This is a genomic window from Archangium lipolyticum, from assembly GCF_024623785.1.
Lineage (GTDB): Bacteria > Myxococcota > Myxococcia > Myxococcales > Myxococcaceae > Archangium > Archangium lipolyticum.
In genome coordinates, this window is the sequence record NZ_JANKBZ010000010.1 from 285,386 (window position 1) to 341,824 (window position 56,439).

Annotated in this window: 48 protein-coding genes and 2 pseudogenes; 29 read left to right on the plus strand and 21 right to left on the minus strand. The window is 69.0% G+C overall.

The genetic code is table 11. The annotated features are described in order from the left end of the window. Positions 1-84: 84 nt before the first annotated feature. Positions 85-402 (minus strand): hypothetical protein, encoded by a 318-nt coding sequence (locus NR810_RS23105; protein WP_257455440.1) that lies wholly within the window; start codon positions 400-402, stop codon positions 85-87. A 110-nt stretch (positions 403-512) separates the two neighbouring features. Continuing rightward, a complete protein-coding gene (locus tag NR810_RS23110; protein ID WP_257455441.1) occupies positions 513-1,478 on the minus strand; it encodes a hypothetical protein in 966 nt (321 codons plus the stop codon). Positions 1,479-1,645: 167 nt separating this feature from the next. On the opposite strand from NR810_RS23110, the gene NR810_RS23115 reads away from it, so the two are divergent. Beyond that, positions 1,646-2,605, plus strand: a complete 960-nt coding sequence (locus NR810_RS23115) for an HNH endonuclease (RefSeq protein ID WP_257455521.1) — start codon at positions 1,646-1,648, stop codon at positions 2,603-2,605. A gap of 5 nt (positions 2,606-2,610) precedes the next feature. Here the strand turns inward: NR810_RS23115 and NR810_RS23120 are convergent, their stop codons facing one another. From NR810_RS23120 to NR810_RS23140, 5 genes are read right to left on the minus strand one after another with little or no spacing between them, the layout of a single operon-like run. Continuing rightward, positions 2,611-4,260: a sensor histidine kinase gene (locus NR810_RS23120; RefSeq protein ID WP_257455443.1), complete on the minus strand. Its 1,650-nt coding sequence runs from the start codon at positions 4,258-4,260 to the stop codon at positions 2,611-2,613. After that, positions 4,257-5,633, minus strand: a complete 1,377-nt coding sequence (locus NR810_RS23125) for a periplasmic substrate-binding domain-containing protein (RefSeq protein WP_257455444.1) — start codon at positions 5,631-5,633, stop codon at positions 4,257-4,259. The genes NR810_RS23120 and NR810_RS23125 overlap by 4 nt, the downstream gene beginning before the upstream one ends. Next, complete coding sequence (locus NR810_RS23130) at positions 5,630-7,003, minus strand: FG-GAP repeat domain-containing protein (protein WP_257455446.1); 1,374 nt, start codon at positions 7,001-7,003, stop codon at positions 5,630-5,632. The genes NR810_RS23125 and NR810_RS23130 overlap by 4 nt, the downstream gene beginning before the upstream one ends. Further along, on the minus strand, positions 7,000-9,588 hold the full coding sequence (locus NR810_RS23135) for a penicillin-binding protein 1A (RefSeq protein WP_257455447.1): 2,589 nt from the start codon (positions 9,586-9,588) through the stop codon (positions 7,000-7,002). Before NR810_RS23135 ends, NR810_RS23130 begins: the two co-directional genes overlap by 4 nt. 49 nt (positions 9,589-9,637) lie before the next feature. Beyond that, complete coding sequence (locus NR810_RS23140) at positions 9,638-10,627, minus strand: tetratricopeptide repeat protein (protein ID WP_257455448.1); 990 nt, start codon at positions 10,625-10,627, stop codon at positions 9,638-9,640. A 262-nt stretch (positions 10,628-10,889) separates the two neighbouring features. On the opposite strand from NR810_RS23140, the gene xth reads away from it, so the two are divergent. From xth to NR810_RS23165, 5 genes are all read left to right on the plus strand, one after another. Beyond that, positions 10,890-11,660 carry an exodeoxyribonuclease III gene (gene xth / locus NR810_RS23145; RefSeq protein WP_257455450.1) on the plus strand — a complete coding sequence of 257 codons (771 nt, stop codon included), beginning with the start codon at positions 10,890-10,892 and terminating at the stop codon, positions 11,658-11,660. Positions 11,661-11,702: 42 nt separating this feature from the next. After that, positions 11,703-12,632, plus strand: coding sequence for an acyl-CoA dehydrogenase family protein (locus tag NR810_RS23150; RefSeq protein WP_257455451.1), 930 nt, complete (start codon positions 11,703-11,705; stop codon positions 12,630-12,632). Positions 12,633-12,791: 159 nt separating this feature from the next. Then, positions 12,792-14,435: a GMC family oxidoreductase gene (locus NR810_RS23155; protein ID WP_257455452.1), complete on the plus strand. Its 1,644-nt coding sequence runs from the start codon at positions 12,792-12,794 to the stop codon at positions 14,433-14,435. 56 nt (positions 14,436-14,491) lie between these two features. Continuing rightward, a complete protein-coding gene (locus tag NR810_RS23160; RefSeq protein WP_257455453.1) occupies positions 14,492-15,433 on the plus strand; it encodes a glycerophosphodiester phosphodiesterase in 942 nt (313 codons plus the stop codon). After that, positions 15,424-15,906, plus strand: a complete 483-nt coding sequence (locus NR810_RS23165) for a hypothetical protein (protein ID WP_257455454.1) — start codon at positions 15,424-15,426, stop codon at positions 15,904-15,906. The genes NR810_RS23160 and NR810_RS23165 overlap by 10 nt, the downstream gene beginning before the upstream one ends. Positions 15,907-15,974: 68 nt before the next feature. On the opposite strand, the pseudogene NR810_RS23170 reads toward NR810_RS23165, so the two are convergent. After that, a pseudogene (locus tag NR810_RS23170) lies at positions 15,975-16,228 on the minus strand (transposase); the annotation flags it as partial. A gap of 88 nt (positions 16,229-16,316) precedes the next feature. On the opposite strand from NR810_RS23170, the gene NR810_RS23175 reads away from it, so the two are divergent. Next, positions 16,317-16,766 carry a type III-B CRISPR module-associated protein Cmr3 gene (locus tag NR810_RS23175; protein WP_257455455.1) on the plus strand — a complete coding sequence of 150 codons (450 nt, stop codon included), beginning with the start codon at positions 16,317-16,319 and terminating at the stop codon, positions 16,764-16,766. Between the two features lie 30 nt (positions 16,767-16,796). Here NR810_RS23175 and NR810_RS23180 read toward each other — a convergent pair whose 3' ends face one another. The 3 genes from NR810_RS23180 to NR810_RS52185 are packed head-to-tail and all read right to left on the minus strand — an operon-like array spanning position 16,797 to position 21,408. Further along, on the minus strand, positions 16,797-18,680 hold the full coding sequence (locus NR810_RS23180) for an ABC transporter permease (RefSeq protein WP_257455456.1): 1,884 nt from the start codon (positions 18,678-18,680) through the stop codon (positions 16,797-16,799). After that, a complete protein-coding gene (locus NR810_RS23185) occupies positions 18,677-20,533 on the minus strand; it encodes a hypothetical protein (RefSeq protein WP_257455457.1) in 1,857 nt (618 codons plus the stop codon). Before NR810_RS23185 ends, NR810_RS23180 begins: the two co-directional genes overlap by 4 nt. Continuing rightward, on the minus strand, positions 20,530-21,408 hold the full coding sequence (locus NR810_RS52185; RefSeq protein ID WP_306818423.1) for an ABC transporter ATP-binding protein: 879 nt from the start codon (positions 21,406-21,408) through the stop codon (positions 20,530-20,532). The genes NR810_RS23185 and NR810_RS52185 overlap by 4 nt, the downstream gene beginning before the upstream one ends. Positions 21,409-21,477: 69 nt before the next feature. Here NR810_RS52185 and NR810_RS23195 point away from each other — a divergent pair, with 69 nt between their 5' ends. After that, complete coding sequence (locus NR810_RS23195) at positions 21,478-22,005, plus strand: YkgJ family cysteine cluster protein (protein ID WP_257455458.1); 528 nt, start codon at positions 21,478-21,480, stop codon at positions 22,003-22,005. On the opposite strand, the gene NR810_RS23200 is transcribed toward NR810_RS23195, so the two are convergent. The 4 genes from NR810_RS23200 to NR810_RS23215 all read right to left on the minus strand — a co-directional run bounded on the left by NR810_RS23200 (position 21,989) and on the right by NR810_RS23215 (position 25,501). After that, positions 21,989-22,408, minus strand: coding sequence for a CBS domain-containing protein (locus tag NR810_RS23200; RefSeq protein ID WP_257455459.1), 420 nt, complete (start codon positions 22,406-22,408; stop codon positions 21,989-21,991). The two genes, NR810_RS23195 and NR810_RS23200, sit on opposite strands and share 17 nt — an antisense overlap. 84 nt (positions 22,409-22,492) lie before the next feature. Continuing rightward, positions 22,493-23,383 carry a sigma-70 family RNA polymerase sigma factor gene (locus NR810_RS23205; protein WP_257455460.1) on the minus strand — a complete coding sequence of 297 codons (891 nt, stop codon included), beginning with the start codon at positions 23,381-23,383 and terminating at the stop codon, positions 22,493-22,495. A 223-nt stretch (positions 23,384-23,606) separates the two neighbouring features. After that, positions 23,607-24,002, minus strand: coding sequence for a DoxX family protein (locus NR810_RS23210; protein ID WP_257455461.1), 396 nt, complete (start codon positions 24,000-24,002; stop codon positions 23,607-23,609). After that, positions 23,999-25,501 carry a sigma-54-dependent transcriptional regulator gene (locus NR810_RS23215; RefSeq protein WP_257455462.1) on the minus strand — a complete coding sequence of 501 codons (1,503 nt, stop codon included), beginning with the start codon at positions 25,499-25,501 and terminating at the stop codon, positions 23,999-24,001. Before NR810_RS23215 ends, NR810_RS23210 begins: the two co-directional genes overlap by 4 nt. A gap of 168 nt (positions 25,502-25,669) precedes the next feature. Between NR810_RS23215 and NR810_RS23220 the strand changes: the two genes are divergently transcribed. Further along, positions 25,670-27,568 carry an ATP-binding protein gene (locus NR810_RS23220; RefSeq protein ID WP_257455463.1) on the plus strand — a complete coding sequence of 633 codons (1,899 nt, stop codon included), beginning with the start codon at positions 25,670-25,672 and terminating at the stop codon, positions 27,566-27,568. Here NR810_RS23220 and NR810_RS23225 read toward each other — a convergent pair. Both NR810_RS23225 and NR810_RS23230 read right to left on the minus strand, forming a co-directional pair. Next, positions 27,540-28,502: a class I SAM-dependent methyltransferase gene (locus NR810_RS23225; protein ID WP_257455464.1), complete on the minus strand. Its 963-nt coding sequence runs from the start codon at positions 28,500-28,502 to the stop codon at positions 27,540-27,542. The two genes, NR810_RS23220 and NR810_RS23225, sit on opposite strands and share 29 nt — an antisense overlap. A gap of 305 nt (positions 28,503-28,807) precedes the next feature. Beyond that, the gene (locus NR810_RS23230) at positions 28,808-31,123 is read right to left on the minus strand and encodes a PAS domain S-box protein (RefSeq protein ID WP_257455465.1); all 2,316 of its coding nucleotides are present in this window, start codon (positions 31,121-31,123) and stop codon (positions 28,808-28,810) included. A gap of 296 nt (positions 31,124-31,419) precedes the next feature. On the opposite strand from NR810_RS23230, the gene NR810_RS23235 reads away from it, so the two are divergent. The 14 genes and pseudogenes from NR810_RS23235 (at position 31,420) to NR810_RS23300 (ending at position 45,510) form a co-directional block, all read left to right on the plus strand. Beyond that, positions 31,420-31,650, plus strand: a complete 231-nt coding sequence (locus NR810_RS23235; RefSeq protein WP_204220484.1) for a hypothetical protein — start codon at positions 31,420-31,422, stop codon at positions 31,648-31,650. 175 nt (positions 31,651-31,825) lie between these two features. Further along, positions 31,826-32,587 carry an OmpA family protein gene (locus NR810_RS23240; protein ID WP_257455466.1) on the plus strand — a complete coding sequence of 254 codons (762 nt, stop codon included), beginning with the start codon at positions 31,826-31,828 and terminating at the stop codon, positions 32,585-32,587. Between the two features lie 27 nt (positions 32,588-32,614). Beyond that, positions 32,615-33,052, plus strand: a complete 438-nt coding sequence (locus NR810_RS23245) for a chemotaxis protein CheW (RefSeq protein WP_257455467.1) — start codon at positions 32,615-32,617, stop codon at positions 33,050-33,052. A 3-nt stretch (positions 33,053-33,055) separates the two neighbouring features. Continuing rightward, the gene (locus tag NR810_RS23250; RefSeq protein WP_257455468.1) at positions 33,056-33,433 is read left to right on the plus strand and encodes an RING finger protein; all 378 of its coding nucleotides are present in this window, start codon (positions 33,056-33,058) and stop codon (positions 33,431-33,433) included. Beyond that, a complete protein-coding gene (locus NR810_RS23255; protein WP_257455470.1) occupies positions 33,430-35,226 on the plus strand; it encodes a methyl-accepting chemotaxis protein in 1,797 nt (598 codons plus the stop codon). The genes NR810_RS23250 and NR810_RS23255 overlap by 4 nt, the downstream gene beginning before the upstream one ends. Next, complete coding sequence (locus NR810_RS23260; protein WP_257455471.1) at positions 35,226-37,049, plus strand: methyl-accepting chemotaxis protein; 1,824 nt, start codon at positions 35,226-35,228, stop codon at positions 37,047-37,049. The genes NR810_RS23255 and NR810_RS23260 overlap by 1 nt, the downstream gene beginning before the upstream one ends. Positions 37,050-37,123: 74 nt before the next feature. Then, positions 37,124-39,496, plus strand: coding sequence for a hybrid sensor histidine kinase/response regulator (locus NR810_RS23265; protein WP_407653822.1), 2,373 nt, complete (start codon positions 37,124-37,126; stop codon positions 39,494-39,496). Positions 39,497-39,565: 69 nt separating this feature from the next. Further along, on the plus strand, positions 39,566-40,633 hold the full coding sequence (cheB, locus tag NR810_RS23270; protein WP_257455473.1) for a chemotaxis-specific protein-glutamate methyltransferase CheB: 1,068 nt from the start codon (positions 39,566-39,568) through the stop codon (positions 40,631-40,633). A gap of 69 nt (positions 40,634-40,702) precedes the next feature. Beyond that, on the plus strand, positions 40,703-41,959 hold the full coding sequence (locus tag NR810_RS23275) for a CheR family methyltransferase (RefSeq protein WP_257455474.1): 1,257 nt from the start codon (positions 40,703-40,705) through the stop codon (positions 41,957-41,959). Positions 41,960-42,035: 76 nt separating this feature from the next. After that, entirely contained in the window at positions 42,036-42,887 is an 852-nt protein-coding gene (locus tag NR810_RS23280; RefSeq protein WP_257455475.1) for a tetratricopeptide repeat protein, read from the plus strand. After that, positions 42,884-43,015 (plus strand): hypothetical protein, encoded by a 132-nt coding sequence (locus NR810_RS23285; RefSeq protein ID WP_257455477.1) that lies wholly within the window; start codon positions 42,884-42,886, stop codon positions 43,013-43,015. The genes NR810_RS23280 and NR810_RS23285 overlap by 4 nt, the downstream gene beginning before the upstream one ends. 69 nt (positions 43,016-43,084) lie before the next feature. After that, positions 43,085-44,005, plus strand: coding sequence for a bifunctional UDP-sugar hydrolase/5'-nucleotidase (locus NR810_RS23290; protein ID WP_257455478.1), 921 nt, complete (start codon positions 43,085-43,087; stop codon positions 44,003-44,005). Between the two features lie 124 nt (positions 44,006-44,129). Next, positions 44,130-44,348, plus strand: a pseudogene (gene rpmE / locus NR810_RS23295) (50S ribosomal protein L31); the annotation flags it as partial. A gap of 277 nt (positions 44,349-44,625) precedes the next feature. Further along, positions 44,626-45,510 carry a DNA-methyltransferase gene (locus NR810_RS23300; RefSeq protein ID WP_257455480.1) on the plus strand — a complete coding sequence of 295 codons (885 nt, stop codon included), beginning with the start codon at positions 44,626-44,628 and terminating at the stop codon, positions 45,508-45,510. A 19-nt stretch (positions 45,511-45,529) separates the two neighbouring features. On the opposite strand, the gene msrB is transcribed toward NR810_RS23300, so the two are convergent. Then, on the minus strand, positions 45,530-45,952 hold the full coding sequence (msrB, locus tag NR810_RS23305; RefSeq protein WP_257455481.1) for a peptide-methionine (R)-S-oxide reductase MsrB: 423 nt from the start codon (positions 45,950-45,952) through the stop codon (positions 45,530-45,532). A 331-nt stretch (positions 45,953-46,283) separates the two neighbouring features. Between msrB and NR810_RS23310 the strand changes: the two genes are divergently transcribed. The 5 genes from NR810_RS23310 (at position 46,284) to NR810_RS23330 (ending at position 51,164) form a co-directional block, all read left to right on the plus strand. Continuing rightward, the gene (locus NR810_RS23310) at positions 46,284-46,700 is read left to right on the plus strand and encodes a ribosome-binding factor A (RefSeq protein WP_204220470.1); all 417 of its coding nucleotides are present in this window, start codon (positions 46,284-46,286) and stop codon (positions 46,698-46,700) included. After that, positions 46,697-47,854, plus strand: a complete 1,158-nt coding sequence (locus tag NR810_RS23315) for an RtcB family protein (RefSeq protein WP_257455482.1) — start codon at positions 46,697-46,699, stop codon at positions 47,852-47,854. The genes NR810_RS23310 and NR810_RS23315 overlap by 4 nt, the downstream gene beginning before the upstream one ends. A 242-nt stretch (positions 47,855-48,096) precedes the next feature. Next, the gene (locus tag NR810_RS23320) at positions 48,097-49,785 is read left to right on the plus strand and encodes a GmrSD restriction endonuclease domain-containing protein (RefSeq protein WP_257455483.1); all 1,689 of its coding nucleotides are present in this window, start codon (positions 48,097-48,099) and stop codon (positions 49,783-49,785) included. Positions 49,786-49,856: 71 nt separating this feature from the next. Continuing rightward, positions 49,857-50,813 carry a restriction endonuclease gene (locus NR810_RS23325; RefSeq protein ID WP_257455484.1) on the plus strand — a complete coding sequence of 319 codons (957 nt, stop codon included), beginning with the start codon at positions 49,857-49,859 and terminating at the stop codon, positions 50,811-50,813. Positions 50,814-50,831: 18 nt separating this feature from the next. Beyond that, complete coding sequence (locus tag NR810_RS23330) at positions 50,832-51,164, plus strand: ATP-binding protein (RefSeq protein WP_407653821.1); 333 nt, start codon at positions 50,832-50,834, stop codon at positions 51,162-51,164. Between the two features lie 176 nt (positions 51,165-51,340). Here NR810_RS23330 and NR810_RS23335 read toward each other — a convergent pair whose 3' ends face one another. Continuing rightward, positions 51,341-51,901, minus strand: a complete 561-nt coding sequence (locus tag NR810_RS23335) for a hypothetical protein (protein ID WP_257455485.1) — start codon at positions 51,899-51,901, stop codon at positions 51,341-51,343. Positions 51,902-52,436: 535 nt separating this feature from the next. On the opposite strand from NR810_RS23335, the gene NR810_RS23340 reads away from it, so the two are divergent. Continuing rightward, a complete protein-coding gene (locus tag NR810_RS23340) occupies positions 52,437-53,177 on the plus strand; it encodes a hypothetical protein (RefSeq protein ID WP_257455486.1) in 741 nt (246 codons plus the stop codon). A 178-nt stretch (positions 53,178-53,355) separates the two neighbouring features. Here NR810_RS23340 and NR810_RS23345 read toward each other — a convergent pair whose 3' ends face one another. Further along, positions 53,356-54,552: a phospholipase D-like domain-containing protein gene (locus NR810_RS23345; protein WP_257455487.1), complete on the minus strand. Its 1,197-nt coding sequence runs from the start codon at positions 54,550-54,552 to the stop codon at positions 53,356-53,358. Between the two features lie 468 nt (positions 54,553-55,020). Next, positions 55,021-56,418 carry a M57 family metalloprotease gene (locus tag NR810_RS23350; protein WP_257455489.1) on the minus strand — a complete coding sequence of 466 codons (1,398 nt, stop codon included), beginning with the start codon at positions 56,416-56,418 and terminating at the stop codon, positions 55,021-55,023. Positions 56,419-56,439 lie beyond the last annotated feature (21 nt).

The following is a 56,439-nucleotide window of genomic DNA, read 5'->3' on the forward strand; positions in this document are numbered from 1 at the left end:
TGGCAGTGTAATGCACATAGGCCAGCCCTCGAGGCGTGCTGATCTCGAGAATGTCCCCGGGCCGGGCTCGCTTGCGCTTGGTCGTCACCGGCCCGTCCACTCCAGGTACACCTCCCGCTGCCAGGACTCGAACATCAGCTCCCGGGCATGGCGCAGGGGCTGTGAGGAGGGTCGCACGTCACGGGCGAGCCAGGTCAGCGCCCGTTGGAATTCGTCCTCGCGCAGCCGCACGGGCTCCTGGCCACTGCGCGGCGTGTGGACGAGGGGCTTCCCCTGGCCCGTGTCCAATCGGACGGAGTGGCTGGCGCTGGCACACCCGAAGAGGGTCACCAGCGCCAGGGACACCAGGGCGAGCACGCCCGCGCGTGGACACGGAACTGGGACGGAGGCGGCGAGGTCCATTCACCCTGGAGCCTATCGCAGGTACCACTCGCCGCCGTGGATTTGCCTGTACCTGCTCGGTGTCTGCTCCTCGGAAGTGAGACGGGAGGAGCGGGCCCGGCGTCTGGTGACTACTGGAGCTCGACGTAGGTGAGGAGCCGGGTCGTCCGGGTCTCCTCGTACGGGTCGTGGGTCAGGCTTCCGGTGAAGAAGTCCGCGTAGCTGTTCGCCTTGGCCCGCCAGGTGGTGGTCGCCCACACGCTGTAGGAGCCGGCGGGGAAGGTGGTGACCGGAGCGATGTCTGCAGGGAGCGGGAAGGGAGTGAACGAGGTGATGGAGACGGGCGCCACCACGGTCCAATCGAGGGGACCCGGCCCGACCTTCGCGGCGAGCTCCACCTCCGTCAGGTGCGCGGAGACATCGGGGCTCCAGCGCAGGACGAGGCCCGAGCGCGAGGCGCTGCCCGGAGATTCCTGGGTCCCCACGGTCGGCGAGGTGATGCTCAGGGGGGCCAGGAACGTGACCTTCGCGGACGAGGTGTCGCTCACGGGCATGTTCGTCTGGACCGCTCCACCCTGGAGATTCGTCGCGTCACCCGAGGTGACGTTGAGCATGGGGGTGATGGTGTCGAATGGGGCCGTCCGAGCGATCGCCGGGACCGGGAGGGGCATTGTTCCGGAGGCGTCCGTGCTGAAGAGGAACTGGCCGTCCAGGATGTACCAGAGCGAGGCGCTCACCGAGCTGCCCTGGTAGCGGCTGCCCTCCACCGTCACGGCGAGGGACTGGTCCACCGGGTGATCGAGCGCGAGTTCCAACCCGCTGATGGTGGTGCCGGAGCTCACGGCGATGCCCCTCAGGAGCCCGACCCGGAGGACCTTTTTGGTGGTGCCCTCGGTCTCCCGGGCGAAGAGGTCCACCTGGCCGGGTTCGTCACCGTGAACGTCGATGCTGAAGGAGCCATCCTCGGCCAGCTTCGTGATGCCGGAGAGCCCCTTGCCGACCGCGGTGACGGACAGATTGCTGACATGGGTCGCACCCGTCACCCGGCCCGTCAAGGTGCCCTGCTTCGTCCAGGGGATGGCCGACAGGAATCCCACGAAGCCAGGTAACCAGGATGAATCAATGTGAATGAGACGCCCGAGCCTGACCGCACTGGCCCAGGTGTCTTCGGAGATGAGGTTGTTCCACCCCATGTTTCGAGTCCTTCACTGTCTCTCGTTCAGGACCCTCCACTGCGGGCATGGACACAGGACGTGCCTGGTTGGTGCTCTCTCTGGGCTCGGAGCGCGAGTACGCAGGAAATGTGGGTTATGACGACGAGCTGGAGACGGTCTACCGCTACGACAGCTTCGTCCCTAATCATCTACAGTTGAGCAAAGGGGATCTGCTGATCCTCTGCAATCGGGTGAAGGTCCTGGGCATTGCGAAGATCTCCAGGATTCTTGCGCACGATGGATCCAAGGAGTTGAGCCGCTGCTCGGTATGCGGGATTGCCACCATCAAGGTTCGCAAGAACAAGCGTCCGCAGTACCGGTGCAGGGATGGCCATGAGTTCGACAAGCCGGATGTGACCTCGGAGCAGTGCATCCGCTATTCGGCCTGGTTCGATGGAGCCTTCCAGGCTGTTCGCGGCACAATCCCTGTGCAGCAAGTGCGTGATGCCTGCCCGAGATACAACGGCCAGCTCGCCATGCAGGAGGTGGACCTCTCGCTCCTGGAGGGTATGGCGAAGAACCTGCTTCGCATGGCCGAGGCGCTACCCGAAGCGGTGCGGGGCCTCGGTCTGGTCGCGGCGGATGCGGCAGAGGATGCGTACGTTCCCGATGGGCGTGATGAAAGAAAGCGCATCGCACGTGAAATCCGTGCGCGCCGGGGACAGGCCGCCTTCCGTCAGAAGCTCCGGGAGCGCTTCAGGGATACTTGCGTGGTGACCCGGTGCAGGCTGCCAGACCTGCTCGAAGCGGCTCACATCTCCCCCTATCTGGGCGAGAAGGACAACCATCCCTCCAATGGGCTGCTGCTTCGTGCGGACATCCACACGCTCTTCGATCTGGACCTGCTTGGCATCCATCCGGAGACGCTCGTGATCCATCTGCACCCGAGACTGAAGGGCATGGGGTACGACTCATTCTCCGGTGTTGCACTCGAGTGTGAGCCACAAGGGCTCAGCAGAGAGGCATTGGAAGCTCGCTGGAGCCAGTTCCAGGCGGGTTTGCAGAAGTAGCGCCGTCAGTGCTCGCGCGGCAGGGACAGGGTGAAGCAGGCGCCCTGGCCGGGCTCGCCGCCTACGTCCAGCTTGCCGCCGTGCTCCTGGAGGATGCGCGCCGCGATCGCCAGCCCCAGGCCCGTGCCGCCCTCCTTCGTCGTGAAGTAGGGCTCGAAGATGCGGGCCCGGTGCTCCGGTGGAATCCCCGGGCCGCTGTCCTGCACCTCCACCACGGCCTCCCGGTCGGTGGCGCGCACGCGCACGCGCAGGTCTCCGCCTCCCTTGGCCATCGCCTCCTCGGCGTTCTTCACCAGATTCACCAGCACCTGGGTGAGCTGATCCCTGTCCGCCTTCGCCACCACTCCCGGCTGCACCTCCGAGTGGATCTGGATGCCCGGCGGCGGTGAGGCGTAGAGCGACAGCACGTTCTGGGCGAGCTCCCCCAGATCCACCGGCTCCAGTTGCGGCTTGGGCAGGCGCGCGAAGCGGCTGAACTCGTCGACGATCCGCTTCAGCCGGTCCACTTCCTCCAGGATGACTCCCGCGCTGTCCCGGAAGAGGGCGGGGAAGCGCGCGTCCTGCGCGTCCTGCACCGCCATCAGCGTCTCCAGCGACATGCGGATGGGCGTCAGCGGGTTCTTGATCTCATGCGCCAGCCGCCTCGCCACCTCCTGCCACGCGGCCACGCGCTCGCTGGCCACCAGCCGCTCCGTGGTCGAGCGCAGCTCCGTCGTCATGTGGTTGAACGTCTTCACCAGCTCGCCCACCTCGCCCGTCGCCTGCACCTGCACCTGCACGTCCAGCGCGCCCTCTCCCACGCGCCGAGCGCCCGAGGTCAGTGCCTCCACCGGCTGCGTGATGCGCCGGGCCATCAGCAGCCCCAGCAGCACCGCGAAGCTCAATCCCAGTCCCGCCAGCAACAGGAAGGAGCGCAGCACTCCCACCGTGGCCTCACGCTCGGCCGCGCGGCTGAAGACGAGCCTCACCGTGGCGGCCTCGCCCAGCGGCAGCACCCGCGCCACCGTGGGCGGTGTGACGCTCCCGGCTCTCGCCACCACCTCGTTCCCGGACAGCAACGCCACTTCCGCCCCGGTGAGCCGCGCCAGGTGTGCCGCCAGCCCCTGGTCCAGCAGCACCCCGCCCACCACCCAGATTCGCGCGTCCCCGTAGTCCACCGGCCTCGCCGTGACGAGCGCGGGCACCTCGCGCAGGCCCTGGTCTCCTCGCACCGACACCTTCACCGGCACCGGCTTGGGGGACTTCTCCCGGGTGGCCGCGAAGAGCACCGGATCCGGGTCTCCCCGGCGCGCCGGCAGGTGCCCGGAGGACAGTGTGGTGCCCTTCCGGTCGAAGAGGGACAGCACCGTGAGGCCCCGGCTCTTCATCAGCGCCTGCGCGGTGTCCGCGCGGATGGCCCGGGCGGGGGACTCGCGGGCCTCGCGCGCCAGGTCCTCCAGGGCGGTGCTCTCCACCAGCTCCTCCACCGCCCGGCGCGCGTTGGCGGCCGCCCGCTCGAGGGCCTCCTGCGCCGAGGCCGTGGCCCCGTCCATGCGCGCGTCCAGCCCCTTCGACAGGGTGGCGCGCAGTTGCGTCAGGGTGAAGGGCACCATCACCGCCAGCGGCACCAGCGCCAGCAGGGCGAAGGCGAGCGCCAGCCGTGTCCTCAGTCTCATCTCCGGGCTCCCGGAACACCCGCCGCGGCCGGCTGGAGCCAGGCACCGTCCAGCAGGGGCAGTCCCTGGGCATCGAAGGTGAGTCCCCCCACCTCCGGCGCCGCGCGCAGCGCCAGCCCCTGCGCGTAGAGGGGCAACATCGGCACGGAGAGGGCGAGCGCCAGTGCCCGCTCGCGCGCCCTCGTGTCACGCGCCGCCGGGTCCGGCAGGGCACCGATGCGCGGCAGCTCCACCCCGAGCAGGTCCTTCCGGCCCGCGGCGTCCAGCACCACGGCCAGGGCCGGGCCCGGTACGGGCGGCAGCAGCAGCGAGTGCAGCATCAGCTCGTAGTCCCCCTTCGCCCAACGGGCGCGCAGCTCGGCGCGTGGCAGGGGCTCCAGGGCCACCGCGTAACCCCGGTCGTGCAGCCTCACCTGGAGGCGCTCGGCCACCGCGCGTTGGTCCTCGCTCGTCGTGTCGTAGAGGAGCGTCACCTTGCGGCCGGCCTGGGGCTGCGGCGGCGTCGTGGGGCGGGGGGCTTGCGCCTGCGGGAGCAGGGCCGGAGGCAACAGGTGCGGCATGGGCACCGCTGGCCCGCGCACGAAGAGGCGCGTGAGGTCCTCCCGGTCGATGGCGCTCTCCACCGCCTGGCGGAAGTCCGGCGGCACGCGCCGGGGGGACCAGGCCAGGTAGGTGGCGTACAGCGCCGCGCCGGAGGGCGTGCCCGCGTCGGGGATGACGCCGAGCACCACCTGGGCCTCCTGCGTCGACCACAGGCGCGACAGGCCGCGCTCGTCGGTGCGGGTCAGGCGCAGCCGGTCCACGTACGGCCGGCCCCCGGTCCAGGCGAGCCGTGCTTCCACGGCGTTGGGGCCGGCGGAGGAGAAGGGGGCGAGAGCCGCGGGGACGGTGCGCGGCGGAGCGAGCGCGGGGTGGCACAGCGCGCGCTCCAGGTCCGGCCACGGGAAGGAGAGCGCCAGCTCCAGGGTGTCCCCGGTGGCGGAGAGCTGCCGGCCCTCGCCTCGCAGCGGATAGAGGAGGGCGCGGTAGGGCGAGGCGGCCTCGGGGCCGATGAGCCGCGTCCAGGCGCGGGTGAGCGCACTGGCCTGCGCGGGCGAGGGCAGCACGAGGTGCACCACCTGCGAGGAGGGGCGTGACACCTCGCGGGCGAGCGCGGGCGAGGCGTGCCCGTCCGGCGTCAGGTGGCAGGCGGGTCGGGACAGCAGGCCGAGGAGGGTGGCCTCGGTGGGCGTGTCGGCGAGAGCCGGTTCCGCGGGCTCGGCGGGGGCGGTGTAGGCGACGCGCAGCTCGCCTCCGTAGGGGACGCGGCCGGCGGCGAGCGACGGCGCGGCGCCGAGCAGGAGGAGGCTGGCGAGGGCGTGGCGGAGCGTCATGGCGCACCCTGGCGGAGGAGGAAGAGCTCGCCGGTGCCGTCCGGCCGGGTGAGGCCCACCACCACCTCGCGGCGCTTGTCCCCGTCCAGGTTGGCCGTCACCACGTGCAGGGCGCGGCCGGAGGGCAGGGCGCCCTGCCAGAGGGGCTCGTGCGTGGTGGGATCGCTCCCGTTGGTCCTGAAGACGCGCAGGGTGTCCGGCGAGGGTTGGAGCTCGGGCGAGGTGGTGAGCAGCTCCGGCGTCCCATCCCCGTCCAGGTCCCCGAGTGCGCTGCCAGCGCCGAGTCCGGAGAGCGGCAGGGGGGCGCCCGGGAGCCGCGCGAAGAAGGAGGCCGAGCCGTCCGGGTGGACGAGCAGGACGCGGGAGTTGGCGGCGCTGAAGGTGGTGAAACGCGCGGGCACGCCGGGCAGCGCCGTGCCGCCGAGCCGCACCTCGGGGGCGAAGGCCGTCTGTCCCGGGACGAAGCCGCCGCGCGCGTCCGGAGCCAACTGGGGCGCGTCGAGCCTGGACACGACGTTCAGCGCGCCACCCGCCAGCGCGAGCACCTCGCCCTGGGCGAAGCGGGTGGAGAAGGCGGCGAGGCGCGGCGGCCCGGAGAGGATGGCCAGCGCGCCGAAGGGCTCGCGCGTGGGCGCGGGGCCGGGGGGCAGCGCCGCCAACGAGCGCTCCGCGACGAGGCGTCCATCCGCGGCGAAGACGAAGACGGAGCGCTCGGTGAGCGCGGCCACCTCGTCCTTGCCGTCCCCATCGAGGTCCCCTGCGGCGAGCGCGGCGGGCGGGGAGGGCAGGCGCGCGAGCACGGCGCCCAGCAGGCGCAGGGGGCGCGGCTCCTCAGGGAGCGGCGTCTGCGTGCGCGGAGGCTCCACGGCGGCGAGCGCGAGGGCCGCGGCATCGGCCTCCACGGACTGGGCGAGGGCCGCGCCGGGCGAGGGGGCGCGGGTGGCCATGCGGCCGGACCAGAAATTCACCCAGGTGCCGAACACGTCGCCGTGCGCGCGCAGCTCTCCGCCCTCCACGCCCAGGGTGAGGCGCACCAGGGCGCGGGCTCCCTGCTCACGGGCGAGCGCCTCGGCGGCCTCGGGGGAGGGCGCCTCCAGCACCACGGGGCCGAGCCGGGCGGAGGCGAGGCGCGAGGCGAGCAGCGTCCCGAAGGCGCGCCGCAGCTCGGGAGCGCCGCCGGACAGGTGCAGGGCCACGGGCGGCTCGGGTTGCACCGAGCGCACGTCCGCGGCCACGGCCTGGGCGAGCCGCTCGAGGGCCGGGGCGGCCGGGGTGGAGGGCGCGCCCGGAGCGGGCTGGGGTGCGAGGGGGTTGGCGGCCGGAGCGGGGAGCGCGGCCAGCAGCAGCGCGGCGGCGAGGGCCCGGCTCACAAACCCCCCCGGCTACCTTCCTGGAGGAAGAAGTCGCTGGGGCTGACGTGGCCGGGCGGGGGCGCCTCGGCGGTGGGCTGGGTGCCATCGAGGAAGGACTCGAGCCGGCCGGGCACGGAGTTGCCCGCGAGCAGGCCGGTGGCGGGATCGATGCGCACCTGCACCACGCCGGGGGGCACCTCGAACTCTCGCGAGGGCAGGCCCTGGTGGGCGGCGCGCATGAACTCCAGCCAGATGGGGAGGGGCGCGCGGCCACCCGTCTCGCTGCTGCCCAGGGGCGAGTGGTCATCGAAGCCCACCCACGCGCTGGCGACCCAGTCCGCGGTGAAGCCGGAGAACCAGGCGTCGCGGTTCTCGCTGGCGGTGCCCGTCTTGCCGGCGGCGGGCCGGTTGAGCTCCGTCACCGCGCGGGCCGTGCCCTCCTCCACCACGCTGCGCATCAGCGACGTGGTGAGGTAGGCCACCGCCGGGGGCAGCGTCTCCTCGAAGGCCGGCTGGTGCTCCTCCAGCACCTTGCCCTGCGCGTTCGTCACCTTCAGCAGCATGAGGGGCTCGGCGTAGCGGCCGTTGGCCTGCAGCGTGGCGTAGGCGTTGGCGGCCTCCAGGACGGAGACCTCGCCGGTACCCAGGGCCAGGGTGAGGTTCTCCGGCAGTGGCGAGCGGATGCCCGCGCGGCGGGCGAAGTCGATGGCGGCCGCGGGCGTGATGGCCTCGATGAGGCGCACGGAGACGGTGTTCTTGGACTTGGTGAGGGCCTCGCGCAGCGTCATGGGGCCCTCGAAGGTCCGGTCGTAGTTCTGCGGCTTCCACGTCTTGCCGGTGTACGGGTCGCGGATGGCCTCGGGGGCGTCGTTCACCGTGCTGATGGGGGTGTAGCGCCCGCTGCCGAGCGCGGCGCCATAGAGGAAGGGCTTGAAGGACGAGCCGGGCTGGCGCCGGGCCTGGGTGGCGCGGTTGAAGGGCGAGAGCTTGAAGTCATAGCCGCCCACCAGCGCCACCACGTTGCGGTTGCGCGGGTCGATGACGACGAGGCCGCCCTGGGCGAGCGGCACCTGGTCCAGCGTGGCCTCCAGCAGCGCGGGGGCGGGCGTCACGCGCAGCACGCGCACCAGGACGATGTCCCCCACCTTCATCACGTCCGACATCTTCGAGGGGGCGCTCTTGCCCTTCTGGCGCGCCCAGGTGACGGTGGAGAAGGGAATCTCCGCGGTGCGGCCCACCAGGTCCACGCGGGCCTTCTTGCCGGAGTCATCCACCTGGGTGACGAAGCCGGCCACGCGCAGGCCCTCCTTGAGGGGCTGCAACTGCACGTCGAGCGCGAGCTTCTCGTCGGGAGAGAGCGTGGCCTCCTCCTCCTCCTCGGCGGCGGTGGTCACCACCGGCTCCTCGGCCGGCTTGGGCTGCTGCTCGCCGGACTGCACGAGCGTGCCGAGGTCGGCCACGTAGGCGCCCTCCTTCTGGCGGCGGCCGGCTTCTTCGATCTGCTTGGCGATGAGGGGCTTGAGGCGCTCGAAGCGCGCGGGCTCCACCGTGCCGAGGGCGCCCCGGTAGCCCTGGCGCCGGTCCACCGCCTCCAGCCCGTTGCGCACCGCCTGGTCGGCGACGACCTGCAGCTTGGGCTGCATGGCGATGTCCACGCGCAGACCGCCGGTGAGCACGGCCTCCTCGCCGTAGCGGGCCACGAGCGTGCGGCGGATGTCCTCGGCGTAGTAGGGGCCCACCTCGGGGGGCGGCCGCGGGGCGAGCACGATGGGCTTCTCCAGCTCCGGCTCCACCTTCTCCTTGGGCAGGAAGCCCTGCGCCATCATCTGCCCCAGCACGTAGCGCTGGCGCTGCTTGGCCTTGACGATGTTCTTCTCCGGGTTGATGCGGTTGGGCGACTGCACCGTGCCCGCGAGCACCGCGGCCTCGCCGATGCTCAGGTTCTCCGCGTGCTTGCCGAAGTAGTAGAGCGCGGCCTCCTCGATGCCGCTGCGCCCCTGCCCGAAGTAGGACTGGTTGATGTAGAGGCCGAGGATCTGATCCTTGGTGAGCGTCTGCTCCACGCGCGGGGTGAGGATCCACTCGCGAATCTTTCGCGAGAGGCTGCGCTCGGGAGACAGGAGCATGTTCTTCACCACCTGCTGCGTGATGGTGGAGGCGCCGGACTTGCGGCTGCCGGGGATGAGGTTCTTCACACCGGCGCGGAACATGCCGATGAAGTCGAGACCCTCGTGCTTGTAGAAGTCGGCGTCCTCGGCGGCGAGGAAGGCGTTGCGCACGTGGGGCGGCAGCTTCTTGATGTCCACGACGGTGCGGCGCCCCTGGGGCATGAAGAACTCGGCGCACACGGAGCCGTCGCCGCACCGCACCTTGGTGACCTGGGGCAGGGCGTAGGTGCGCAGCGCCTCGGGCGAGGGCAGGTCGCGGCTGAAGTAGAGGTAGGCGCCCACGAGGACGAGCGCGAGCAGCACCAGGCCCACGGCGCCCAGGACGAGCAGCCGCTTCGTCCAGCGCCACAGCCGGGCGCCCAGGCCGGGACGGGCCGGGGGCGCGGGGGGCACCGGAGAGGGGGAGGGGGAAGGGGATTGGGGCTGGGAGCTCATCTCGCGGGCCGGGTTCATGGGGCGCGGGGACAACGAAGGAGGAACGACGTTAGACCGGCGGGCGGGGAACCGGAATGGGGCTGGTTGCCCGTCCGGCCTCGCGGTTGAGCCGGTCCAGGTTGAGACGGGCCTTGAGGTCCCTGGGCGACAGGCGCGTGGCGGTGTCGAAGGCCATACGGGCCTCCTCGTAACGGCCGAGCCGTTCGTAGGCGAGACCCAGGTTGTTGTGAACATAGCTCACGTGGGGGAGCAGGTAGACGGCCTGGGCGAGTGCTTCGGCGGCCTGGGTGGCCTGGCCGGAGTGCAGGTAGGCCAGCCCGAGGTTGTTGAGCGCATACCCGTGGTACGGGTCGAGGTGTACGGCCTGTTTGAAGCGGGCGATGGCCTCGTCGAGCTGACCGGCGGACAGGTGGGCGCGGCCGAGGACCTGGTAGATCTCCGGATACTCGGGGTCGAGCTCGACGGCGGCCTCGGCGGAGCGGAGGGCGCCCTCGGTGTCGCCGAGCTCGAGGAGGAGGCGGGCCTGCTCGACGAGGGGCTCGGGACCATCCGGGTAGAGGCGGGAGAGCTCCGCGTACGCGTCGGCGGCGAGCTGCTTCAGGCCGGTGAGGCGGGCGAGGCGGATGAGGGCATCGAGGGCATTCTCGGCGGCCTCGATGTCGTCGGCGGCGTCGTGGACGGCGCGGCGGGCCTCGGTGACGGCACCGGAGAGGTCACCCTCCTCGCGCAGGGCACGGGCCCGGGCGAGGTGGTCCACGGGGTAGAGGTGCTGCTCATGCGGGAGCGCGACCGTGTCCGCGGGCTCGGCGGGAGCGAGGTCCTCGACGGGCACCTCGGGGACCTCGTCCTGCAGGGGAACGTCCTCGATGGTGAGGGGCAGCTCCTGGCGGGAGACGGTCTCACGGGGCTGCTGTCCGGGGAGCGCGGTGGCCGCGAGACGCGGGGTGGCGAGGAGTCCCTGGGACCGCCGGAACGGGCTCGCATCACAGGCGGTGAGGGAGAGAGCGGCGAAGCAGGCGGACAGGATGAGGTTCTTCATGGTGACTCCTTGTCGGGAGGAGTCCACTGCGATGCCCGTGCCAGCCACCCTCTCCCTCTGGGAGAGGGCCGGGGTGAGGGTCTGGGAGGACGCCTCTCCGCTCCCCGGGCGGGCGCGGTGCGGCCCGAGGGCCACACCGGGAACCCCGGGGGACCCGTGAGCCAGGGTGCCACAGTGCGCTACAGAACCCAGGGGGGCACACACCGGAGGGGAAAGGGAAAAACCGTGGCGGGGGAAGAAGTGACGTGCGACGTTGGGCGGGATGAAGATCGCTGCCTGGAACGTGAACTCGGTGCGTGCCCGCCTGGACAGGCTGGTGGACTGGCTGAAGAGCGCTCAACCGGACGTGGTGTGCTTGCAGGAGCTGAAGTGCACGGAGTCCGACTTCCCGATGGAGGCGGTGCGGGAGGCGGGCTACCACGCGGCGGTGCACGGACAGAAGACGTACAACGGGGTGGCCATCCTGGCGAAGACGGAGCCGACGGACGTGGTGCGAGGCCTGTCGGACGGGGTGGACGACACGCACGCGCGGCTGATCGCGGCGACGGTGAACGGGGTGCGGGTGCTGAGCGTGTACGCGCCGAACGGGCAGGAGGTGGATTCGGAGCAGTACCAGTACAAGCTGCAGTGGTACGGGCGGCTGAGGCGCTACCTGGACACGCGGCACAAGCCGGGCGAGCCGCTGGTGCTGTGCGGTGACTGGAACGTGGCGCCCGAGAACATCGACGTCTGGGACGTGGCGTTGTGGGAGGGGCAGACGCTCTTCACCACGAAGGAGCGCAACGCGCTGAAGGAGCTGTGCGCGTTCGGGCTGACGGACACGTTCCGCAAGCTGCACCCGGACGAGCAGCGGTTCAGCTGGTGGGACTACCGGATGCTGGCGTTCCCGAAGAACAAGGGGCTGCGCATCGACCACATCTTCGCGACGGAGCCGATGGCGAAGCGGCTGGTGGCGGCGGACGTGGACCGCGAGGCGCGCAAGGGCAAGCAGCCGTCGGACCACGCGCCGGTGTGGGCCGAGTTCAAGGACTGAGTGTCCCGCACGTCGTACGTGGTGAATTAGAGTGGGTGCCCCATGGAAGAGCTCCTGCGGTACCTCCTCACCGAGTCACCCGCTCCCGCGCCTCAGGGGTCCATCGAGGACTGGTGGGCGCGGCACCTGAGTCTGTCCTCGCGCTTCCCCCTTCCGGTGGACGTGGCGTTCGCCGGGGGCTTCGCGGCGGACCGGTTGGGTTACGCCTTCGCCTCGGGCTACCACTCCGCGCTGCGCGCCTTGTTTCCCCAACTGTCGCGCGAGCACCGGTACGCGCTGTGCGTGACCGAGGCCGGGGGTGGACATCCCGCGGCCATGAACACCCGGCTCACGGGCTCGGGAGAGGGCCCTCTCCGCCTGGAGGGCACCAAGGCCTTCGTCACCCTGGGCAGCGCGGCGGACGTGCTGCTGGTGGTGGCCACGGAGGGCCAGGACGAGCAGGGGCGCAACCGGCTCCGGTTGGTGCGGCTCGACGCGCGCCGGCCGGGAGTGACGCTCACGGAGCTGCCGCCGCCGCCCTTCGTTCCGGAGGTCCCGCACGCCGAGATGCGGCTGCACGAGGTGGAGGTAGCGCCGGATGACGTGCTGCCCGGGGATGGCTACGCGCGCTACGTCAAACCGTTCCGCACGGTGGAGGACTGCCACGTGTTCGCGGCGGTGCTCGGCTGGCTCATCCAGGTGGCGAGGCGCTCGGGCTGGCCGGACGAGGTGCGAGAGGAACTGCTCGCCCTGGCGGTGACGATGAGAGGGCTCGCGCAATCGGATCCGGCCTCCCCGGCGGTGCACCTGGCACTGGCGGGGGCGATCGACCAGTACCGGAGACGGGTGGACGGGCTGAGCCCCCTCTGGGAACAAGCGGACGAGCCCACGCGGGAACGCTGGGAGAGAGACAAGCTACTGCTCAACATCGCGGGCAAGGTGCGAGCGAAGCGCCGGGAAGCGGCCCGTCAGAAACTGTCCTTCCCAGAGTGACAATGTGTATGCCCCCTCTCCCTCTGGGAGAGGGTTGGGGTGAGGGTCTTCCAGCTTCGGAAATCACGACCGTCCGAGTGCTCCCCAATCAAGCGGAGGAGCGCATCCGGCGTGGTCCTTATACGCTGTGCAGGAGCCCCGCAGGGGGGAGGAGACGAGATGGAGTTCGACAGCGACTGGCTGATCATCGGCTCGGGATTTGGCGGGAGCGTGAGTGCGCTGCGCCTGACGGAGAAGGGCTACCGGGTGGTGATGCTGGAGAAGGGCCGGCGCCTGGAGGCGAAGGACTTCCCCAAGACGAACTGGGACCTGAAGCGGTGGCTGTGGATGCCGCAGGTGGGGTGGAGGGGCCTGTTCAAGATGACGTTCTTCCGGCACGTCACCGTGCTGTCGGGAGTGGGAGTAGGCGGAGGCTCGCTGGTGTACGCGAACACGCTGCCCATTCCGAAGGACGACTTCTTCCAGGCGCGCTCCTGGGGGCACCTGGCGGACTGGAAGACGGAGCTGGCGCCGCACTACGCCACGGCGCGGAAGATACTGGGGGCGGTGGTGAACCCGATGCGTACGCTGCCGGACGAGATCATCCAGCAGGTGGGCAAGGAGATGGGGCGGGAGGACCACCAGCCCACGACGGTGGCCATCTACTTCGGCAAGCCCGGGGAGACGGTGCCGGATCCGTTCTTCGGAGGCGAGGGGCCCGAGCGCACCGGCTGCAACTTCTGCGGAGCCTGCATGACGGGGTGCCGCTTCGGCGCCAAGAACACGTTGGACAAGAACTACCTCTACCTCGCGGAGAAGCGAGGCCTGACCATCCACGCGGACACGGAGGTGACCTGGGTACGCCCGTTGCCCGGAGGCGGTTACGAGGTGGAGGCGCTGGAGGGAACCTCGCGCTTTTCCCGCCGCAAGAGGCGCTTCACGGCGCGGCAGGTCATCTTCTCTGGCGGAGTGCTGGGCTCGGTGGATCTGCTCCTCAAACTCAAGGCCCACCCGGACGGGCTGCCCCGGCTGTCGGACCGGCTCGGTGACGGCGTGCGCACCAACTCCGAGGCCCTCATTGGCATCGTGGCCGGCAAGAGCCAGAGCCAGAACGACCTGTCGCGGGGCATCGCGATCGGCTCCATCCTGCACACGGATGCGCACTCGCACCTGGAGCCGGTGCGCTACGGGGCGGGCTCGGACTTCTTCCGCTCGCTCATGGCGCCCCACGTGGCGGGCGCCACCGCCCTGTCGAGGCTGGTGAAGCTGGCCGGCCTCTTCCTGCGCCATCCCCTCAAGCTGCTGAGCTCCTTCTTCATCCGGGACTTCGCGCGGCGGACGATGATCCTCCTCTATATGCGCACGCTGGATGGGCACCTGCGCATGAAGCGCGGGCGCGGGCTCTTCACCGGGGGGCGCAAGGCGCTCACCACCGGCCTGCAGGAAGGCCCCGCCCCCACGGCCAACATTCCCGAGGCCTCCGAGCTGGCCCACCGGGTGGCGGAGAAGCTGGACGGCATGGCCATGACCATGGCCACCGAGACGCTGATGGGCATCCCCACCACGGCGCACATCCTCGGCGGCTGCTGCATGGGGGACTCGCCCCAGACGGGCGTCATCGACTCCCAGCACCGGCTCTACGGCTACGAGGGCCTCTACGTCATCGACGGCTCGGCCATCTCGGCGAACCCGGGCGTCAATCCGTCACTCACCATCACCGCGCTGGCCGAGCGCGCCATGACCTTCATCCCCGCCCGGCAGCAGGTGGACGACACGACGCGTGCAACGGAGGCCGTCGCGCGCCCCGTCGCGCTCGGGGCGTGAGATTCACCAGGGGTTCATGACCGGAGGAGGGCCCTCGTGGTACGGAGGGGCCTCCCATGACAACCCTCAGGTGGAATCGAAGAAGAGTCGCGCTCACCTGCGCGCTGCTGCTGGCCTCGGGCTGCGGCTTCGTGGACGCTCCCGGAACGCCGCGCCTGGTGGCACACCGTGCCGGTGCGGGCAACTACCCGGAGAACTCCCGCTCGGCGGTGCTGGCCTCGTTGCGCGAGGGCTACCCCGCCATCGAGGTGGACCTCGTTCTCACGAAGGACCGTGTCCCCCTTCTCTCCCATAACTCCTGGGTCACCCCGGAGCTGTGCACGTACGTCCAGGGCCCCGGGGAACAGGAGCCTCGGCGGCTGCCGGAGGGCTCGCGCCTCTTCATCAAGGACCTCACCCTGGAGGAGCTGTGGCGCGACTACCGCTGCGGCGGCCTCGTGAATCCCGAGACGCCCGATGCGGCGCGGGTGGCGGAGCGGTACTTCACCCTCGATGAGATGCTCGAGGCGCTGAAGGGCCACCCGGACGTGGTCGTGCAGCTCGATGTGAAGCAGGACCCCCGGTACACGGAGTCCGCCGAGGTCTTCGCCGAGGAGATCCTCCGCCGCTGGAACGCGGCGGCGCTGCCCAACCGCTTCTACGTCACCTCCACGCAAGGCCCGCTGCTCAAGGCCTTCGAGGCGCGTCAGGAGGTGGAGACGCTCCTCATCTGGCCGACCTTCAGCGCGGGCGAGAACTCGACCCTGATCGCCATCTCCAACGAGCTGCGGCGCAAGGTGGGAGTGCAGGAGCTCATCCAGCTGACGCGGGATGCAGGGGCGGACGGCATCGCCGTGACCTTGCAGGTGGCGGACCGCGCCGCCATGGAGTCCATGCACCGGGCCGGGATGAAGACGGCCGTGTGGACGGCGAACACCGAGACCCAGCTGGCGGCCTACTGCCGCTGGCCCCTGGACTACCTCATCACCGACTACGTGGAGCGTGCACCGTGCCGCTGACCCTCTCTCTCGTGACCGCGGCGCTCACCCTGGCCGCGCCGGTGCGGCTGGACCGCGTGGACGTGCTCAGCGAGGACGCTGGCACCTTCCTCCACTACGACCTCCCCCAGGCGGCCGCCTACGCGCCCATCACCGGCGCGCGCTTCGTCGAGCAGGTGAAGGTGGTGTTCACCGTGCCGGTGGGCGGGCTGTACGCGGGGGTGTCCATCGCCTCGCAGTCGCTCTCCTATGAGGGGCCGCTGTGGCGGAGCCAGGACGGGCGGGGCCTCTTCTGGACGGCCAGCGTGCACACGCGGCTGCTGATGCCCTATGGCGCCCATGCGGGTGTCGCCTGGCGCTACGGCATCCTGCGCGTCGGTGTCGGGGCGAGCGCCTCCTCCGAGGCCACCTGGGCCCGCCCTGAGTGGACCGAGTGGAGGGTGTTGCCCACCCTGGCCCTGGGCTTCGGCCCGAACATCGCTCCGGGACAGTAGGGCCTGTCTCCGAGGGGGCGGGTACAGTGTATGTACCCGTCCGAGGAGCGGCGTCTTGAGGGAGTGAGCAGGAAGTCACGCTCCATTTGCAGCTGGCGGTTCTCCTTGCGCAGCCGGACCAGTTCCTCCCGCTCTGCCGTGGAGCGCGCGCCTGCCGGCTTCTTGCCCTTGTCGCCGTCGGCCTATCGCACCCAATTACGCAGGGCCGATTCGGTCAGGTCCAGTTCCTTGGCCACCTGGGGCAGGCTCCTGCCGCCCTCGCGCACCAGCCGAACTGCCTTGCCCTGTACTCCGGGGTGAAGCTCCGCCTCTTCCTTCGTTCCTATGGACACTACCTCCCGCGTAGCCGACTTATCTGGTGTGTCCACAAAACCGGGGCAGGCTCATATCCAGACCAGAGGGAATGAGGCATGTCGATCAACTACGTTCTGTACATGGCGGAATCATGGAGTCCGCGCGAAGCGCTTCGTGAGGTCACCCACCGCGTCCAGCTTCCGGAGGAGGCCCCTCGCTCCGGGAAACAGGTCGAGGAGACCACCGCGATTCCGCACCTCTGGGTGGTCGCCACCCAACCGAAGCCCCCGGTCGACGACTATGTGCGCGAGGACCATGGCTTTCTTCCAAAGCTCCGCCTCCACATCCGCTTGGACAAATCGAACCTCCACGAAGCAGAGGATCACCTGCTCGACCTGGTGAGCCAGATCCTCCTCCGCAGTACATCAGACGTGGTCCTGCTCCGGGAGGAAGACTCCGTGGTGCTGCTCCGTCGAGAGGGACGGTTGGAGATTCACGCCGACGCGTTGTGGTCCTCTCCCGAGCGTCGAGCGCGGCTGGAGAAACTGCTGCGTGAGAGAGTCTGACTCGATGGAGATAGTTGCCGCTCGCGAGTTTCACTCCACCCGCACCATCGTCCAGGGCTCGTAGAGCGCCAGCCCTCGCGGGCCCTGGAGTCCGAACTGGTACCAGAGCTGGCCTCCCGAGATGTCCGAGTCCTCCCGCCAGTGGGGGCCGGTGCCAGAGTAGGGGCCGTCGAACTCGTGGTGGCTGGCCTTCTCATCCGGACGGAAACGGCAGACCACCTTCCAGCCCTCGGGGAGTGTCCCGTCCACGATGGCCCGGATGCCCACCTGTCCCTCTTCGTCCCGCTCCAGTGCCCCTCGCGGGCGCGGGAGTGCGTCGATGACCTGGCGTCGATGCTCCGCCTGCTCGTCCAGATAGGCGAAGAAGTCGTCGAACACCTGGGACAGGTCGATGCCCGCCGTCTGGAAGGCGTCCTGCCATGCCAGGGTGCCTTCGAGGTTCTCGGGCGCGTCCTTCCTCCCGAGCGCCGCGAGGACTCGCGCCGGGGCTTCGTCTCCATGCCTCCGCACGAGCACCTCGATGAAGGCCCTCCCCAACGGGTACACCTGATTCTCATCCCGCTCGGCCGCGAGCTTCTCCGGCTCGAGCAGCTCCTCGGTCCTCACCTCGCGCCGGGCCCGGGCCGCCGCCGCGATCAGCTGGTACTCCTCCTCCGCGCCGGGCGCTCGGAAGAACCGGTACTCCACATAGGCGGCCAGGCCCTCGCTGAGCAGATTCATGCTCGACAGGCGCGGGGCGGCGTCGGCTCCGGTGATGCGCTGGGCGAGCACGTGCGTCGTCTCATGTCCGAGCACGGCGAGCGCCTCCTCGGGACTCGAGAGCCCGGAGAGGTTCATCCTCAGCGTGTTCCAGTACGCGGTGCCCGCGGTGTGCCGTGTGCTCCCGCCGAGGTCCGCGCGGATGGGCACTCCCTCTTCCACCCCCAGGAAGGTGCGCACCTGGTTGAAGACACCATCCGCACCGCCCACGAGCGGCTCGGTGCGCTTCCTCTGACTGGCGGGGTAGGTGAACTGGTAGTGCCGGGTCGCCGCCTGCGCGGTGGCGGTGGTGGGGAACTGGACCCTGGGTTTGTCGCCGCCGCTGTTCTCCGCTGAATCGTCGTTCACGGCCCAGAGGGAGAAGGTCGCGAGGAACAACCCGATGGTGGCGACGGTGGCCAGCGTCCCCATCCACGAGCCCTGGAGCCGCCGCAGCACGGAGGCGACGAGCCGCTCCCCCAGGCCGAGGAACTGTGCCAGCGCCAGCGCGAGCAGCACACAGGCCACGGAGAGCTGGAGGCCCAGCGCCTTCAAGGGCCAGCGCCAATGCAGGCCCTCGAAGCGTGGCTCCGTGAGACGTATCGGGTTGAGGGCGGACAGCCAGGGCATCCGCTCCTCGAGGATCGACTGGCTCAGCATCAGCACCGCCAGCACCGTCCAACAGAGCCGCCGCAGGGGCGCCAGGGCCAGTGCGAGCGCGAGCACCGTGAGCGCCTGGGCCACCCGCAGCACCGTGCCCACCGCCATCACATCCAGGTGCAGGCCGGGGTCGAGAGAGGTGGCGGAGAGCGCGTGCTGGCCCATCATCCACACGCCCATCCCGAGCGGGTACACCAGGACGGTGCCGAGCGCGACGAGCAGCTTCACCCCGAAGAGGCTCCACCGCGAGGTGGGCAGCGCGTCCAGGAACTCCAACGTGCGGTCATCCTGTTCGCGCACGAGCAGGCCACTGCCCAGCGCGAAGGCGAGGATGAACGTCATCATGGACAGGTCGCCCTCCGGCTCGAACCGCTTGACGAAGGACTCCGCGTAGGGCGAGAGCCCCAGGGGCTCGGTCCACAGGGTCCCGACCACTTCGATCGCCAGGAAGAACAGGGCGAGCCAGAGGAACGGCCGCTGGTCGCGCAGCTCCTTGGTCACGAGCGGGCGGATCATCGGATCTCCTTCCGTTCCGCCAGCAGGCGGATGGGGCACCCGAGCGGCTCGGACTCCACCTGAAGGACGAAGATCCACCGCTCGCCTCTCACGAGCCCCTGCGGGAGCACCGCCGCCTGGCTGGAGCCCACCGCGTCCTGCCGGGAGAGCTCATGGAGGTCCACCTCGTTCTCGAAGGGATCGAGCTTGCTATAGAGGAGTGCATACCGCCCGGAGGGCTCCGTCCCTCCCTCCTCCGAGAGCGTGTGCTCCAGCCGGAAGGTCTCCGCCGACTCCTTCACCAGCGTGAAGGACGGCCGAAGCCGGGACAGGCCGCGCAGCAGCTCCGCCCGCGCTTCCCGATCCTCATGGAGTTCCTCGTGCCAGCGCTTCGTCAGCTCCTCCTCGGAGGTTCCTCCCAGCTCCCGCAGGAGCGCGTCCAGACGAGGCTCGTTCCAGAGCCCCCAGAAGCCCGTCCCGGGAGGTTGCGCCAGGATGCGCCGCATGAGGGTCTGGAAGGCGGGCTCACCCAGCTGTCCGTGCAGCGCCCTCACGCCCCGGGCGGCCAGCGCCCCCGCCAGACACGGTCCGAGGCGCTCCCGCGTGCTCAGCCAGCTCCGGGAGTCGAAGTCCTCCCGCGAGGCCACCGCGGCCCTCGGTGACAGCCGGGGATCCTCCTCGTCCCGGTTTGCCCACCAGGTGGTGAAGCCGTCGAGCAGCCACTGGCGCTCCTCCCGCCGTGCCGTGCCCTCGCTGGCCCAGATGAGCACCTCGCGGAAGAGGAAGGACTCGAAGGCGCGCGTGTCGAAGCCCGGGTCCGCGAGGTTGGCCCGGACGACCACCCCATCGGCCTTCTCGAGCTTCGCGCGCTGGAACACGTCGGCGTCCAGCTCGCGGATGGGCATCACCGCCACGGCTGGAAGCCGCTCGAGCCCGAGGTAGTCACTCAGCGCGGTCAGGTCTCCCGCGAGCCGCTCCGCCAGCTTCCGTGCCTGCTCTGGCGGGAACCCCACCCCGGGCGCCACCTGGAGGGCCGAGCCCTTCACGCTGGCCTGCTCCGCCGTGTGCAGGGCGAAGGGCTTGCGTTGCTTCTCCTGCTCCATCACCGAGATCACCGTGAGGAGCCCGACGAAGATACACGCGATGAACACCTTCTCCCGGTGGCTCATCCGCTGCGAGAGCAGCTCGGCCAGCGTCCCATCCTCGTAGAGCACCAGCGCGAAGCAGAGGGCCACCGCGGCCACCGAGAGGGCCCAGCACGGACCGAGGTCGTCCCAGGGGATGCGGTGGCGCTCGAAGGCGAAGTCGGCGCCCAGGAGCGCGAAGGGCCCCATCTGGGAGATGTTGAAATCGGTGAGCTGATCCATCGCGAACAGGGCGAGGGTCAGGAAGATGAAGAGGGGCGTGCGGTAGCGGCCGAGCAACCCGGCGAGCGCGAAGAAGATCCAGCCCAGCAGCACCGGCGTGCCCGCGCGCAGCACCAGGAGGACGAGGAAGGGCAGGGTGACGTCCTCGTACGCCCGGGCCCGGAGCCCGAGGACGAGCAGGCTCAGTGCGAGCGGGAGCAGCAGCACCGCCGCCCCGAGCACCAGCTTGGTGGCGAGGATCCGCGCGCGCGAGAGCGGAAGCGACTCGAGGAAGAGCTGGGTCCGCTGGCCGTATTCGCGCACCACCAGGCGGTGGGCCACGAAGAGCGCCCCCACGGTGGAGAGGAGGATGGAGGACATCCGGAGCAGCTCGAACAGGCTGCCCCTCCTCGCGTAGCGTGCCTCTCCCACCAGGAAGAGGACCAGCAGGGCTCCGAAGAGGAGGTTGAGGAGGAGCCACGAGCCCCGGTGCTCGCGCCACTCCTTGCGCAGGAGGGCCCAGGTCATGTCTCGTCCGATCGCCGCGCGTAGGCGAGGAAGATGTGCTCGAGCGACAGGTCCTCCACCGCCTCGGGAGCGAAGCCGCTGGCTGCCCAATCCTCTGGTGTGCCGAAGAGCACCAGGGCCACGCGCCCATCCGGCGGGCGTTCGCGTCTCACGAGCGAGAGGCCCGGAGGCAGCTGCTCCGGTGGCGCTTCCAGCACCACCCTCCGGACCGACTGGCGGAGCGCGTCGAGGCTCCCCTGATAGCGCAGCCGGCCCTCGTGGAGGATGCCGATGCGGTGCGCTACCTCCTCCAATTCGCCGACGAGGTGGGACGAGAAGAGCGCCGTCTGTCCCTCGCGCCGGACCTGCTCGCGGAGGATGTCGAGGAACTCACGCCGCGCCACGGGATCCAACCCGGCGGTGGGCTCGTCGAGGATGAGCAGCGGCGGACGGTGCGCCAGGGCGAGCGCCAACCCCAGCTTCATCCGTGTTCCTCCGGAGAGCTGCGCGGCCTTGCGATCCTCGGGCACGTCCAGCACCCGGAGGAGCCGCCGGAACGCCGCGTCATCCCAGTCCGGATAGAAGCCGGAGACGAACCGCCCGAGCTCCAGCGCCGTCATCCAGGGGTAGAAGACCTGCTCCTGCGACACGTAGCCGAGCCGCTGCTTCTGGGCCGCGCGGATCCGGCGGACGCGCTCGCCCATCAGCTCGATCTCCCCCTGGTCCGGGCGGAGGATGCCCATCAGCATGCGGAGCGTGGTTGTCTTCCCCGCGCCGTTGCGCCCGAGGAAGCCGTAGACCTCGCCACGCCTCAGCTCGAGGTCCACCCCATCCACGGCCTTGAAGTGGTCGAAGGAGCGGGTGAGCCCATGCGTACGAAGGAGGACCTCGGACATGGGGCGGCACTCTATCAGGGCCCGAACCCCTCCCCCTTTCGAGTACCAGGCCGCAGAATGCCTTCCACCATGGAGCCATTCACTGGTGAGCAGCGGGAGGCGCTGGAGGCCCTCTACCGGCGCATCGACGAGCGGGTCTCATCCACCACCGGGAGCCATGCCTGGTGGCCCTGCCGGAAGGGCTGTGACCACTGTTGCCGCCACCTGGCGGCGCCACTGACCGTCACCCGCTGGGAGTGGACATACCTCTGGGAGGGCTTCCAGGCCCTGTCACCGGAGGTGCAGGCGGAGATCCGCGCCCGTGTGGCCGGGCTGGCCGGCACGGAGCGTCCCTACACCTGCCCGTTCCTCGACCGCGAGTCCGGGAGCTGCCGGGTGTACGCGCACCGGCCCCTGCTCTGCCGTACGTATGGCTTCTACCTGAGCCGGGGCACGGGCAACTGGTGCCACTTCATCCGCGAGCTGCTCGACCAGCACGGGGACGGGGACATCCTCTGGGGCAACCAGGACTCCCTGGAGGAGACCCTGGCGCGGTCGAGCGGTGGCACCCTCTCGCTCTTCGAGTGGTTCGAGGCCCACCCTACTGCGGGGTGTTGAGCTCCCGGAGCACCTCGCCCGTGTGTTTCGCCTCGCCCGGCACCGTGGCCAGGTCATCCAGGCTGATGAGGCCCACCGGCTTCTTGTACGTGTCGAGCACCACCAGGCGTCTCACCGCCTTCTCCTCCATCAGGTGCTCGGCCTCGGAGAGGGGGGCGTCCGCGTCACAGGTGATGACGGTATGGGTCATCGCCTCGCGCACGGGCGTGTGGTTCGGGTCCTTGCCCGCCGCCGTCGCGCGCACGGTGATGTCCCGGTCCGTCAGCATCCCCACGAGCTGGGCTCCGTCCATGACGGGCAACGCCCCGATGCCGAACGAGCGCATCCGCTCGGCCGCCAGGCGCAGGGGTGCATCCGCTTCGATCGTCTCCAGGTTCTTCGTCATCAGCTCGCCGATTCGCATCCAACCTCTCCTCGGGGCGGCAGGTGCCCCGTGTGCTTCTCCCTACCTGGCTGCAACGCCCATGCCTCCCGTGCCGCCCCGGTCTCAGGCTGGAGCCGGCAGCTCGGGCGCGGAGGCCGGGCTCAGCCATGCGAAGTCCGGCATCCGTTCGTGGAGGTACTCCCGCATGCTCGCGAGCAGCCCGGCTTCCACCTGGCGCGCCCGCTCGCGGCTGACCCGGAAATGCTCGCCGATGGTCTTCAGGGTCTCCGGCTCCTCGGCGAGCAGCCGGTGCTCCAGGATGTAGCGCTCGCGCTCGTCGCGCACCTCGCGGGCGAAGGCGTGGGCCTTCTCCTGGAACCAGCGCGTGAGCTCCCTCTGCCCCAGCTCCTCGTCCACGGTCGGCGTGCCCGAGGACAGCGCCCGTCCCGGTGCCGGGCGGCCCTGGTCATCCTCGGGTGGCACGTCGAGCCGGACGTCGTCCTGCCGCAGCCGCTGGTCCATCTCGACGACGTCCTGCTCGGTGACGCCCAGCCGCGCTGCCAGCAGGCTGGGGGTCGCCTCCTGGCCCGAAGCAAGCAGGCGGCCTTCCTCCTCACGCATCCGGAAGAAGAGTTTGCGCTGCACGTCCGTGGTCCCCAGCTTCACCAACCGCCAGTTCTCGATGATGGAGCGCAGCAGGTAGGCGCGGATCCACCAGGCGGCATAGGTGCACAGCCGCACGCCGCGCTCGGGCTGGAAGCGCTCCACGGCGAGGACGAGGCCGAGGTTGCCCTCCTGGATGAGGTCCATCAGGAGCAGGGGAGGGCGGTGGTGCTCGCGTGCCAGCTTCACCACCAGCCGCAGGTTCGAGGCCACCAGCCGGGCCCGGGCCTTCATGTCACCGGATTCCCGGAACCGCCGGGCGAGCGACGCCTCCTCTTCCCGGGACAGGAGGGGGTGGCGCCTCACCTCCGCCAGCCACGTCCCGAGCAGCACCCGGTCACCAGGCGTCATCTCTCCCCGGTGGGAGGGGGGCGACCTCGACGACCGCGCGAGTCGGGTGGGGCGGAAGTGGTGGTCCGGCGGCATGCGGGCACCTCCCAGCGCGTCACGGTCGATCTGCGACCGCCGCTGCCGTGATGCAGCAAGCGTGCGAGGTGCTGCTCCTCCGGGAGGTGCCTCGGGTCGTCCGCAAATCCTGCACGCGTGCGTGCGGCTGGATGCAGAAGGTGCGGCTTCAGGCGCGGTGGCGCACCTTCGAGTCGAGGCTGAGGGGGCCCGCGCCGATGAGCAGGGCCGCGAACATCACCGCGAAGTAGAGCAGCGCCAGCTCCATGCGCGCGAACGGATCCGCCCGATGGCGGTAGAGCGCCACCACCATGGTGAAGGTGGCGAAGGCCGCCGCCGGCCGGGTGAAGAGTCCCACCGCCACCAGCAGGCCGCCCACCAGCTCCGCCAGGGCCGCACACCAGGCGAAGAAGGTGGGGTAGGGGAAGCCGAGCGCCGCGACGCCCCTGGCGAACTGATCCACGCCTCCCGTCACCTTCGGAAGCCCATGGAGCAGGGCCAGCGTCAAGCCGAACACCACCCGCACCGCCGTCCAGCCCACCACGGCTCCTCGCGAGCCCATCATGATTCACTCCCTCCGGGGGTCGAGTCCTTCTCCGCGCCACGGCGGATGCCCAGTGCCTTCATCTTCTTGTAGAAGTGACCCCGTTCGAGGTCGAGCAATCGCGCCGCCTCGGTGACGTTGTCCTGCGTATGCGAGAGCGTGTGCAGGATGATCTCCCGCTCGGCGTCCTCCACCTGCTCGCGGAAGGTACGGTCCACGCGGGGCCGGAAGCCGCTGGCGGGAGCCGCCGGAGCGGGAGCCACCGGCGCCGCGGCGGGAACCGGCGGGGGAGGGGCCCGGGGCGCGGAGGCCGTGGCTCCGGAGGCATCGGCTGGAGGCGGTGGCGGCACGGTGCCCCTGCCGCGCGGCAACAGCTCGGCGGCCTCGTATCCGGCGACGATGGGGCCCTCGCAGAGGATGGCCAGCCGCTCCACCAGGTTGCGCAGCTCCCGCACGTTGCCCGGGTAGTCGTAGGCGGCCATCACCGCCAGCGCCTCTGGAGACAGCGACAGCGGCCGGCGCCCGTTGCGCGCGCACGCCTCCTTCAGGAAGGCGTCGATCAGCGAGGGCAGGTCCTCCCGCCGCTCGCGCAGGGGGGGCGAGTGAATCTGCACCACGTTGATGCGGTAGTAGAGGTCCTCGCGGAACCGCCCCGCTTCGATCTCCTTCTCCAGGTTCTTGTTCGTCGCGGCGATGACGCGCACGTCCACCTTGAGGGTCTCCGTGCCGCCCACCCGCTCCAGCTCGCCCTCCTGCAGCACGCGCAGCAGCTTGGCCTGCATGGCCTGGGGCATGTCGCCGATCTCATCCAGGAAGAGCGTGCCCTCGTGGGCCAGCTCGAACTTGCCCCGGCGCACGCTCACCGCGCCGGTGAAGGCCCCCTTCTCGTGGCCGAACAGCTCGCTCTCGATGAGCTCGTGCGGCACCGCCGCGCAGTTGAGCTTCACGAAGGGCCCGTTCTTGCGCTTCGAGTTCTGGTGCAACGCCCGGGCGATCAGCTCCTTGCCGGTGCCGTTCTCGCCGGTGATGAGCACCCGGCCCTCGGAGGGCGCCGTGCGCTGGATGAGCGAGAAGATGCGCTGCATGGCCGGGCCACTGCCCACCATGTCGTAGCGGCCCACCTCCGCGCGCAGCGCCCGCAGCTCCTCCATGACGGCCTGGTGCTTGAGCGCGTTGCGCAGCGCCACCAGCAGCCGGTCCCGGGCGATGGGCTTCTCCAGGAAGTCCCGCGCGCCCAGCTGCGTGGCCTTCACCGCCGTGTCGATGGTGCCGTGCCCGGACATCATGATGACGGGCAGCTCCGGCCTGCTCTCCATCAGCCGGCCCAGCACCGTCAGCCCGTCCATGTCCGGCATCTTCACGTCCATCAACACCACGTCCACCGGGCGCGCGGACACCACGTCCAGGGCCACCTGGCCGCTGGCCGCCAGCTCCGTGCGGTAGCCCGCCAGCTGCAGCGACGTCTGGAGGGTCAGGAGGATGTTCTTCTCGTCATCGACGATGAGGACGGTGGCGGGCATGGGGCGCACCGTTCCGGAAATCCGTGGGTCATTCAAGGGTCGCGGGAGGTGGGGAACCATCCCACTCGTTCGCCTCCTTGCTTTGTAGCTTCAGTCGATTCCGAACACACTCATCCTCTCTTCATGGCGAGCACATCCGACCCGAGGCCCGTGACCCCTGGTGAACACATGCCGCTGGTGCCAGGCGAGACACGGCGGAGGTCGCATAACTGGCTCACGCCGCTGCTGGACGGATTCCTCTCGGAGCACCTGCGCCGGGCTCCTCCCTCCGAGCTCCTGCGCAACCGGGTGCTGGTCGGCACCAGCGTGTTCGCCCTGGTGCAGACGTTGCTGTACCTGGTCTCCGAACCCTTCAGGCCCGCCCACGTGCCCATGATGGCCGTGAGCCTGTGCTACGCGACCGTGCTCGTGCTGGCGCGCAGGGTCACCTCGCTCCTCCTTCCGGGGACGATCCTGTGCGTGACCGCGGCGGTGTGCCTGGTGTCCACCACGTTCATCAGCGGCACCCTTCTGGGGGGCACCCACGCCACGAGCATGCTGCTCCCCGTCTTCGCGGTGTACATGGTGGGCCCGCGCCTGGGGCTCCTCATCACCGCCTTCGCCTCCATCTGCGTGGGGCTTGGCCACCCCCTCTACCGCACGTACTTCGGCGGCGACCTCACGCCCCTCTCTCCGGAGGATTTCCACAACGCGCACATCTCCGCGGCCCTCGCCCTCATGGGAGCGTGGCTGCTGGGGACGCTGCACAGCACCTCGCGCGATGCGGCGCAGGCGGAGCTCGAGCGGACGTTGAGGAGCCTGCGTGAGAGCGAGGGCAAGCTGCTCAGCGTCATCGAGAGCACCGATGACCTGGTCTGCTCGGTCGACACCCAGAAGCGCATCATCACCGTCAACGCGGCGTTGCGGCGGACCTACCTCGCCCATTACGGCCACGAGCTGCTCTGCGGGCAGGACTTCTTCGCCAACATGTCGCCGGGGTTCCATGAGCGCTGGTCCCCGCGGCTGGACAAGGCACTCAGCGGGGAACACGTGCGGCTCGAGGATGAATACGAGGTGCGGGACGGAGTCCTCGTGTTGGATGTCTCGCTCAGTCCCATCGTGGGCGCGGAGGGGAGGGTGACGGGCCTGACCCTCTCCGCGCGGGACGTCACGGAGCGCAAGGCGGCCGAGGCCCGGCTGCGCGACATGCACCGCACCCTGGTGGATGTGTCCCGCCAGGCGGGCATGGCGGAGGTCGCCACGGGCGTGCTGCACAACGTGGGCAACACGCTCAACAGCGTCAACACCTCGGTCGGCTTGATGAAGGATCAGCTCCGCTCCTCGCGGATGTCCGGCCTGGTCAAGGCCGCCGAGCTGCTGCGCGAGCACGCCCAGGAGCTGGGAACCTTCCTCACCGCGGATCCTCGCGGGCAGCGGCTCCCGAGCTACCTCATCGCCGTGACGAAGGAGATGGAGAAGGAGCGTGAGACGCTGCTACGGGAGGTGAGCGATCTGAGCGAGAGCGTCGATCACATCAAGTCCATCGTGTGCATGCAGCAGAAGCACGCGCGCGCCGCCGGGGTGGTGGAGCGGCTGCCGGTGCCTCAGCTCATCGAGGAGGCCCTGCGCCTTCAGGCTGGCTCGTTCGAGAGCGAGGGCATCCGCATCGAGCGGGACTATGCCGACGTCCCTCCCATCCTCGTGGACCGGCACAAGCTGTTGCAGATCCTCATCAACCTGCTGAGCAACGCGCGGCATGCGCTGCTGGAGAGCAGCACCCCGGACAAGCGCCTGGTCATCCATGTCCGGCTGGATGCCAGGGAAAGGTGGTTGCTCATCGAGGTGACCGACACGGGGGTGGGCATCGCGCCGGAGCACCTGCCGCGCCTCTTCTCCCAGGGGTTCACGACCCGGGAGACCGGGCATGGCTTCGGGCTGCACAGCAGCGCGTTGGCGGCCACGGAGATGAACGGGCGCCTGTCCTGCACGAGCGCGGGACGGGGCCTGGGTGCCACCTTCACGCTCGGGCTACCGGTGGAAGAGTCCCCCGAGGGGAGGCTCAGCGGCGGACGGCCTCGAGGTAGATGAGGTTGCCGACATCGTCCCGGAAGAGCCGGTGGGTGGCCAGCTCGCTCCGGGGGATGTCCTGGAGCCACTCCCGCACTTCGTGCTCCTCCCGGTAGATGAGCCACCAGTCCATGAAGGCTTCCATGTAGGCCTTGCATCCGGAGTCGAAGGTGGCGTCGATGTAGTTGGCGAGCAGCAGCTTCCCACCGGGGCGCAGCATCGAGAAGAGCGTCCGGGTCAGCCGGATGGCGATGGGCTGGGGCAGGTAGTCGTAGAGCCCCGCCGCGTAGATGAAGTCCAGGTCGGAGAATGCCAGCTGTCCTCTCAGCACGGCCTTGACGGAGCCGGGGACGGCCTCGATGCCGAGCGGCACCAGCTCCCGCTGGACCACCGCCAGGCTCTTCGGGTCCTGGTCGACCGCCAGGAACCGGCCGAGCCGCCGCTCCCGCACGGCCTGGGAGAGATGGGCCTCCCTCAGGTGTCCGCAGGCCAGTGAGAGGACGCGTGCATCCGGTACCTCCTCCGCGAGATCGTTGATCCGCCGGGCCAGCAGATCCCTCCGCCCGCGGAGGCTGACGGCACTCGGCTGCTCGTACATGAACTGGCAGAGCTCCTGTCCCAGCTTCGAGGCGCGGGCCCGCTCCGGCATCTCGGTCTGGTACATGAGATCGAGCAGCACCGCGTCTCCCGCGTAGCCTCGCGGTCTCGCGAAGCTCCGGCGGGCGATGGGATCCTGATGCACGAGCTCCCGGAGCGGGTGGGTGAGGCAGTCGCGGCAGAACTGTTTCCAGTCCTCGCCATCCAGCACGGAGCGCGCATGTCCCAGCGTGGAGAACAGGAGCTGCATTCCCTTCCGGGTCTCGCCCCCGGCGAGCGCGTCACAGGCCTGGTCCAGCCCCGAGCCCACCTCCTGTGTTCCCCACTCCACGCCTTCCTCTCGGACTAACGCTTGCATGTCTGTGTCTCCCGGATCTCTACATGCTGAAAGGCAAAACCTCTAAGGTATGCATCGTGCATCACGGAGCGTGAAGGTCCGCCTCGTGGCTGTCCCTGGGCCCGATGAGAGGCTCGTCCCGAGCTTCGTCTGGCATCCGGGGGAGCGAGAGGAGTCATTACCACCGCCGCCCATCACGCTCACCGCCAGGATGCCTGGCATTGGCGCGGCTCAGTAATAGACGCCCGTCGTTGAAGGGGACTTCCCGTTCTTTGAAGAAAGCGGCACCGGCGCGGTGATTCACCCCGTGCCGGTGCCGCGTTTCCTCAAATCGGCTCCGCGAGCGGCAGGGTGAAGGAGAAGGTGCTGCCTTGCCCTGGAGTGCTCGTCACGTCGATGCGCCCGCCATGGGCCTCGACGATTCCGCGGGCGATGGGGAGTCCCAGCCCCGCTCCCTCCCGCGCTCCCTCCTTCGCCTGCCAGAAGCGCTCGAAGAGGTGGGGCAGGTACTCCGCGGGAATTCCCGGCCCCGTGTCGACGACGGAGATGCGTACCGACTGGTCCTCGCGCCTGGCCTCGAGGGTGATGCTGCCCCCCGCGGGGGTGAAGCGCAGGGCGTTGCCGATGAGGTTGGAGAACACCTGCAACACCCGGCCACGGTCCGCCATCACCGGAGGAAGTCCGTCCTCCACCTGACGCTCCAACCGGAGCGAGCGGGCCTCGGCCAGGGGCCGGTGCAGCTCCACGGCCTCGTCCAGCAGACCCCCGACGTCTTCCTGCCGCTGCTCCACCGTGAACCGCCCCGCGTCCACCTTCGTCGCGTCGAGCAGGTCCTGGATGAGGTGGACGGCCCGGTCCGCCGAGCGGCGGATGACCTCGAGCTGCTTGCGCCACACCTCCGCGTCATCGACGGAATGGGGCCGCTGGAGGCGGCTCGCCGCCAGGGAGATGACGTTGAGCGGGTTGCGCAGGTCGTGCGAGACGATGGCCAGCACTTCGTCCCGGGCCGCGGTGGCCCGCTGGGACGCCCGGTAGAGCCGGGCGTTGTCGATGGCCAGGGCGGCGCGGGCCGCGAGTGCCTCCGCCAGCACGAGCTCCGCGGGTCCGTAGCGCCGGCCCGAGTTCGTGTAGGCGAGGATGAAGGCCCCGAGCGTCCGCCCGCGCGCGACGAGCGGGATGGTCAGCGTCGAGCGCCAGCCGAGCTGCTGGAGGATGGCGTAGTAGTCGTCGTTGTCGGTCGTCGCCCAGAGGAACGCATCGGTGACCTCGGGGACGAGCTCCGGCTTGCCGGTGCGCACCACGGCCTGCACGCCCACCGCCGCGTCCGGCCGCACCGGCAGCCGCTCGAGATAGGCCAGCAGCGGCTCCTGGGCCGGATCCTTGTGGGCCATGGCGACGCGGCGCAGCTCGTCGCCCTCGAGCATCGCCACCAGGCAGCAGTCGGCCAGGCGGGGGACGATGAGCCGGGCCAGGCTCTGGAGCGTGGCCTCGTACTCCAGCGCGGCCACCAGCACCCGGCTGGCGTCGGAGAGGAACTGCTGTGACTCCTCGGCGCGCTTGCGGTCCGAGATGTCCCGCATGATGGTGGAGAGCATCTCCAGCCGGCCGTTCGCGTCCCGGTGTGCCAGCAGCACCTGGGAGATGGGCATCTCCCGGCCGTCCGGGGTGCGCAGGACCGTCTCTCCCGTCCATGCGCCCTCGCGCACCGCGGTGGACACCCCCTCGGTGAGCAGGCGCCAGGCGGCCTTGGGCGAGTGGGAGGAGGCGAGGCGCCAGAGGCTGGCGTCGTCCGTCTCGCTCAGCCCCACCATGCGCCGGCCCGCGCGGTTGAGGTAGAGGCCCCGGCCCTGCGCGTCGGCGATCCCCACCATGTCCGGGGTGGCCTCGATGATGGTCGTCAGGCGGCTCTGCACCTGCTCCGCCTTCTTCCGCTCCGTCACGTCTCGCAGGTAGATGGAGACGCCCTCGCTCGAGGTGCTGAGGTGACAGGCGAACCAGGTGCCCGCCAGGTCCAGCTCGCAGTCGACGGCGGGCTGCCCGGAAAGGAGCTGGCGGGTGGCCTGCACCAGCCCTCCCGGCTCGTCCGAGGGGAGCAACTCGTCCAGCCGCTGGCCGAGCAGCTGCTCGCGCGGGCACCGCAGCACCTCCGTCGCGCGGCCGTTGACGTAGGTGAGCCGCTGCTCCGGATCCACGACGATGAAGGCATCGGCGAGCTGCTCCAGGATGGCCTCGGCCCTTGCGCGCGCGGCCTGCTCGTGGCTGAGCTGCCGCTCCTCCTGCTCGCCCCGGGACTCCATGCGCCGCAGGGCACAGGCGAAGCCGACCAGCCGGCCCTCCGGATCATGGAGGGCGGTGAGCAGCTGCCGGGCCCGGAAGCGGGTGCCGTCCCGCCTCACCCGCCAGCCCACCTCCTCGCTGCGTCCCTCCTGGGCGGCGCGCCGCAGCGCCCGCTCCGCCTGCTCCCGAGCGTCCGGCACGTAGAGGGCCGAGAAGTGCTCGCCCACCACATCCGCCACCACATGTCCGGTGAGCTCCTGGGCGCTCCGGCTCCACAACTGGATGCGGCCCCGGGCATCCAGGCCCGACACGGCGCCATCCTCGCCTTGCGCCAGCATCAGCAGGGCCAGTTGCCCTGGCTCCACCTCTTCTTCCTCCGATGGGCGCTCTCCCCTGGGTTCCCATTCTCCAGGAACACCGTGGACGATCTGGGGCAATCGGCACCTTCCTTCCGGGCAGTCCCCGCATCCTCCAGCCTGTGCACTGAGGATGGTGTTTCCGGGAGAAAACCTGCCAGGGGGAGTCCGGCATGCCAGGAGGGCTGGTGGGATGGGCCATCTCCAGGGGGGCGGCCCCGGGCCCGGCCGGCCGGTCCTGGAGGGTACGGACGGTCACGCGCCTGTGGCCCGGCTCGCTCTCCCAGTGCTAGTTTGCGCGCCCCATGGCCAAGTCCCCCTGTCCTGTGTCGCTGTCGCAGTTCCAAGAAAAGGCCGAGCCGCTGAAGGTGACGATCAACGGCCAGGAGATGATCGCCGAGGTGAAGGCGTTCTCGACCGGTTCGTTCGGCTGGTACATCAACGGCAAGACGACCGTCACCGTCGACGGCAAGCCGCTGTCGGTGCAGATCGGCATGAACCTGACCGTCGTCGGCTCCAAGGAGGCCGAGCGCTGAACGGATGAAGCCCTCCTGATGGAGGGGATTAGGCCCCTCGGCGTGCCGCGCGTCCGGAGGCGCTCCTGATCGGAACCTTCCGGCGGGGCCAAAAGGCTTTGACTCAGCGTTCCAGTGCGGGCTAGACGCGGGCCGATTGACTCGTCCGCGGGACGACATCTTTTCTGGAGGAAGAATGCGTCGGATTTCGATGGTCGCGGGGCTTGCCCTCGCCGTGGCGGTGCTGGCCGGTTGTCCGCCGACGTACCCCAACTGCAAGAGCGACGAGACCTGCCAGGAGCGGGGCGAGGTGTGTGTCAATGGCACCTGCCAGGAGTGCTCCGTCGACGCGAACTGCAAGGAGGGCTTCGCGTGCCAGGGCAACAAGTGCGTGCCCAAGGGCCCCGAGTGCTCGCGTGACGAGCAGTGCCAGGGTGGGCAGATCTGCGAGGCCGGCAAGTGCTCGGCGCCGCAGTGCAGCGCCACCACCCCGTGCCAGGCTCCCCAGGAGTGCCAGAAGGGCCGCTGCGCGCTGCCCCCCGGCGCCTGCGTGTCCAGCACGGACTGCGCCGAGGGCCAGGAGTGCCAGGGCAACAAGTGCGTGGCCGCCGCCGCCCAGGCCGCCGAGTGCAACTGGGAGCCGCTGCGCTTCGGCTTCAACGAGGCCTCCCTCACCTCCGAGGACCAGACGCGGCTGAGCGAGCTGGCCCAGTGCATCAAGAGCACCGGCGTGAAGGGCACCATCCAGCTCGCCGGGCATGCGGACGAGCGTGGCACCGAGGAGTACAACCTCCAGCTGTCCCAGAAGCGCGCCGCCTCGGTGAAGAAGTACCTGGTGGACCTGGGCCTGCCGGCCGGCTCTCTGAGGACGGTGGGCTACGGCGAGAACCGCCCGGCCGCGCAGGGCTCCGACGAGGAGTCCTGGGCAACCAACCGTCGCGTCGAGTTCGTGCGCTAGCCGGGTATGAGGTAGGCTGCGCGCGAAATGGCCTCGACCGAGACCGAGACGACGCGACAGTCCTACCTCGTGTTTGCCTGTGGCAGCAGCTGGTACGCCGTGCCCGCTGAGTGCGCGGCGGAAGTCGTCAGCTTCCCCGAGCTGACGCGGGTGCCCGGTGCTCCCGGGTACCTGCTGGGAGTCTTCGCCCACCGCGGGGAGGTCATCCCCGTGGTGGACATGGGGATGCTGGTGTCCGGGGAGAGCGAGCCCACCCGCCGCGCCGTGCTGGTGCGGCTGGGGCGCGGCACGCTGGCCCTCACCGCCAGCCGGGTGGCCGGTGTGTCCCAGGTGGACGGCCGCCTGGAGCCCCTGGGCGCCAACGGGGTGCACCTGCACCTGCGCGGGCCCGCCCGCAGCGCCCAGCGCGACGTGGCGGTCATCGACCCCGAGGGTCTCTTCGATCACCTCAGCCAGGGAGGCTGAGCGATGGTCGCGGGCAGCCGTATCACGGGCATGCTCCTGTGCCGCGCGGGCGCCGATCGGGTGGCCTTCCGCGCGCACGAGGTGGCCACCATCGAGTCCCCCAGCACCTTTGGAGGGCTCACCGGCTCGGCGTGCCAGGGCTTCGGCCAGCATGCCGGTGCCGAGCGCATCCTCGTGGCCGCCACGGGTGAGTCGGTGGGCGTGGACGCGTTGGAGATCGACTCCGAGCCGCTCGTCCTGCTGCCGGCTCCCGGGGTGTTGTGCCGGGTGGCGGGTGGCAGCCTGCGTGGGTTCGTCCAGGCGCACGGCATGTTGTGGCCGCTGATGTCGTTGGCGGAGTTCGGGCGTTACCTCGCGCCCTCCACCCGGGAGGCGGCGTGAGCGCATCGCGAGGGCTCGAGGGGCTGTCGGTCTGGACCACGCAGCCGTCCCTGCTGGGCAGTACGGTGGGGCTGGTGCTGGCCCTGCTGTATGGACGGCTCACCGACTCGTTGCCCGCGGGCAGCGGCTGGCTCTTCCTCGGGCTGATGTTGTCGGTGCTGGCGCTGAACACCGCCCTGGCCCTCGCCCAGGAGCGGCACGCGCTGCGCGTGCTGCGGGCGGTGGAGCAGGGGCGTCTGACGCCCATCCCGGAGAACCTGCGCCGGGCCCTCCAGGAGGTGCGCCGCATCCCCGGGCGCTGCTTCTGGTTCACCCTTCAGGGCTGGTTGGGGGGCGCGCTGCTGCTGGCGGTGACGTTCACTCCCCTGGCGAACGCGCACTGGACCATGGGCCTGCGCATCGGGATGGTGGGGCTGTCGCTCGGCCCGCTGTCCGGAATGCTCGTGTATCTGATGGTGGTGCGCCGCAGCCGCCGCGCCGCCGAGCGCATCGCCGAGCAGGGCCTGTCCCCTCAGGAGATCATCGCCGCCCTCCCCACCGAGAAGCTGCGGCTGCGGCGGCGGCTGGTGCTCTTCACCGCCATGGCGGTGCTCAGCCCGTCCGTCTTCATCCTCGACGTGTCCGTGACGCGCACGGTGCACACCTTCGATCAGATCCTCGAGTCGAAGGATCCGAAGGTGCAGCAGGCGGTGGTGGAGCGGGCGCGCCAGTACACCCGGCTGCCGCTGGGGTTGCTCGCGGGCCTGGTGGTGGTGCTGGTGGTGGGCACGGCGTACGTGGCCGGCACCGCGCTGGCCGAGCCCCTGCGGGCCCTCTCCGAGGACGCCACCCGCATCGCCCAGGGCGAGGTGCGCACCCCGCGCTTCATCCCCGCCGAGGACGAGGTGTGGGCGGTGTCCGGCGCCTTCACCCGCATGCAGGCGCAGCTGGCCCAGGCGCTGGTGCAGTTGCAGCGCGCGGGACTGCAGATCTCCTCCACCACGGAGCAGCTGGTGGCCACGTCGGCGGACCAGGAGTCCGGGGCGGGTGAGCAGGCCATCTCGCTCAACGAGACGCGCGCCACCACGGAGGAGCTGGCGCGCTCGGCCCAGCAGATCGCCGTCAACGCCGAGTCGGTGTCGGCCATGGCGGAGACGACCTTCGGGGCGGCCCAGAGCGGGCAGCGCAGCGCGGCGGCCTTCCTCGCGGCCATGCACCGCATGAAGGGTGACAACCAGGCCATCGCCGACGCGGTGGTGCGGCTCAACAAGCGGGTGCAGCAGATCGGCAAGGTGGTGGAGTTCATCAACGAGATCGCCGACAAGTCGGACCTGCTGGCGCTCAACGCCGAGCTGGAGGGCACCAAGGCGGGCGAGCCGGGCCGGGGCTTCTCGCTGGTGGCCGCGGAGATGCGCCGGCTGGCGGAGAACGTGCTGTCCTCCACGCTGGCCATCGAGCGGCTCATCGACGAAATCCGCGACGCCACCCAGGCGGCGGTGATGGCGACGGAGGCGGGCCTGAAGACGACGGAGCGCGGCGCGGCGCTGGCGGCGCAGGTGGATCAGAGCCTGGGCCTCATCCTCGAGCTGGCGCGGCAGACGTCGCACGCGGTGCGCTCCATCTCCCTGGCCACCCAGCAGCAGCAGACGGGGACGGATCAGCTGGCCGCGGCCATGGGCGACATCCTGCGCGTCACCGAGGAGAACGCCGAGGCCACCCAGCAGATGGTGGCCGCCAACACGGATCTGTCCTCGCTGGCCAGGGACTTGAAGTCCACGGTGCAGCGCTTCCGCGTGGCGGAGAGGGAGGGGTGATGGTGAGCCCGCGCTTCCTCCGGCACCGGCGTCCCTTCAGCCGCCAGCTGTTGATGGCGGCGCTCTACGCCAACTTCACCACCGCCGCCCTCAGCGGGCGCTACGCACATCTCATCCTCGGCGAGGAGCTGGGCGACTGCTTCCCGCTGTTCTTCCAGCTGGCGGGGGGGTTCTCCCTCTTCTCCATGGGGGTGGCGGTGGTCCTCTGCCTCCGCCGGCTGCGCGTGCTGCGGAGCGTGGAGGTGGCCCGGGGGCCGTGTGAGCCGGAGCGGCTCGGACAGGCGCTGCTGGAGCTCCACCGCCTCGCGGACTTCGCCTTCTGCGCCACGCTCGTGGTGTGGCTGCTCTCCTCCGTCTTCATCAACCTGGGGATGTGGGTGGCGGGCACGCCCATGGACCTGGGCCGGATGGTGCGCATCGGTTGGCCGGGGCTGCTCTTCGGTCCTCTCTCCGCGCTGCTGACCTACTGCATCCTCACCCTGCGGGTAAGGCAGGTGGCGTTGGAGCTGGGGCCCCTGGGGCTGACGCCCGAGCTGGCCATCTCCGTGGCGCCCCGGCGCTCGCAGATCCGCCTGAGGCTCGTCGTCTTCACCGCCATCGTCGTGGTGACGCCCGCGCTGCTCATCTGGGACGTGTCCTCGGCGCTGGCCGGCCGGGCGTTCGAGCAGGTGCTGACGGAGGTCCAACCGGATCGGCAGGCGGCGCTGGTCGATCAGCTGCGCACCAAGGCCCTGCTGTCCGGTGGGATGCTCTGCGTGCTCATCTTCGGGGTGGCGCTGGCCGCGGCCTATCTCGGGGGCACGTTGCTCGGCCGCCCCATGCGTCAGCTGGGTGAGGAGGCCCACCGCATCGCCGAGGGGGACCTCAGCCGCCAGCGGTTCATCCCCGCCGAGGACGAGGTGTGGTCCGTCTCCGCCGCCTTCTCCACCATGCGGGCCCACCTGGGGGACGTGCTGGCGCAGCTGCGGCGTGCCGGCACCCGCATCGGCTCCACCACGGAGGAGATCCTCTCCACCTCCGCGCGCTACGAGGCCGGTGCCGCCGAGCAGGCCAGCTCGCTGGACGAGACGAGCGCCACCACCGAGGAGCTGGCGCGCTCGGCGCGGCAGATCGCCGAGAACGCCGGCTCGGTGGCGGAGATCGCCCACAAGACGCTCGCGGCGGCCAAGGGGGGCCAGGCCAGCGCCGAGGCCTTCCTGGAGACGATGAACCGCATGCGCCACGACAACCAGGCCATCGCCGCGGCGGTGGCCCGGTTGAACAAGCGGGTGCAGCAGATCGGGAAGATCGTCGAGTTCATCAACGGGGTGGCCGACAAGTCGGACCTGCTGGCGCTCAACGCGGAGTTGGAGGGCACGAAGGCGGGCGAGGTGGGGCAGGGCTTCTCGCTGGTGGCGGCGGAGATGCGCCGGCTGGCGGAGAACGTCATCGAGTCCACCAAGGAGATCGAAGGCCTCATCGAGGAGGTGCGCGACGCGTCGGGCGGTGCGGTGCTGGCCACCGAGGGGGGCGTGCGCGCCACGGAGACGGGCACCTCGCTGGCGCAGCAGGTCTCCGAGTCGCTGCGGCAGATCGTCGAGCTGGCCGGGCGCACCTCGGACGCGGTGCGGGCCATCTCGCTGGCCACCCAGCAGCAGCAGGGCGGAACGGATCTGCTGGCCGAGGCCATGGCGGACATCCTCCGCATCACCCAGCAGAGCCACAACGCCACCAAGCAGGTCATCAGCGCCAATGGAGACCTCTCCTCGCTAGCGCGTGACTTGAGGGGCGTGGTGGAGCGCTTCCAGATCGATCCGGGTGCCACGCCAGGGGGCAAGGTGTGAGCGCGCGGGAGAAGCTGCTCAAGCAGTTCCGCGAGCTGGTGGGGGTGCGCCTGGAGCGCATCAACCGCCGCGTCATGGAGCTGGAGTCCGGCGCCAACCTGGAGGCCGGGCGCACCGTGCTGCGCGAGCTGCACGGCCTCAAGGGCGAGGCCCGGATGATGGGCTTCGACGACATCAACGCCGTCGTCCACGAGATGGAGGAGCTGGTGCGCTCCACGGAGCGCGCCGAGCATGCGTTGTCCGCCGGCTCCATCGACGCGCTCCTCCATGCCGCGGATGCGGTGCTGGCGCTGGCCGGAGCGGCGCCCGAGCCGCAGCAGGAACCGCCCGCGGTGGACAAGCTGGTGCGCTGGTTGCGCGAGTGCATCCGGACGGAGGGGGCCGGCACGGGAGGGGAGCCGTCCACGCCGCCCGGTCCGGCGCAGGCCACCCCGCCCGCGCGCAAGGAGACCCGGGACACCTCCCGGGACGCCAGGGACCCCCAGCGGGATGACCGGGACGAGGTCACCCCCGCGTGGGGCTCGGCACCGCTGAGCGTCCTGACCCCGTCGCTGGTGTCCCGGCAGCCATCGCCGCCGCCCCTGCCGTCTCCCGTCGCGGCGCCCCGCTCGCCCATGGTGGGACGGACGGTGGCGGTGGAGCCTCCGCGCCCGCCGGCCTCGGCGACGGTCGCGGCCACCATCAACCGGATGCCCCCGGCCGCGGCCGAGATGCCGCCCCGGACGGCGTCCGTCCCGGGGCTTCGCTCGGGAGATCGCGCGGATGGCTCGGTGCGCATCGGCGTGGCGAGCCTGGACCTGCTGACGAGCGCGGTGACCAACCTCACGCAGGTGTCGCGCCGGCGCGAGCTGGCCACGGCCCGGCGCCTGGAGCTCGCGCGGGAGCTGAGCCTGCTGGCGCGCGCCGCGGAGGACCTGGGACCGGCGGCCGGCCGGCTGGCGGAGCGGCTCGGCAAGGCGAAGGAGCTGGCCGCCACCCTCCACCGCGAGGCGAAGCTGCTGGCCAACGAGGAGCTGCGCGACCTGGGCTACGTGTCCGACGAGGTGCAGCGCCTGCGCATGCTGCCGCTCTCTGTGCTCTTCGAGCCCTACCCGCGCATGGTGCGGGATCTGGCGCGCGAGCTGGGCAAGGAAGTGGAGCTGGTGGTGGACGGCGAGGAAACGCGCGCCGACCGGGCGGTGGTGGAGGCGCTGAGGGATCCGGTGCTGCACCTGGTGCGCAACGCGCTGGACCACGGGCTGGAGTCGCGCGTGGACCGGGTGGCCTCGGGCAAGCACCCGCGCGGGCGGCTGACGTTGAGCGCCGCGCGTGACGGCAACCGGCTGGTGCTCCGGGTGGATGACGACGGGGTGGGGCTGGAGCCCGCGCTGCTGCGCCGGGCGGCGGTGCGCAAGGGCTTCCTGGACGAGTCCTCGGCGGCGGCGCTGTCGGATCAGGGCGCGCGCGAGCTCATCTTCCTCTCCGGCTTCACCTCGCGCGAGGTGGCCACGGACATCTCCGGGCGCGGCGTGGGGCTGGACGCGGTGCGCAGCTCCCTGCGGGCCCTCGGTGGCGACGTGCTGGTGGAGTCCACCCCGGGCCGGGGCACGCGCTTCGAGCTGCGGGTGCCGGTGTCCCTCACGGTGGCCCCGCTGCTCTTCGTGAAGGTGGCCGAGGAGACGCTCTGCCTGAGCGCCGTGCACGTCTCGCGGGCCATGAAGGTCGAGGCCTCGCAGATCCGCGAGGTGGCCGGGCGGGCCGTGCTGGAGGTGGATGAGCAGCCCATGCCCTTCGCCTCCCTGGGCGCCCTGCTCGGGCTGGGTCCGGACCAGGGAGCGGGCGAAGGGGCCCTGGTGCTGGTGGTGCGCAGCCAGGGGGCCGTGGCCGCGCTGGCGGTGGACCGGGTGTTGGAAGAGAGCCTCCAGGCCATCCTGCCGCTGAAGGGGTTGCTGGCGCGCTTTCCGCACCTCACCGGCGCCACCACGCTGGCGGACGGCCGGCTCGCCATGGTGCTGTCGGCGGCCCATCTGATCGTCAGCGCCCAGGGGGCCGCGGGCCACCGCGTCCAGCGCGCCGCGACTCCCCGTCCTCCGCCTCCCCCTCGCCGCCGCATCCTGGTGGTGGATGACTCCCCCCTCACCCGGGAGCTCATCGCCTCGTTGCTGGAGGCCGTGGGGTACGACGTCGTCATGGCCACCGATGGCATGGAGGCCCTGGACGTGCTGGGAGGCACGAAGGTCGATCTGGTCTGTACCGATCTGGAAATGCCCCGGGTAGACGGGTTGGAGCTGACCCGCCGGCTCAAGGAGCACCCGACGCACCGGGTCCTCCCGGTGGTCATCCTCACCACCCGTGGAGGAGAGGATGACCGGCAGCGTGGGTTGTCGGCCGGAGCGGACGGCTACATCACCAAGGGTGACCTGGTGCGTCAGGATCTGGTGGACGTGGTGGGCCGGCTCCTGGGCTGACGGGCGCCTGAAGGACACGCGGCCACATTGGGTATACTCCGAGGGACGCGCACGGGGTATGGAAGCCACATGGGCAAGAAAGTGTCGGTGCTGGTCGTCGACGACTCGCACATCTGCCGACAGCTGATCTGTGAAGCACTGAGCAGGGATTCAGATCTGGAGGTCGTCGGGACCGCGAACAACGGCAAGGAGGCCCTCGACGCCGCCCGCGAGCTACGCCCGCAGGTCATCACCATGGACGTGGAGATGCCGGTGATGGACGGGCTCACGGCCGTGGAGCACATCATGGCGGAGGTGCCCACGCCCATCCTGATGCTGACGGCGGATCCGCGGCAGCAGGCACCGGAGCTGACGTGCCGGGCGTTGGAGCTGGGCGCGCTGGCGCTGCAGATCAAACCCGCCATCGACGCGGGGACGGATGCGTGGAACCTGTCGCGCGAGGTGAAGCTGCTGTCCTCGGTGCGGGTCATCCGGCACATCCACAGCAAGCGGCGGCCGCCGCTGCCGGGCGCTGGCACCGTGGGGACGACGCCGACCCCGGTGATGGGGATGCCGTACGGGGTGCTGGCGGTGGCCAGCTCCACGGGAGGCCCGCAGGTCCTCTTCCGGATGTTGTCCGAGCTGCCGGCGGACTTCCCCACGCCCATCGTCATCGTGCAGCACATCAACGCGGCCTTCTCCGAGTCGCTGGCGGGCTGGCTGGCCAACTCGTCGAAGCTGAAGGTGCGGCTGGCGCAGGACGGCGAGCAACTGCTGCCGGGCAACGTGCTGATCGCCCCGCCGGGGCAGCACCTGGTGATTCCCTTCCGGGGACGGGTGGCGCTCAAGCCGGGCGTGGAGCGGGATGGGCACATGCCCTCGGGGACGGTGCTGCTGGAGAGCGCGGCCAAGGCGTACGGGCGGCGCACGATGGGGCTCATCCTCACCGGCATGGGCGAGGACGGCGCGGACGGCATGGTGGCCATCAAGCAGGCCGGAGGCGTGACGGTGGCCCAGAACGAGGAGTCCTGCGTGGTGTTCGGAATGCCGGGAGCGGCGGTGGCGCGCAAGGTGGTGGATCACGTCATCCACGGCGACGACATCGCGGGCGCGCTGGTGCGGCTGGCCCGGGGTGAGTCCCTCGCCGTCGGGCGCTGACACCCGGTGCCGCCTTCGTTTCCCCCCGGCTACGGTCCCGTCCACGCCCTCGTGGCGCGGCGGACGGGCATGGCCCTGAGTGACCTGCAGTGCCGCCGGCTCGACGAGAAGCTGGCGGCGCGGCCGGGGGGGCATAGCGCGCAGTACCTGCTGTTCCTGAAGTCTCCCGCGGGCGCCGGGGAGCTGGCCGAGCTCATCGACGCCATCACGGTCCAGAAGACGGATCTCTTCCGGGACGAGTCCCAGCTCCTGGCGCTGCGCACGCACGTGCTGGAGCCGCTGGTGGCGAGCAAGCGCCGGCCGCTGCGCATCTGGAGCGCCGGCTGTGCCACGGGAGAGGAGGTGGCCACGCTGCTGGTGATGCTCGCGGAGATGGGGGCGGACGCGGGCAGCACGGTGCTGGGCACGGACATCTCGGAGACGGCGATCGCCCGGGCGCGGGAGCTGTGCTTCACCTCGGAGCAGCTCCAGCGGGTGCACCCCATGGTGAGGGACCGGTGGTTCGTCCCGGTGGGGGCGGGCCGCTTCACGCTGGTGGCCCACCTGAAGGATCGGGCCAGCTTCGCCTGCCACAACCTGATGGACTCGCCGTACCCGGCGGCGGCGGAGGGGCAGGGGTTCGATCTCATCGCCTGCCGCAACGTCCTCATCTACTTCACCCCCGAGTCCTTCGACCGGGTGGTGGGATTGCTGGCCGAGCGGCTCGCGCCCGAGGGGCTGTTGATGCTCTCCGCCACCGAGCCGCTGCTGCGCACGCCGCCGGGCCTGCGCACCGTGCGCTGCGAGCAGGCCTTCTTCTATGCCCGAGCGTTGGAGCCCGCGCCCCTGGTCCCGAGGACGCCGAGCGGCAGTGGCCTGCCAGCGGTGGGCGCACGGCCGTCACCAGAGGTGGGCCCCCCTCCGGCGGCCACCATGGACAGGCCCTCGGAGGCACGAAGCTCGGGACGCTTTCCGGCCATTGGCGCCGAGAGACCCCCGGTGCCAGCGGTGGCGGCCAGTGCGCACTCGGAAGCGGAGGCCCTCTTCGCCCAGGTGCTGGAGTGGGCGGCGGAGGCGAGCGAGGTGAGCCCCCAGACGGCGGACACGCTGCGGCGCTGCCTCACGTTGGATCCGGACCTTGCCTCGGCGCGCTACCTGCTGGGGATGGTGCTGGAGCAGCGGGGGGCGCTGGCCGAGGCCGCCGCGGAGTTCCGCAAGGCCCTGCGCTCGCTGGAGGAGGGGAGGGCCCGCGCCACGCCCTTCTACCTCAACAACGCCCGGCTCCAGGTGGCCTGCGCGCGGGCCATCGAGCGGCTGGAGCGCGCCGGTTCCACCCCGCCGCGCTGACGGGCAGGCGGGCTGGCTCCGGGCGCGTGAAGAAGCCCGGGCGGGCCGGAGGGTTTGCCCGTAAGATGCGCCCCCTATGCGAAGGCTTGCACTGATCGCCCTCCCGCTCGCGATCTCCGGCTGTTTCTACCCCGCGGACCGTGGGCGCGCGCTGGAGGCTCGCATCGAGAAGCTCGATGCCACCCAGGCACAGCTCCAGGCGGAGCTGAAACAGACGCGCGCGCAGCTCGATGCCACGCTGCCGCGCATCGACGAGAAGGTCGCCGAGGTCACCAAGGCCCTGCAGAGCCTGGACACCGCGTCGCGCCGCACGGGCGCGGACATCAGCGTCCAGCTGCAGAAGACAGTGGAGGACCTGGCGCAGCTGCGCGGCCAGGTGGAGACGTACCTCCACAAGATTGGCGAGTTGGAGACGGCGCTCGCGAAGACGAACGAGGACACGGAGAAGCGGCTGCTGGAGCTCAAGGGTGAGGCGGCCCTCAAGGAGGCCGAGGCCCGGAAGAAGGCCGAGGAGCTGAAGCGGCCCACGGACAAGAAGGAGTTCCTCGCGATGGCGCAGGAGAAGGCCAAGGCGGGGGACACGGCGGTGGCCCGGCAGCTGTACACGGAGTTCCTCAAGAAGTGGCCGAAGGACGCGCTGGCGGCCGAGGCCCATTACGGGCTGGGCGAGACGTACTTCGCCGAGGACAAGTGCCGCGAGGCCCTGCCGGAGTACGGCAAGCTGCTGCAGGACTACCCGAAGGCGGAGCCCACGCCGGAGGCGTACCTGCGCTCCTCGGACTGCTTCAAGAAGTTGAAGATGCCGGAGGAGTCGCGGCTGGCGTTGGAGGAGCTCGTGAAGAGCTATCCGAAGTCGGAGGCGGCGAAGACGGCGAAGAACCGGCTGGCGGAACTGGACAAGGCGAAGAAGAAGGGAACGAAGAAATGAGACTGCGCCTGACGCTGCTCTCCCTGCTCGCGCTGCTGCTGACGCCCCTGGTGGCGGGCGCGGCGCCCAAGCAGGTGGTGTTGCTCTTCACCGGAGACAACGGGGGCGAGATCGCCCCCTGTGGTTGACGCCACAACCCGTCTGGCGGTCTGGCCAGACGAAAGACGGCCCTCACGCAGGAGCGCGCGAAGGGGCCGGTGCTGTTGCTGGATGCGGGCAATGCGCTCTTCAAGTCCTCGAACCCCGGCGGAGATCCGACGGAGAAGGCACGCGCGCAGCTCCTGCTCGAGCAGATGAACGCGTTGGGTACCGCGGCCATGGCCGTGGGCCTGCGCGATCTGACGCTCGGGACGGACTTCCTCGTGAAGGCCACCCAGGGACCGAACGCGAAGATGAAGCTGCTGTCCGCCAACCTGGTGGACGCGGCGGGCAAACCGCTCTTCCCGGCGTCCACCGTGCAGACGGTGAACGGCGTGAAGGTGGGCCTGGTGGGCATCTCCCCCGAGGGCCCGGTGGCCACGCAGAAGGGCGTGGTGGGCAGGCCCCCGGTGCAGGCGGCCATCGCCGAGTCCCGCCGTCTGCGCCAGGCGGAGAAGGTGGACGTGGTGGTGGTGCTCGCCGCGGTTCCCTACGTGGAGGCCATCAAGCTCTCCACCCAGGGGGGCGATGCCATGGACTTCATCGTGCAGTCGCACGAGGGCCGGACCCAGGGCGCGGCGCAGCGCAACGACTACGCCACCCTGGTCGCCCCGGGGGAGCGGGGCCGTCAGCTCGCCCGCCTGGAGCTCTCCCTGGATGGGGGGAAGGGGCCCTTCGTGGACCTCTCCGAGGCGGATCGGGCCCGGGAGAACCTGAGGATCCTCGACGACAACATCCAGCAGGCCCGGAAGCGGATGGCGACCATGAAGGACGAGGCGGCCCGGAACGCGCTCCAGGAAGCCGTGGCCAACTTCGAGGCCCGGCGGAAGGTGCTGGCGGCGCAGGTGGGGGAGGGCACCCAGGCGGCCAGGCGCACCCACCGCCTCACGTACATCCAGCTGGGGAGTCAGGTCGCCGACGATGCCGAGCTGAAGAAGCGGGTGGAGCGAATCGAACCGCCCGGTTCCGCATCTCATTAGTCCTGGACGGGGCCCGGAGGCGGGCCTTGTGCCGGGGCCGGTCCGCCGTTATAAGCGCCGGCCTACCTCTAGAACGCCAGACCTCCCACCCTGGAGTGGGGGCAAGGCGCGGGAGTCGTTGACCATGAAGCCTGAAGTGCATCCGGTCTATCCGCCGTCTCGCATCACCTGTGCTTGCGGCAACGTCGTCGAGACCAAGTCCACCCGTGGCTCGTTCACGGTGGAAGTCTGCTCGAACTGCCACCCCTTCTTCACGGGCAAGTACAAGCTGCTCGACACCGCCGGTCGCGTGGAGAAGTTCCGCAAGAAGTACGCGGCCAAGCCCGCCGAGGGTGCCGCCGCCGCCGAGGGTGGTCCCGCCGCCGCTCCCGCCGAGGGCACTGCCCCCGCCGCGAAGAAGACCGCCAAGAAGGCCAAGGCCTAGTCTCTTCCGCACAGCTTCGTAGCACCCGCCGAGCACGGTGCCGGAGGTCTCCCCGAGAGACACTCCCACCGTGCTCGCGGCGTTTCCGGGCACGCGAAGCACGTCAAGTTTCAGGGTGCTACAGACCAGAAATTGGACGTAGCAGCGTGTTGACCGCACAGTCCGCCCCGTCACGACGACCCCTGACGGAGGCGAGATGTCCGCGGAAGCCGCAGCTCCTGCCCTGAAGCTTGTTCAGCCCTCGCTGCGCGAGAGCCTTTTCGCCAAGAGCGATGCGTTCCGGCTGTACCAGGGCGACAGCCTGGCGCTGCTCGAGCAGTTCGAGCCCGGTACCTTCGACATGGTGTTCGCCGATCCTCCCTACTTCCTGTCCAACGGCGGCTTCACCTGCAAGAACGGCAAGCGCGCGGCGGTGAACAAGGGTGGCTGGGACGTGTCGCGCGGAGTGGAGGAGGACCACGCGTTCACCACGGCGTGGCTGAAGGCGTGCCAGCGGGTGCTCAAGCCCACGGGCACCATCTGGGTGAGCGGCACGCAGCACGTCATCTTCTCGGTCGGCTTCGCGATGCAGAAGCTGGGCTACAAGCTGCTGAACACGGTGACCTGGTACAAGCCGAACGCCAGCCCGAACCTGGCGTGCCGCTACTTCACGCACTCCTCCGAGCTGCTCATCTGGGCCTCGCCGAAGCCGGCCGCGAAGCTGCAGCACACGTTCAACTACGCGAAGATGAAGGCGGAGAACGGCGGCAAGCAGATGCGCGACGTGTGGGCGCTGCCGCGCACGGGCGACGAGGAGCTGACGGCGGACGAGTCGGGCCGGGTGTGGACGATGACGGCGCCGCGGCGCGAGGAGAAGGCGCACGGCAGCCACCCCACGCAGAAGCCGGTGTCGCTGCTGGAGCGCGTCATCGAGGCGAGCACCCCCGAGGACGCGCTGGTGTTGGACCCCTTCAACGGCAGTGGCACCACGGGCGTGGCGGCGATGAAGCTGGGCCGGCGCTACGTGGGCATCGACATGGACGAGAAGTACCTGAGCCTGTCGCAGAAGCGGCTCGTCGAGGCCGAGCGCGCGGCGCGCTGAGCCCGCCGCGCGCCGGGGCTCACTTCGTGACGAGCGGGAAGGGCTGACCTTCCAGGACGTGCTTCATCGCCACGGAGTTCATGCAGTAGCGCAGCCCCGTGGGAGGAGGGCCATCGGGGAAGACGTGTCCCAGGTGGCCATCGCACCGGCCACAGCGCACCTCGGTGCGGATCATCCCGTGGGAGCGATCCTGGTACTCCGTCACCGCGTCCGGCTGGACGGGCCGGGTGAAGGAGGGCCAGCCGGTGCCGGACTCGAACTTCTCGCCGGACTTGAAGAGGGGGTTGCCGCAGCCTGCGCACACGTAGGTGCCGGCCTCCTTGGTGCCGACGAAACAGCCGGCCCAGGCGCGCTCGGTGCCATGCCCGCGCAGCACCTGGTACTCCTCGGGTGTCAGGCGCTTGCGCCATTCCTCGTCACTGAGAACCAGTTTTTCGACCATGTGAGCATCCTGCTGTCCGTCGTGTCCGGGGGCAATCGTTCCTGGAGGCGCGGCGACCGGGGATTGACACATGGAGTGCGTGTGCCCATTTTGGGCGTTCGCGGCTCGCGCGGTGGGGTGCCTTGCGCGGCGGGAGGTGTGCCATGGGACGTGTGCAAAACGGTGTCTCGGGTCTCTCCACGCCCTCGCACGGGTGACCGGCGCGTACCGTCTCTCGACTGAACGGATCCGCTGACTCCGGCGCACGAGCGCCGGCGTGGAGCCTCGTCGTGTCCTGAATCGAGGCGCCGAGCCCCTGTGCGGGTGCGGCGTCCAGGGAACCGTTCGCTCCATGAGCTCGAAGAAGCATCGCCGTTCCCGCGCGTCGCACCGGCGCGCGGACGCAGAATCCTTTTCGTTCGAAGAATCCTCCATTCCGGCGCGGCACCTGCGCCTGCAGTCCACCCTGTTCGAGGAGGTGTCCCTCCTGTTCCGAGGTGAGCTGTCCGACCCGCTGCTCGAGGGCGTCGTGGTGACGATGCTCGAGCTGTCGCCGGACGGCCGCCACGCCCGTATCGGCTTCACCCTTCCCCCCGAGCGCCAGGAGTCCGGCCCGGCGCCGGTGGAGGAGGCGCTGGTGCGGGCGAGTGGCTTCATCCGCTCGCAGCTGGCGCTCGGGCTGAACCTCAAGCGGGTGCCGAACCTGCGCTTCGTCTGCGTGGGCGTGGCGCCGCGCCTGGCGCCCGACGAGGAAGGAGGTGAGTCATGATGCCTCGAGTCCTCGAGAGCCCGCCCGGGGCAGTGCCCATCCTGGCCTGGGCGCGCGAGGTGCCACCGGGAGCGGTGAAGCAGCTCCAGCACATCGCCAGCCAGCCGTACGTGGTGGAGCACGTGGCGGCGATGCCGGACGTCCACGTGGCGCAGGGGGTGGCGGTGGGCACCGTCTTCGCCACCGAGCGCACCGTGGTGCCGGGGGCGCTGGGAGGCGATCTGGGGTGCGGCGTGAGTGCGCACCGCTTCGACTTCCCGGCCGCGTCGCTCGGGAGGGCGGAGCTGGAACGGCTGCTGGGGGCACTGGCGCGCCGGGTGCCGGTGGGGGACGCGGTGCACCGGGGGGCGGGCCTGCCGCTGCCTCCCGGGCTCCAGGCCGCGAGCCTCTCCACGCACCGGCTCCAGCGGGAGTGGGAGCGTCTGGCGCCGAGGCACCTCGGCACGCTTGGGGGAGGCAACCACTTCCTCGAGCTGGACCGGGATGCGGGGGGAGACCTGTGGCTGCTCATCCACTCGGGATCGCGGGGAGTGGGAGGGGCCATCGCCGCGCACCACCTGAGGGTGGCCGCGGCGCGGGGAGAGGGCTCGCTGCCGGGCCTGCGGACCGACACCCCCGAGGGGGCCGCGTGCCTGGCGGACATCGAGCTGGCGTGCCGTTTCGCCCGGGCCAACCGGGACACGCTCGCCGCCCGGGCGGTGGAGGTGTTGGTTGAGGCGCTCGGGTGCGAGCCGGATCCGGGCGCGAGCGTGGACGTGCACCACAACCACGTGGCGGAGGAGAGGCACCTAGGCCGGGCGCTGCTCGTGCACCGCAAGGGTGCGGTGGGGCTGGAGGCGGGGCAGAGAGGCCTGATTCCAGGCTCGATGGGGACGGCCTCGTACGTGGTGGAGGGGAGGGGAGAGCCGAGGGCGTTCGGCTCCTGCTCGCACGGGGCGGGGAGGGTGCTCACGCGAGGAGAGGCGAGGGCGCGCATCCGCCCGGCGGCGCTGGAGCATGCGCTGCGCCGGGTGGTGTTCGACCGGCACCGGGTGGATGCCTTGGTGGAGGAGGCGCCGGAGGCCTACCGCGACATCGCGGAGGTTCTGGAGGACGAGGCGGACCTGGTGACGCCCGTCCTACGGCTCACACCCATCGCCGTGCTCAAGGGCTGAGCCATGGGGGCGGCGGGATTCAATCCCGCCGCCCCCGTAATGACGGGCTCGCCTTTCCGGTCATTCCTCCGCCTTCCCGTGAGGGAGTCCTTGCTCGTCTCAAAGGGCTCTTGTTCTTATGCTATTCGCTGTGACCTGCGTTCGCCCCTTTTTGGACATTCACCACCAAGCATGTGTCGGTGTGACTCCCATGCCCGGCTTGCGCTCCACCAGCCAACAGAACACCGAGCTATAGTGACGGTATGACCACAGGAACATCAGGCAGCACGCCACATTTGAACGACCCTAAGCCCAGTGTTGACCGTATTGACGAACTCGCTCGTCGCATCGTGACTGGCGACATCTTGCTTCCAAAGTTTCAGCGCGAATTTGTTTGGAAAAGCAAGCGGGTTCTCGCTCTTCTCGATTCAATCGCAAAAGGCTATCCGATAGGCAGCATCCTGCTGTGGCGAACGCGCCAGGAACTCAAGAGCGAGAAAAAGATCGCTGACTTGGATGTAGCGAATCAACAGGCCGAGTATCCGTTCAACTATCTTTTGGATGGGCAGCAGCGGCTCTCAACCATCTGTGGCGCACTCTTCTGGAATGGTTCTGACCCGAAGAGTCTATGGAATATCGCCTACGATCTCCGAACGGAGAATTTCTTTCACCCAAGCACTCTGGAAGAGCTTCCTCTGCATCAAATTCGGGTGAACAAACTCTCGAATCCTTCTGCCTTCTTTGGGCAGATCGCACAACTTGCCCTCCATACCTCACCAGACAAGGAAGAATTGGCAACGCGCGCTAAGGCCCTGTTCGATCGTTTCAAGGATTACAAAATCGCCGTCGTGACGCTCGGGGATATGTCAATCAAGGATGTCGCGCCAATTTTTGAGCGTATTAACAGTCAAGGTGTTCCTCTCACGCGTGTTGATCTGCTTCGCGCGGCAACGTGGAGTAAAGAGTTTGATTTGAACGAGGCTATTGGCGAAATTCAAGAGGAGCTTGATGAGAAGGGATTCAAGGAGATCGAGTCCAAGTCGATCTTGCGAAATCTTTCTGCTAGTCAGGGAGGGGGCTTCACAATTGAGGATGTGGAGCATCTACGTGGGCACACACCACAGGCTCGCTTGGAGGCGGCCAAGATCACCAAGCTTGCTTATCAGAGAGCGGTTGATTTTTTAGTTTCGGAACTTGGAGTGGTGAGTTCGTACGCTCTTCCGTATGCAAATCAGATCACCGTTCTTGCCGAATGCTTCCGGCTCTTGCCTACCTCTCCCTCTCCTGCGCAGTATCAAGCAATGCGTGAGTGGTTCTGGCAAACTTCGTTTTCTGGATACTTTAGTGGTTGGAACACTGGTCAAATGACCGCAGACCTTGCGAGTGTGCGTGCCTTCGCTTCAGGTGCGAAACCGAGCATTCCTCTTGTATCGGTACGGCCAGTTGAGACGACTTGGCGCGAACGACCCTTCAGAACGAATAACGCCCTGAGTAAGGCGTTCGCCCTTGTTCTCGCCGCTCAAGCTCCGCGCGATCTTCTCACCGGTCAACGGATTGATACAAGCGCGTCGTTGTCGTGGATTAATCAAAAGGAGTTCCACCACTTCTTCCCGAAAAGATGGCTCAAGAATCAGGATGTCGCCACTGGTCGGATTAATGTGATGGCGAACATTGTTTATCTTACGTCCGCTAGCAATAAAGTCATTTCTAGCAAAAAGCCCTCTCAGTACCTACGTGAGGCCGAGGCGCGCCTCGGCTCTGAATTCGAAGTGGTGCTTCGGTCCAACTTGATCCAGCCCAGCGCATTCGACGCAGCATGCAGGGACGACTACGAGGCTTTCCTTTATGCACGCAGCCAAGCCATTGATGCGGCTGCTGCACGTCTCGCAGGCTGGGCGGAAAGCGTGGCAAGGGCCGTTGTAGATGGGGATGACGAAGATTCTGAACACTGAAGGAGGGAGCCGCGCTCCTGCGGGGGAAAGTTCCATTGTAGTCTAGGCTCCGCTAATCTAGGTTGAACATCATGGACCAGCAGACCATCGATCCGGACTGGCGATTTCGTGCTGCGGCCTTTCAGGCTGTGGAGCGACTGGTGGCACGTCACGGACCCATTTTGCGTTGGGAACATATCGCACAGGGCTTCGAGATTGATGGTCAGCACATCATGTTCACCGCCAAGCCACGGGGCATTTTCCGTCCGAAGCAGATGCAAGGTGCGGCGCTGTCAATCCGCGCTGCTATGCCTCGCAGGAGCCGTGAAAGAGAGTGCCAAGAGCAGTTGAAGAAAGTGGCCTTTACCTACAAACTCCAAGGAGATGCTCCGGATGGCTACGATAACCATCTATTATTGCAGGCCCTGGACCTGTCCGCACCACTCATCTATTTCCTTGCGGTCGAGCCCGCTGCGTACGAGCCCATGTGGCCTGTTTTTGTCCGGGGCATCGATTTGTCGCGGATGGAGTGCAGGCTCTCTTTAGACGAAAGAGCAGTAGTCGCTAAAGAGAGTCGCTTGCTAAATAATCCCACTATTCTTGAGCCTGAGTTTAGGATTCAACTCGTCGAGGTCAATCGTGAGTTGATGGAGCTTTTAGCTAGGCATCCCGAGAGGCTCAGGAAATTGGATGCCAGGAAGTTCGAGCAGGTTGTTGCGGAGATCTTCAAGAATCAAGGGTTCGACGTTGTTCTAACTCCTCAAACAAGAGATGGGGGGCGTGACATTCAGGCTGTACGAAAAGACTCGTTTGGAACGTTTCTTTATTATGTAGAATGCAAGCGATATGCTAAGTCAAGGCCTGTTGGCGTTGAAGTAGTACGCGCCCTATATGGCGTGGTGCAGCATGATCGAGCTACGGCAGGAATCATTGCAACTACGTCATCGGTTACTGATGATGCAATAGACTTTGCAACGCCGATTAAGTACCAGCTGAGTCTCAGGGATTTCGAGGCACTTGGGGAATGGCTTGGTACTTACAGGAAATAGGCTTCGTGCTGAAATTGAATGTTCGGACTGGAGCCACTGACTGTCAACGAGCGAAAGGACCTGCTCGAAGTCTTGGAGGACTGGTGTGGAACTGCTTCCACCGTCATCACCTCCCAGCTCGACCCCAAGCAGTGGCACGCGCTCATCGGTGATGCGACCGTCGCTGATGCCATCCTCGACCGGGTGCTCCACAACGCCCACCGCATCAAGCTGATGGGCGAGTCCATCCGCAAGCAGCATGGAAAGTTGACGACCGAGCCGAAGCCGGAGAAGAGAAGGGCACCAGCGTCGCTCCGCTCCCATGAGCGGCTTGGCCCGGAACAGGTGAGCGGCTTGGCTCGGAATCGGTGATCGGCTTCGCCCGGAACGAGTGATGGCGATGACCGGAATACGCAGTTGGATCAGCGCCGCGCCTACGAGCGCCGTGTCCTACCCACGGGATGGAGCGGGGCAAAGCATCCCTCCGCTCCACCCTTGTGCGTCCTCAGCGAGAGGTGGACGTCACACTGCTACGGCTGTGCGTCCCCTCAATGCTTGATGCACATCTGGCGCGGGCCGCTGAATCCCTCGTCCGCCTGAATTCCCAATACTTCGGTCCCACCATAGGCGCCTTTGAGAGAGAAATTGGTCGAGCCGTAGCTGCCAGGGAAACTATCGTCAATCCCCACCCTCACCCACCAGATCCCCGCAGCGGGATTCTCAGCGATAAACGTGCACGTTTTGCCCCACGCGTTGCAGTACTCAGAAGTGGTTCCCGCCGGAATCGAACCGAACCCAACATCCATGACCGGCATGAAGCTGCCATAACAGCTCGGAATGCTTGCCAAGGAGAATTTCAGATATGGGGTACCTTCCGGCACTTCCAGGAAGAATACCTGGTCATACCATCCCACCTCGCCGGCATAGGCCTCATTGTTCTGGAGCTGAACTGGCGGTTCCGTCTCTGAAGTCGTCGACGCCGACGCCGACGTCAGGCCTCTCTCGGGGGTTGTTGGCTCCCCTGTCCCGCAGGCGACCAAAACAAGCGACAGAAGAAGCGCGGAAACGCGCGCGCGCGTGGACCCGGTTGCGTCACTCAGACAGCTCATTCAAGGTTCCTCGGTGGCTATGTGAATACTGCGATTGTCAGATTCAGCGTTGCAAGGTGCTGTTTGCCTTCCAGCACTATGAGCGCAGGAGCGTTCTGGTCAGAACGACTTGATTTTTCCACATTGGGACCGACGCTTCAAGGACGCGATGACGACAGCGGGTCGGTTCCCGGGCCGCGCCTGTTCCTCGGGTTGCAGGAGGTCCGTCTTCTCTGTTTTGTTGCTGCGTGCGCCGGACCATGCGGAACACCGATTCTGGGCAGGTGGAACGCACCCTGGAAGTAGGTGACGGGATGGGAAACCCAGTGGAGCGTTGACGGTGCTGGACGAGCCGCCGCCTTTGACTCGACTTTCGCCATCTACTTCGTACTGACACTTCGTACTGGCCTCACGGGTGGTACTGCCGTGCTTGCGGGACCCTCTCCAAGGTAGGACGTCCCTGATGCACCCGAGCACCTCCTGGCACAAGGGCTCGACTCCATGCGAACAAGAGCCTGGGGCTTCCGGTGGGCGGGGAGACCCGCGAGGAGCACGCATGGACGAGAAGAAGAAGTCAGAGGAGAAGTGGGAGGAAGCGGAGCGGTTGGGGCCGTACCAGCTTCATGAGCAGGTGCCGCAGTCCGCTGGCAACCAGGGGGAACTCTACCGGGCCACGCACGAGACGAGCGGGGCGACGGCCCTGGTGCTCAAACCCACCGCCGAGCAGGGCGCGGCCCCGTTGACGGACTGGCGGGTGCAACTCAGCTCCTCGGCCTCAGCTGGCTACATCGCCATGGAGCCGAGGGACACCCCCTGGTCCGTGGCCCCCGACAAGCACTCGGTTGAGTCGCTGGTGTGCACCTTGGAGGATGTGCGCGAAGGGGTAGGGCGCATGGACCAGGCCCTCCACGCTTCCAGCGAATCTCGCCCGTGGCGGCGCCTGGCGTTGTCCGGTGCTGCCGCGCTCGTGGTGGTGTTGCTGCCGACGACGTTGGCCCCCGTTTCAGAGGGGCGGGTGCAAGAGGAGGCCCCGGAGGATGTCTGGGCCACGGACGTCTACGTGGACCCCGTGCCGGGCCAGTCCGGCGACGCACCGCGGCCGGTGAAGAACCAGAAGCGGGCGCCGTGTACGGAAGGCCTCGAGGTGGAGGTGTCCGGCGCATGCTGGCTTCCGATTGAGAAACGTCCCTGCCCACCGCAGACCGTGACCTACCAGGGTAGATGCCTTCTGCCCGTCGCGGTGCCGCGCCCTCCTGTCACCAGCCTGGACGGTGGCGGCGGCTCCGAGCCTCGCTGACTCGTTCATGCCAGGGAGTCACGAGGCGGTATCTCGACTCGCCCGCCATTGTGTACTCGCCCGCTCCGAGCCGGGCGATGAGCCCTTCTGTGAACCACGCTCCTGTAGCAGGCGCTTTTCACCGACGTCAGCCAACTGCCCTGGCGGGAGCAGGTCGCGCCTCCGGCCGCGCTAGGCCTCAGCGCGAAGCCTGTGCGGCCTTCACCTCGCGCGCGTGCTTGAGGTCTTCCAGGAAGAAGGCCTCCATCCGCCGTGCGGCCTCGTCGTCCTGGAGCACCAGCGAGCCCTCCTCGAGCATGTTGAAGGACAGCGGGTCGTAGTTGATGGAGCCCACCAGCACCAGCCGGTCATCCACCAGCATCGTCTTCGCGTGCATCATCGACGGCTGGTACTCCCAGATGCGCACGCCCGCGGCCCTCAACTTGTCGTAGGTCGCGCGCTGGAGCACGGTGATGGACCTGTGGTCGTTCTTGTCCCCGGGCGCGAGCACCCGCACGTCCACTCCCGCGCGCGCCCGCTCCACCAGCAGCTCCATGAGAGCCTCGTTCGGCGTGAAGTACGCCTGGGCGATCCACAGCCGCTTGCGCGCCGCGCGCACCATCAACTGCGTGAGGCGCTCGGCCCGCGTGAGCTCGGGATTGGCCGTGCTGCCGATGAAGGCCGCCCAACCCTCACCCGCCTCGTCCAGTCCGGGCTCCGGCTTGTCGAGCCCCGGGAAGTCGCTCGCGGGCAGCAACTCGCCCGTCGTCTCCTGCCAGTTCTCCGCGAAGGCCTGCTGGAGCTGCGCCACCACCGGGCCCTCCACCCGCGCGTTCGTGTCGCGCCACTCCTTCTCGTTGCGCGCCTCCCCCAGCCACTCGTCCTGGATGGCCACTCCACCGGTGATGCCCACCCGGCCGTCCACGACAATCACCTTGCGGTGGTTGCGCGCGAGGTTCTCGTCCGCCGGCAGCGGGCGGAACAGGTGCGCCTTGCACCCGGCCGCTTCCAGCCTCGGCTTCACCTCCTTCTCGAAGGGGGCGCTGCCCAGCGGATCCACGAGCACCCGGCAGGCCACTCCCGCCCGGGCCCGCTCGGTGATGACGGAGAGCAGCCGCTCGGAGGCCTCTCCCGGGCGCCAGATGAAGAGGACGATGTTCATCGAGGAGCGCGCGCGCGACAGCTCCTGCACCATCACGTCGAAGACGGCGCCGTTGTTGGCCCAGCGCAGTCGATTGCCCGGCACCATGCGCACGCCCACCGTCTGGTAGAGCGCCGTGGCGAACCCCGCCCCCCGCGAGTCCACCTCCGAGCGCAGCTGGAAGGGTTTGGATGACTCCTTCGTGGTGAACACGGTGCACCCCGACGTCATCACGGTGGCTGCCGCTACCACCATTGCCCACCTTCGTCCCCGCCCCATGTCCCGCCTCCCGAGGCAAGGAGGTAGCCATGCGGCCCGGGGCCGTCATCCCCCGGTACAGGCCGGCGGTCGTGGCGTCCTACCCGGTCGCTCGGTGGGTCGTATGTCCCACCCGCGGCGCCTTCTCACGGGGCCGGGCGGGGGTGGCGCGACAGCCGGTAGAGGAGCAACGCCGTGCGCTCGGCCTGCATCGCGAGCGAGTCGAGCCGCACCTCCTCGCGCGGCGAGTGCGACCCGCTGTCCAGCGCGCCCAGCCCGTCGAGCCCATCGACGAAGGGCTCGACGAACGAGATGTCCCCGGCTCCGCGCTTGCCCGGGTCGAACGCCCCGGGTCGAACGCCTTGACCTTGCCGTACCCGAGCGCCTGGCCACGGCTGGTGTCAAAGGAGTCATTCCGTGCATCATGCCGTTGAGCAGCAGGTGCTCAAGAATCAGGTTACCTGCTCAAGGAGCGCCGCGGCGGCCCTGGGCGCGGCCCTGGAAGATCCAGTGGTCCATCGCCGCCGGGTAGTTGGTGGCACCGAAAGCCGCCACCAGGTCCGGGTTGTTGGCCAGGTAGTATTTCACGTCGAACTCCGCGGAGGCACGGCGGCCCTCGTAGAGTCCCTGGTGGATCCAGTGGTTGAGGGCCGCGCCGTAGTTGTTGCCGAACGCCGCCTGGAGATCCCCGTTGTTGGCCAGGTAGTACTTCACGTCGAACTCCGCGGAAGCACGGCGGCCCTCGCCAATACCCCAGTTGAGCCAGTGGTTGCGCGCCGCCACATAGTTGGTGGGGCCGTACGCCGCCACCAGATCCGGGTTGTTGGCCAGGTAGTACTTCACGTCGAAGTGGGCCGAGCTGCGGCGGCCCTCGGCAATACCCCAGTTGAGCCAGTGGTTGCGCGCCGCCTCCCAGTTCGCCGCCCCGTAGGCGTTGACGAGGTCCCCGTGGTTGCTCAGATAGAACCCGGTGTCGACATCCGTCTCAGCCAGCGGGCCGTAGAGCACCCGGGCGCCGCTCACGTCCGTGGCCGTGAGATTGAGATCCCCACGGTTGGAGCCGTTGCACTGCGGGTAGTGCATCACCGAAGCCGCGTCGTACCCCGTCAGCGCGCGCCAGTTGTTGTCCTCGAAGCAGGTCCGAGCCTCGGGGCGGGTGTGCTCGTGCCGGAAGCCGATCGTGTGCCCCAGCTCGTGGCGAAGGATGCCGGTCAGTGTCCACGGCGCGATGTTGCCGAAGGAGGAGGTGTCGATGAGGACGTTACGGCTGGCGCGGCTGTAGCTGGGGAAGAACGCGCGCGCCAGATAGGACTGGCCACTGACCGGACGCACGTCGAAGATGACCTGGTTGTTGCTGGCATTGCAGGCACCATCCTGATCGCTCCGGTGATGGAAGCGCACGTTGACCTGCTGCCACGCGGCCGCGGCCTGGGCCATGGCCTGCACCACCGTGTTGTAGTTGGCTCCGAAGGCCGTGCTCACGCAGTAGGAGATGTTGCGCTGGCGCAGGTAGCCCCACTGGTCGTCCGCGCCATTGACCCGGTTGACGATGAGCGGCGCGCGCTGCGTGCCCAGCTCCGAGACTCCCATGGACTCCGCGTCGCGCACGTAGTCCTGGTACAGCGCACGGAGCCCCTCCTCTCCCTCCACCGGCGTATCCCCGTCGACGATGAAGATGCCCGTGTCGGGCTCGCGCCAGGCCTGGGCACGGAACTCCTCATACGTCAGCACCGGCTCACGGGCCACCGCTTCGGACAACGGCGACTCCAGCGTCTCACCGCAGCCCACCAGCCCCACCGAGGCAACACCCGCCACCCAAAGCCCGCGCGCGCGGCGCGAATGACCACCCAAGGACAGCTTCATGGATAACCCTTTCATTCATTC

Bases quoted from the DNA above. Each gene is read 5' to 3' on its own strand.
- NR810_RS23225 (WP_257455464.1), bottom strand. From the start codon at position 28,502: ATGCAAGCGTTAGTCCGAGAGGAAGGCGTGGAGTGGGGAACACAGGAG.
- NR810_RS23265 (WP_407653822.1), top strand. From the start codon at position 37,124: ATGGAGCTGGAGTCCGGCGCCAACCTGGAGGCCGGGCGCACCGTGCTG.
- NR810_RS23200 (WP_257455459.1), bottom strand. From the start codon at position 22,408: ATGCGAATCGGCGAGCTGATGACGAAGAACCTGGAGACGATCGAAGCG.
- NR810_RS23300 (WP_257455480.1), top strand. From the start codon at position 44,626: ATGTCCGCGGAAGCCGCAGCTCCTGCCCTGAAGCTTGTTCAGCCCTCG.
- NR810_RS23220 (WP_257455463.1), top strand. From the start codon at position 25,670: ATGCCGCTGGTGCCAGGCGAGACACGGCGGAGGTCGCATAACTGGCTC.
- NR810_RS23205 (WP_257455460.1), bottom strand. From the start codon at position 23,383: ATGACGCCTGGTGACCGGGTGCTGCTCGGGACGTGGCTGGCGGAGGTG.
- NR810_RS23285 (WP_257455477.1), top strand. From the start codon at position 42,884: ATGAGACTGCGCCTGACGCTGCTCTCCCTGCTCGCGCTGCTGCTGACG.
- NR810_RS23335 (WP_257455485.1), bottom strand. From the start codon at position 51,901: ATGAGCTGTCTGAGTGACGCAACCGGGTCCACGCGCGCGCGCGTTTCC.
- NR810_RS23325 (WP_257455484.1), top strand. From the start codon at position 49,857: ATGGACCAGCAGACCATCGATCCGGACTGGCGATTTCGTGCTGCGGCC.
- NR810_RS23345 (WP_257455487.1), bottom strand. From the start codon at position 54,552: ATGGTGGTAGCGGCAGCCACCGTGATGACGTCGGGGTGCACCGTGTTC.
- NR810_RS23330 (WP_407653821.1), top strand. From the start codon at position 50,832: ATGTTCGGACTGGAGCCACTGACTGTCAACGAGCGAAAGGACCTGCTC.
- NR810_RS23150 (WP_257455451.1), top strand. From the start codon at position 11,703: ATGGAAGAGCTCCTGCGGTACCTCCTCACCGAGTCACCCGCTCCCGCG.
- msrB (WP_257455481.1), bottom strand. From the start codon at position 45,952: ATGGTCGAAAAACTGGTTCTCAGTGACGAGGAATGGCGCAAGCGCCTG.
- cheB (WP_257455473.1), top strand. From the start codon at position 39,566: ATGGGCAAGAAAGTGTCGGTGCTGGTCGTCGACGACTCGCACATCTGC.
- NR810_RS23320 (WP_257455483.1), top strand. From the start codon at position 48,097: ATGACCACAGGAACATCAGGCAGCACGCCACATTTGAACGACCCTAAG.
- NR810_RS23315 (WP_257455482.1), top strand. From the start codon at position 46,697: ATGATGCCTCGAGTCCTCGAGAGCCCGCCCGGGGCAGTGCCCATCCTG.
- NR810_RS23340 (WP_257455486.1), top strand. From the start codon at position 52,437: ATGGACGAGAAGAAGAAGTCAGAGGAGAAGTGGGAGGAAGCGGAGCGG.
- NR810_RS23240 (WP_257455466.1), top strand. From the start codon at position 31,826: ATGCGTCGGATTTCGATGGTCGCGGGGCTTGCCCTCGCCGTGGCGGTG.
- NR810_RS23135 (WP_257455447.1), bottom strand. From the start codon at position 9,588: ATGAGCTCCCAGCCCCAATCCCCTTCCCCCTCCCCCTCTCCGGTGCCC.
- NR810_RS23160 (WP_257455453.1), top strand. From the start codon at position 14,492: ATGACAACCCTCAGGTGGAATCGAAGAAGAGTCGCGCTCACCTGCGCG.
- NR810_RS23185 (WP_257455457.1), bottom strand. From the start codon at position 20,533: ATGACCTGGGCCCTCCTGCGCAAGGAGTGGCGCGAGCACCGGGGCTCG.
- NR810_RS23245 (WP_257455467.1), top strand. From the start codon at position 32,615: ATGGCCTCGACCGAGACCGAGACGACGCGACAGTCCTACCTCGTGTTT.
- xth (WP_257455450.1), top strand. From the start codon at position 10,890: ATGAAGATCGCTGCCTGGAACGTGAACTCGGTGCGTGCCCGCCTGGAC.
- NR810_RS52185 (WP_306818423.1), bottom strand. From the start codon at position 21,408: ATGTCCGAGGTCCTCCTTCGTACGCATGGGCTCACCCGCTCCTTCGAC.
- NR810_RS23105 (WP_257455440.1), bottom strand. From the start codon at position 402: ATGGACCTCGCCGCCTCCGTCCCAGTTCCGTGTCCACGCGCGGGCGTG.
- NR810_RS23250 (WP_257455468.1), top strand. From the start codon at position 33,056: ATGGTCGCGGGCAGCCGTATCACGGGCATGCTCCTGTGCCGCGCGGGC.
- NR810_RS23260 (WP_257455471.1), top strand. From the start codon at position 35,226: ATGGTGAGCCCGCGCTTCCTCCGGCACCGGCGTCCCTTCAGCCGCCAG.
- NR810_RS23210 (WP_257455461.1), bottom strand. From the start codon at position 24,002: ATGATGGGCTCGCGAGGAGCCGTGGTGGGCTGGACGGCGGTGCGGGTG.
- NR810_RS23155 (WP_257455452.1), top strand. From the start codon at position 12,792: ATGGAGTTCGACAGCGACTGGCTGATCATCGGCTCGGGATTTGGCGGG.
- NR810_RS23125 (WP_257455444.1), bottom strand. From the start codon at position 5,633: ATGACGCTCCGCCACGCCCTCGCCAGCCTCCTCCTGCTCGGCGCCGCG.
- NR810_RS23175 (WP_257455455.1), top strand. From the start codon at position 16,317: ATGTCGATCAACTACGTTCTGTACATGGCGGAATCATGGAGTCCGCGC.
- NR810_RS23195 (WP_257455458.1), top strand. From the start codon at position 21,478: ATGGAGCCATTCACTGGTGAGCAGCGGGAGGCGCTGGAGGCCCTCTAC.
- NR810_RS23280 (WP_257455475.1), top strand. From the start codon at position 42,036: ATGCGAAGGCTTGCACTGATCGCCCTCCCGCTCGCGATCTCCGGCTGT.
- NR810_RS23120 (WP_257455443.1), bottom strand. From the start codon at position 4,260: ATGAGACTGAGGACACGGCTGGCGCTCGCCTTCGCCCTGCTGGCGCTG.
- NR810_RS23275 (WP_257455474.1), top strand. From the start codon at position 40,703: ATGGCCCTGAGTGACCTGCAGTGCCGCCGGCTCGACGAGAAGCTGGCG.
- NR810_RS23310 (WP_204220470.1), top strand. From the start codon at position 46,284: ATGAGCTCGAAGAAGCATCGCCGTTCCCGCGCGTCGCACCGGCGCGCG.
- NR810_RS23140 (WP_257455448.1), bottom strand. From the start codon at position 10,627: ATGAAGAACCTCATCCTGTCCGCCTGCTTCGCCGCTCTCTCCCTCACC.
- NR810_RS23215 (WP_257455462.1), bottom strand. From the start codon at position 25,501: ATGCCCGCCACCGTCCTCATCGTCGATGACGAGAAGAACATCCTCCTG.
- NR810_RS23350 (WP_257455489.1), bottom strand. From the start codon at position 56,418: ATGAAGCTGTCCTTGGGTGGTCATTCGCGCCGCGCGCGCGGGCTTTGG.
- NR810_RS23180 (WP_257455456.1), bottom strand. From the start codon at position 18,680: ATGATCCGCCCGCTCGTGACCAAGGAGCTGCGCGACCAGCGGCCGTTC.
- NR810_RS23235 (WP_204220484.1), top strand. From the start codon at position 31,420: ATGGCCAAGTCCCCCTGTCCTGTGTCGCTGTCGCAGTTCCAAGAAAAG.